This window comes from Mangrovibacter sp. MFB070 (genome assembly GCF_000705335.1).
GTDB lineage: Bacteria > Pseudomonadota > Gammaproteobacteria > Enterobacterales > Enterobacteriaceae > Mangrovibacter > Mangrovibacter plantisponsor.
In genome coordinates this window covers 1-56,796 of record NZ_JJMI01000028.1, presented here as the reverse complement: position 1 = coordinate 56,796, position 56,796 = coordinate 1, and the positions used below count along the sequence as shown (strand labels likewise).

At 49.8% G+C, this 56,796-nt stretch carries 57 protein-coding genes (1 of these 57 only partly in view); 37 read left to right on the top strand and 20 right to left on the bottom strand.

Annotation, left to right across the window (positions count from 1 at the left end):
• Positions 1-579 carry the 3' portion of a pimeloyl-ACP methyl ester esterase BioH gene (gene bioH / locus DT73_RS15665; protein WP_036111224.1) on the top strand. It extends 204 nt beyond the left edge of the window, so the window shows 579 of its 783 coding nt (coding positions 205-783); its start codon lies beyond the left edge, outside the window; the stop codon is at positions 577-579.
• Positions 580-628: 49 nt separating this feature from the next.
• Here the strand turns inward: bioH and feoC are convergent, their stop codons facing one another.
• From feoC to greB, 5 genes are all read right to left on the bottom strand, one after another.
• Entirely contained in the window at positions 629-874 is a 246-nt protein-coding gene (gene feoC / locus DT73_RS15660) for a [Fe-S]-dependent transcriptional repressor FeoC (protein WP_036111220.1), read from the bottom strand.
• A 24-nt stretch (positions 875-898) separates the two neighbouring features.
• Positions 899-3,220, bottom strand: coding sequence for a Fe(2+) transporter permease subunit FeoB (feoB, locus tag DT73_RS15655; RefSeq protein WP_036111217.1), 2,322 nt, complete (start codon positions 3,218-3,220; stop codon positions 899-901).
• 47 nt (positions 3,221-3,267) lie between these two features.
• A complete protein-coding gene (feoA, locus tag DT73_RS15650; RefSeq protein ID WP_036111213.1) occupies positions 3,268-3,492 on the bottom strand; it encodes a ferrous iron transporter A in 225 nt (74 codons plus the stop codon).
• 529 nt (positions 3,493-4,021) lie between these two features.
• The gene (locus DT73_RS15645; RefSeq protein ID WP_036111210.1) at positions 4,022-6,337 is read right to left on the bottom strand and encodes a Tex family protein; all 2,316 of its coding nucleotides are present in this window, start codon (positions 6,335-6,337) and stop codon (positions 4,022-4,024) included.
• A 135-nt stretch (positions 6,338-6,472) separates the two neighbouring features.
• Positions 6,473-6,967: a transcription elongation factor GreB gene (greB, locus tag DT73_RS15640; protein ID WP_036111207.1), complete on the bottom strand. Its 495-nt coding sequence runs from the start codon at positions 6,965-6,967 to the stop codon at positions 6,473-6,475.
• A gap of 221 nt (positions 6,968-7,188) precedes the next feature.
• Between greB and ompR the strand changes: the two genes are divergently transcribed.
• Both ompR and envZ read left to right on the top strand, forming a co-directional pair.
• Positions 7,189-7,908 (top strand): two-component system response regulator OmpR, encoded by a 720-nt coding sequence (gene ompR, locus DT73_RS15635; RefSeq protein ID WP_036111203.1) that lies wholly within the window; start codon positions 7,189-7,191, stop codon positions 7,906-7,908.
• Positions 7,905-9,257 (top strand): two-component system sensor histidine kinase EnvZ, encoded by a 1,353-nt coding sequence (gene envZ, locus DT73_RS15630; RefSeq protein ID WP_036111200.1) that lies wholly within the window; start codon positions 7,905-7,907, stop codon positions 9,255-9,257. The genes ompR and envZ overlap by 4 nt, the downstream gene beginning before the upstream one ends.
• A 101-nt stretch (positions 9,258-9,358) precedes the next feature.
• On the opposite strand, the gene pckA is transcribed toward envZ, so the two are convergent.
• The 5 genes from pckA to DT73_RS15605 all read right to left on the bottom strand — a co-directional run bounded on the left by pckA (position 9,359) and on the right by DT73_RS15605 (position 15,483).
• Complete coding sequence (pckA, locus tag DT73_RS15625; protein WP_036111198.1) at positions 9,359-10,975, bottom strand: phosphoenolpyruvate carboxykinase (ATP); 1,617 nt, start codon at positions 10,973-10,975, stop codon at positions 9,359-9,361.
• Positions 10,976-11,303: 328 nt separating this feature from the next.
• The gene (gene hslO / locus DT73_RS15620) at positions 11,304-12,182 is read right to left on the bottom strand and encodes an Hsp33 family molecular chaperone HslO (protein WP_036111360.1); all 879 of its coding nucleotides are present in this window, start codon (positions 12,180-12,182) and stop codon (positions 11,304-11,306) included.
• 25 nt (positions 12,183-12,207) lie between these two features.
• Complete coding sequence (gene hslR / locus DT73_RS15615; RefSeq protein ID WP_036111195.1) at positions 12,208-12,609, bottom strand: ribosome-associated heat shock protein Hsp15; 402 nt, start codon at positions 12,607-12,609, stop codon at positions 12,208-12,210.
• An 11-nt stretch (positions 12,610-12,620) separates the two neighbouring features.
• On the bottom strand, positions 12,621-13,289 hold the full coding sequence (gene yrfG, locus DT73_RS15610) for a GMP/IMP nucleotidase (protein WP_036111190.1): 669 nt from the start codon (positions 13,287-13,289) through the stop codon (positions 12,621-12,623).
• A 58-nt stretch (positions 13,290-13,347) separates the two neighbouring features.
• The gene (locus DT73_RS15605; RefSeq protein ID WP_036111188.1) at positions 13,348-15,483 is read right to left on the bottom strand and encodes an IgaA/UmoB family intracellular growth attenuator; all 2,136 of its coding nucleotides are present in this window, start codon (positions 15,481-15,483) and stop codon (positions 13,348-13,350) included.
• Positions 15,484-15,818: 335 nt separating this feature from the next.
• On the opposite strand from DT73_RS15605, the gene nudE reads away from it, so the two are divergent.
• Positions 15,819-16,379 carry an ADP compounds hydrolase NudE gene (gene nudE / locus DT73_RS15600; RefSeq protein WP_036111357.1) on the top strand — a complete coding sequence of 187 codons (561 nt, stop codon included), beginning with the start codon at positions 15,819-15,821 and terminating at the stop codon, positions 16,377-16,379.
• A 30-nt stretch (positions 16,380-16,409) separates the two neighbouring features.
• On the opposite strand, the gene mrcA is transcribed toward nudE, so the two are convergent.
• On the bottom strand, positions 16,410-18,959 hold the full coding sequence (gene mrcA, locus DT73_RS15595; RefSeq protein WP_036111185.1) for a peptidoglycan glycosyltransferase/peptidoglycan DD-transpeptidase MrcA: 2,550 nt from the start codon (positions 18,957-18,959) through the stop codon (positions 16,410-16,412).
• Positions 18,960-19,076: 117 nt separating this feature from the next.
• Here mrcA and DT73_RS15590 point away from each other — a divergent pair, with 117 nt between their 5' ends.
• The 12 genes from DT73_RS15590 to trpS all read left to right on the top strand — a co-directional run bounded on the left by DT73_RS15590 (position 19,077) and on the right by trpS (position 29,038).
• A complete protein-coding gene (locus DT73_RS15590) occupies positions 19,077-19,886 on the top strand; it encodes a hypothetical protein (RefSeq protein WP_036111182.1) in 810 nt (269 codons plus the stop codon).
• Positions 19,883-20,428 carry a PilN domain-containing protein gene (locus DT73_RS15585; RefSeq protein WP_036111179.1) on the top strand — a complete coding sequence of 182 codons (546 nt, stop codon included), beginning with the start codon at positions 19,883-19,885 and terminating at the stop codon, positions 20,426-20,428. Before DT73_RS15590 ends, DT73_RS15585 begins: the two co-directional genes overlap by 4 nt.
• On the top strand, positions 20,412-20,945 hold the full coding sequence (locus tag DT73_RS15580) for a hypothetical protein (protein ID WP_036111176.1): 534 nt from the start codon (positions 20,412-20,414) through the stop codon (positions 20,943-20,945). Before DT73_RS15585 ends, DT73_RS15580 begins: the two co-directional genes overlap by 17 nt.
• On the top strand, positions 20,893-21,216 hold the full coding sequence (locus DT73_RS15575; protein ID WP_084172303.1) for a HofP DNA utilization family protein: 324 nt from the start codon (positions 20,893-20,895) through the stop codon (positions 21,214-21,216). The genes DT73_RS15580 and DT73_RS15575 overlap by 53 nt, the downstream gene beginning before the upstream one ends.
• Entirely contained in the window at positions 21,213-22,427 is a 1,215-nt protein-coding gene (locus DT73_RS15570; RefSeq protein ID WP_084172302.1) for a secretin N-terminal domain-containing protein, read from the top strand. Before DT73_RS15575 ends, DT73_RS15570 begins: the two co-directional genes overlap by 4 nt.
• A 302-nt stretch (positions 22,428-22,729) precedes the next feature.
• The gene (gene aroK, locus DT73_RS15565) at positions 22,730-23,251 is read left to right on the top strand and encodes a shikimate kinase AroK (protein WP_036111171.1); all 522 of its coding nucleotides are present in this window, start codon (positions 22,730-22,732) and stop codon (positions 23,249-23,251) included.
• 59 nt (positions 23,252-23,310) lie between these two features.
• Entirely contained in the window at positions 23,311-24,399 is a 1,089-nt protein-coding gene (aroB, locus tag DT73_RS15560) for a 3-dehydroquinate synthase (protein ID WP_036111169.1), read from the top strand.
• Positions 24,400-24,489: 90 nt separating this feature from the next.
• Positions 24,490-25,731, top strand: coding sequence for a cell division protein DamX (damX, locus tag DT73_RS15555; protein ID WP_036111167.1), 1,242 nt, complete (start codon positions 24,490-24,492; stop codon positions 25,729-25,731).
• 65 nt (positions 25,732-25,796) lie between these two features.
• On the top strand, positions 25,797-26,612 hold the full coding sequence (gene dam / locus DT73_RS15550; RefSeq protein ID WP_036111165.1) for an adenine-specific DNA-methyltransferase: 816 nt from the start codon (positions 25,797-25,799) through the stop codon (positions 26,610-26,612).
• 45 nt (positions 26,613-26,657) lie between these two features.
• Entirely contained in the window at positions 26,658-27,335 is a 678-nt protein-coding gene (gene rpe / locus DT73_RS15545) for a ribulose-phosphate 3-epimerase (protein ID WP_036111162.1), read from the top strand.
• A complete protein-coding gene (locus tag DT73_RS15540) occupies positions 27,328-28,029 on the top strand; it encodes a phosphoglycolate phosphatase (protein WP_036111158.1) in 702 nt (233 codons plus the stop codon). Before rpe ends, DT73_RS15540 begins: the two co-directional genes overlap by 8 nt.
• 4 nt (positions 28,030-28,033) lie before the next feature.
• Complete coding sequence (trpS, locus tag DT73_RS15535) at positions 28,034-29,038, top strand: tryptophan--tRNA ligase (protein ID WP_036111155.1); 1,005 nt, start codon at positions 28,034-28,036, stop codon at positions 29,036-29,038.
• 174 nt (positions 29,039-29,212) lie between these two features.
• Here the strand turns inward: trpS and cysG are convergent, their stop codons facing one another.
• Positions 29,213-30,589 carry a siroheme synthase CysG gene (gene cysG / locus DT73_RS15530; RefSeq protein WP_036111152.1) on the bottom strand — a complete coding sequence of 459 codons (1,377 nt, stop codon included), beginning with the start codon at positions 30,587-30,589 and terminating at the stop codon, positions 29,213-29,215.
• A gap of 687 nt (positions 30,590-31,276) precedes the next feature.
• Here cysG and DT73_RS15525 point away from each other — a divergent pair.
• The 5 genes from DT73_RS15525 (at position 31,277) to DT73_RS15505 (ending at position 35,973) form a co-directional block, all read left to right on the top strand.
• Complete coding sequence (locus DT73_RS15525; protein WP_036111148.1) at positions 31,277-31,540, top strand: hypothetical protein; 264 nt, start codon at positions 31,277-31,279, stop codon at positions 31,538-31,540.
• 263 nt (positions 31,541-31,803) lie between these two features.
• Positions 31,804-33,120: a cytosine deaminase gene (locus DT73_RS15520; RefSeq protein WP_036111144.1), complete on the top strand. Its 1,317-nt coding sequence runs from the start codon at positions 31,804-31,806 to the stop codon at positions 33,118-33,120.
• 277 nt (positions 33,121-33,397) lie between these two features.
• Positions 33,398-33,970, top strand: coding sequence for a peptidylprolyl isomerase A (gene ppiA / locus DT73_RS15515; RefSeq protein WP_036111141.1), 573 nt, complete (start codon positions 33,398-33,400; stop codon positions 33,968-33,970).
• Between the two features lie 128 nt (positions 33,971-34,098).
• Positions 34,099-34,662: an aminodeoxychorismate synthase component 2 gene (pabA, locus tag DT73_RS15510; RefSeq protein ID WP_036111139.1), complete on the top strand. Its 564-nt coding sequence runs from the start codon at positions 34,099-34,101 to the stop codon at positions 34,660-34,662.
• An 87-nt stretch (positions 34,663-34,749) separates the two neighbouring features.
• Positions 34,750-35,973, top strand: a complete 1,224-nt coding sequence (locus DT73_RS15505; protein WP_152552534.1) for an aspartate aminotransferase family protein — start codon at positions 34,750-34,752, stop codon at positions 35,971-35,973.
• Between the two features lie 119 nt (positions 35,974-36,092).
• Here DT73_RS15505 and pstS read toward each other — a convergent pair whose 3' ends face one another.
• Both pstS and crp read right to left on the bottom strand, forming a co-directional pair.
• Positions 36,093-37,130, bottom strand: coding sequence for a phosphate ABC transporter substrate-binding protein PstS (gene pstS / locus DT73_RS15500; RefSeq protein WP_036111133.1), 1,038 nt, complete (start codon positions 37,128-37,130; stop codon positions 36,093-36,095).
• A gap of 210 nt (positions 37,131-37,340) precedes the next feature.
• Entirely contained in the window at positions 37,341-37,973 is a 633-nt protein-coding gene (crp, locus tag DT73_RS15495; protein ID WP_000242758.1) for a cAMP-activated global transcriptional regulator CRP, read from the bottom strand.
• A gap of 297 nt (positions 37,974-38,270) precedes the next feature.
• Here crp and DT73_RS15490 point away from each other — a divergent pair, with 297 nt between their 5' ends.
• The gene (locus DT73_RS15490) at positions 38,271-38,675 is read left to right on the top strand and encodes an OsmC family protein (RefSeq protein WP_036111126.1); all 405 of its coding nucleotides are present in this window, start codon (positions 38,271-38,273) and stop codon (positions 38,673-38,675) included.
• 52 nt (positions 38,676-38,727) lie between these two features.
• Here DT73_RS15490 and DT73_RS15485 read toward each other — a convergent pair whose 3' ends face one another.
• From DT73_RS15485 to DT73_RS15470, 4 genes are all read right to left on the bottom strand, one after another.
• Entirely contained in the window at positions 38,728-39,603 is an 876-nt protein-coding gene (locus tag DT73_RS15485; RefSeq protein ID WP_036111124.1) for a phosphoribulokinase, read from the bottom strand.
• Positions 39,604-39,703: 100 nt separating this feature from the next.
• Positions 39,704-39,922 carry a YheU family protein gene (locus tag DT73_RS15480; protein ID WP_036111121.1) on the bottom strand — a complete coding sequence of 73 codons (219 nt, stop codon included), beginning with the start codon at positions 39,920-39,922 and terminating at the stop codon, positions 39,704-39,706.
• 1 nt (position 39,923) lies between these two features.
• Complete coding sequence (locus DT73_RS15475) at positions 39,924-40,940, bottom strand: hydrolase (protein ID WP_036111118.1); 1,017 nt, start codon at positions 40,938-40,940, stop codon at positions 39,924-39,926.
• 114 nt (positions 40,941-41,054) lie between these two features.
• A complete protein-coding gene (locus DT73_RS15470) occupies positions 41,055-41,774 on the bottom strand; it encodes an NUDIX domain-containing protein (RefSeq protein ID WP_036111117.1) in 720 nt (239 codons plus the stop codon).
• 193 nt (positions 41,775-41,967) lie between these two features.
• On the opposite strand from DT73_RS15470, the gene prs reads away from it, so the two are divergent.
• Both prs and DT73_RS15460 read left to right on the top strand, forming a co-directional pair.
• Entirely contained in the window at positions 41,968-42,828 is an 861-nt protein-coding gene (gene prs, locus DT73_RS15465; RefSeq protein ID WP_036111115.1) for a ribose-phosphate diphosphokinase, read from the top strand.
• Between the two features lie 12 nt (positions 42,829-42,840).
• Positions 42,841-44,334, top strand: a complete 1,494-nt coding sequence (locus tag DT73_RS15460; RefSeq protein WP_036111112.1) for a nicotinate phosphoribosyltransferase — start codon at positions 42,841-42,843, stop codon at positions 44,332-44,334.
• A gap of 84 nt (positions 44,335-44,418) precedes the next feature.
• Here the strand turns inward: DT73_RS15460 and DT73_RS15455 are convergent, their stop codons facing one another.
• Positions 44,419-46,338, bottom strand: coding sequence for an ABC transporter ATP-binding protein (locus DT73_RS15455; protein ID WP_036111108.1), 1,920 nt, complete (start codon positions 46,336-46,338; stop codon positions 44,419-44,421).
• Positions 46,339-46,459: 121 nt separating this feature from the next.
• On the opposite strand from DT73_RS15455, the gene kefG reads away from it, so the two are divergent.
• The 4 genes from kefG (at position 46,460) to slyD (ending at position 49,707) form a co-directional block, all read left to right on the top strand.
• Entirely contained in the window at positions 46,460-47,014 is a 555-nt protein-coding gene (kefG, locus tag DT73_RS15450; RefSeq protein WP_110027975.1) for a glutathione-regulated potassium-efflux system ancillary protein KefG, read from the top strand.
• Positions 47,014-48,822, top strand: a complete 1,809-nt coding sequence (kefB, locus tag DT73_RS15445) for a glutathione-regulated potassium-efflux system protein KefB (protein WP_036111101.1) — start codon at positions 47,014-47,016, stop codon at positions 48,820-48,822. The genes kefG and kefB overlap by 1 nt, the downstream gene beginning before the upstream one ends.
• Positions 48,823-48,833: 11 nt before the next feature.
• A complete protein-coding gene (locus DT73_RS15440) occupies positions 48,834-49,034 on the top strand; it encodes a YheV family putative zinc ribbon protein (RefSeq protein WP_036111098.1) in 201 nt (66 codons plus the stop codon).
• A 94-nt stretch (positions 49,035-49,128) separates the two neighbouring features.
• The gene (gene slyD, locus DT73_RS15435; RefSeq protein WP_036111095.1) at positions 49,129-49,707 is read left to right on the top strand and encodes a peptidylprolyl isomerase; all 579 of its coding nucleotides are present in this window, start codon (positions 49,129-49,131) and stop codon (positions 49,705-49,707) included.
• A 64-nt stretch (positions 49,708-49,771) separates the two neighbouring features.
• Here slyD and DT73_RS15430 read toward each other — a convergent pair whose 3' ends face one another.
• On the bottom strand, positions 49,772-49,990 hold the full coding sequence (locus DT73_RS15430) for a SlyX family protein (RefSeq protein ID WP_036111092.1): 219 nt from the start codon (positions 49,988-49,990) through the stop codon (positions 49,772-49,774).
• 235 nt (positions 49,991-50,225) lie between these two features.
• On the opposite strand from DT73_RS15430, the gene fkpA reads away from it, so the two are divergent.
• The 9 genes from fkpA to DT73_RS15385 all read left to right on the top strand — a co-directional run.
• Complete coding sequence (gene fkpA / locus DT73_RS15425) at positions 50,226-51,056, top strand: FKBP-type peptidyl-prolyl cis-trans isomerase (protein ID WP_036111089.1); 831 nt, start codon at positions 50,226-50,228, stop codon at positions 51,054-51,056.
• Positions 51,057-51,258: 202 nt separating this feature from the next.
• Positions 51,259-51,981, top strand: coding sequence for a transcriptional regulator (locus DT73_RS15420; RefSeq protein WP_036111085.1), 723 nt, complete (start codon positions 51,259-51,261; stop codon positions 51,979-51,981).
• On the top strand, positions 51,981-52,367 hold the full coding sequence (gene tusD / locus DT73_RS15415) for a sulfurtransferase complex subunit TusD (protein ID WP_036111082.1): 387 nt from the start codon (positions 51,981-51,983) through the stop codon (positions 52,365-52,367). The genes DT73_RS15420 and tusD overlap by 1 nt, the downstream gene beginning before the upstream one ends.
• Entirely contained in the window at positions 52,367-52,729 is a 363-nt protein-coding gene (gene tusC, locus DT73_RS15410) for a sulfurtransferase complex subunit TusC (RefSeq protein ID WP_036111080.1), read from the top strand. The genes tusD and tusC overlap by 1 nt, the downstream gene beginning before the upstream one ends.
• Positions 52,730-52,735: 6 nt before the next feature.
• Complete coding sequence (tusB, locus tag DT73_RS15405) at positions 52,736-53,023, top strand: sulfurtransferase complex subunit TusB (RefSeq protein ID WP_036111077.1); 288 nt, start codon at positions 52,736-52,738, stop codon at positions 53,021-53,023.
• A 125-nt stretch (positions 53,024-53,148) separates the two neighbouring features.
• Positions 53,149-53,523, top strand: coding sequence for a 30S ribosomal protein S12 (rpsL, locus tag DT73_RS15400; protein ID WP_036111075.1), 375 nt, complete (start codon positions 53,149-53,151; stop codon positions 53,521-53,523).
• A 95-nt stretch (positions 53,524-53,618) separates the two neighbouring features.
• The gene (gene rpsG, locus DT73_RS15395) at positions 53,619-54,089 is read left to right on the top strand and encodes a 30S ribosomal protein S7 (protein WP_036111072.1); all 471 of its coding nucleotides are present in this window, start codon (positions 53,619-53,621) and stop codon (positions 54,087-54,089) included.
• A gap of 98 nt (positions 54,090-54,187) precedes the next feature.
• Complete coding sequence (fusA, locus tag DT73_RS15390; RefSeq protein ID WP_036111069.1) at positions 54,188-56,302, top strand: elongation factor G; 2,115 nt, start codon at positions 54,188-54,190, stop codon at positions 56,300-56,302.
• Positions 56,303-56,369: 67 nt separating this feature from the next.
• A partial coding sequence (locus tag DT73_RS15385; RefSeq protein ID WP_036111066.1) for a GTP-binding protein occupies positions 56,370-56,796 on the top strand: 427 nt, incomplete at its 3' end.

The window sequence follows — 56,796 nt, the reverse complement described above, 5'->3', positions numbered from 1 at the left end:
ATGCAACAGGCCCCTGAACGCGCAGTATGGCTTGGCTGGAGCCTTGGCGGGCTGGTTGCCAGCCAGGTCGCACTGGTTGCACCCTCCCGGGTTGATGCACTGGTTACAGTTGCCTCATCGCCTTGTTTTCAGGCGAATGAACATGAAGGGTGGCCGGGTATTAAAGGTTCAGTGCTGCAGGGGTTTCAGCAGCAACTAAGTGAGGATTTCCGGCGAACCGTTGAGCGTTTTCTGGCATTGCAAACATTGGGTACAGAGAGTGCGAGGCAGGATGCGCGGGCGCTCAAAGAAGTGGTGCTGTCGCAGCCGTTCCCGACACCAGAAGTTCTCAATGGCGGGCTGGCTATTCTGGAACAGGTGGATTTGCGCGAAGCGCTGGACAACCTGCCGGTGCCGTTCTGGCGGCTCTATGGTTACCTGGATGGGCTGGTGCCGCGCAAAACAGCACAGATTCTGGACAGCCGCTGGCAGCGCAGTGCTTCGGTTGTATTCCCTAAAGCCGCACATGCGCCATTTATTTCTCACCCCGATTTGTTCTGCGAGCAATTACTGGCGTTGACCAGCGGGTTGCGCCTGTAACTGGGATCAAGCCCGGCAAACCCGCTGATGCTGTTCACCGGGTTATGCTTTAAACAGGCTGGCTGAGGCTCCACACTTCTCTCAGGCAGGCTTTGCCTTCCGGGCAACTCTTGCACCCCCCGCTCAGGCACTCGCTGGCATCTTCTGTGCGGCGCTGTGCTTTGCCCATCGCTTCCAGGCGGGCCAGCATAGCGTTGACCAGAGGAAGCGGTGTGGCAAGTTGCTGGCTGAGTTGCGTGGCATCCATGGTGCCGCGCAGCGCCAGTAAATCGCGTATCTCAATCAGACTTGCCATCACTTAATTGCCTCTTGCAGTGTATTAGTGGCAGTCACTGGCGCCAGCAGACTGGCAACAGGAAGCGACACTGCGTGGTTTTGCAACCAGGTGTACTTCCACCCGGCTACGCGCACGGCGTAAAGCACCCAACAGCACCACATTGAACAGCACCACGGCCAGAATACAGACCAGGCTGTATTGAGGATGGCTGCGGAAAGAGACGGCCTGGTAATACACCGTAGCCAGCGAGTAAGCAATGTTCAGCCCCCACAGAATGGAAAACGTCATCCATCCGCGGCCCGCTTCACGGGCGACGGCGCCCATCACGGAGATACAAGGGATGTACAGCAAAACAAAGATTAAGTAGCTGTATGCCGCAGCCTCGCTGCCAAACTTGCTGCTCATGACACCCATAGCACCAGTCGCCATTTCGCCATCACCTTTACTGGCTTCAATGGGGTTAGCCAGTACGCTCAGGCTGAATGTGTCTTTCAGGCTGCTCCAGGTATCACCAAGCGCGCCCTGAAGTTCACCCAGTAAGTTGAAAGTAGCCGGATCAAACGCTTCATTGTGAATATCTTCAGCGGTATACAACGTATTGAGTGTACCCACGACCACTTCTTTCGCCATGGCACCAGTAAACAGCCCGACCGTTGCCTGCCAGTTATCCTCGTGAACCCCAATGGGTTGTAAAAGCGGAGTCAGAACGCGGCTGACGGATGCCAGCGCCGAATCGTTAATGTTATCTGCCGCTTTCCCGCTGAGCGTGAAGCTGTTCAGTGCGCCGATAAAAATACTCACCAGCACAATCACTTTACCGGCCCGGATCACGAACCCTTTCAGGCGTTGCCAGGTTTGAATTAACAGACTTTTCAGGTGAGGAACGTGGTAAACCGGCAACTCCATAACAAAGGGGGTTGCTTCACCGCGCATAATCGTGTGCTTCAGCATCAGGCCGGTAAGTATTGCCATTACAATACCCAGCAGATAGAGCGAGAAAACAATCAATGCTCCTTGCTGCCCAAAGAATGCTGCGGAGAAAACGGCGAAAATAGCCAGGCGTGCGCCGCAGGACATAAATGGCGCCATCATGATGGTCGTCAGACGTTCACGGGGAGCGTCAAGGGTACGTGAACCCATCACTGAGGGTACGTTACAACCAAAACCAACAATCAGCGGGACAAATGACTTACCAGGTAACCCCAGAGATTGCATCAGGCGGTCCATCACAAAGGCTGCACGAGCCATATAACCTGAGTCTTCAAGGAAAGAGAGAAACAGGTACATCATGCCGATTTGCGGTACCAGAGGTAATACAGTGTTGATCCCACCGCCAATACCCTGGGCAAGCAGTAACGTCAGCCAGTCCGGGAAATGTAACGTTGCGCCAACCCACTGCAGGCCATGGATAAAGATAGCGACGGAACCCGCATCAAAAATCGGTTGCAGTGCACCTCCAATGTTAATGGCCAGCAGAAACATCAGGTACATGACAAACAGAAAAATCGGTAAACCGAGGAAGCGGTTCAGCACTATTTTATCTACTTGCGCGGTGAGCTTGTTTGGCTCAACCGTAATACTGTTACTGACTGATTCACAAATGGTGGCGATAGTCTGATAACGCGCGTCAGCAATGTATAACGCCGGGTCATCAATTTTTTCACTCAGCCCGGCTTTTACTGCATCCAGTTTGTCTGCCGCATCCCCGGCGTAAGCAAGGCTGTAAATATCCCCTTCCAGCATTTGTATGCCCAACCAACGGCGGTGGCCAGCCGGTAATGTACCAGGCATGGATTCAGCCAGTTGCAGGGCGCTGTCGATAATGGGCTGTGGGTAATGAACGAACTCTTGCTCGCTGTTTTTCTGGTGAATGTCCAGAGCGCGTTTCAGGCTGTCGATACCCCGCCCACGAGTAGAAACCAGTGGCACGACCGGGCAGCCAAGCCGGGCAGAGAGCGCATCAATATCAATGCGCAGGTGCTGTTTCTCTGCAATGTCCAGCATGTTCAGGGCAACAACACAGGGAATGCCGAGTTCAAGAAGCTGCAATGTTAAATACAGATTGCGTTCAAGATTGCTGGCGTCAACGACGTTAATCAGTAAATCCGCATCACCGCTCAGAATATAGTGGCAGGCAATTTGTTCATCGAGGGAGGTTTGTGCAGAAATAGTGGTCAGGGAATAGGTGCCAGGCAGGTCGACAAGTGTGACCTGGTGTTCAGGCGTCGCAAATTGCCCTTCTTTACGTTCAACCGTTACACCTGCCCAATTCCCTACACGCTGGCGGGCGCCTGTTAATTGGTTGAATAATGTTGTTTTCCCAGAATTGGGGTTACCAATTAAACCAACAGTAATTGTTTTCATTTTATGACCCACTTACTTGCATTGCCATGATGAAATAACTGAGTAACTCAGCGTATTTCCTCGACATTTAATAGCGCCAGGTCTTTTTTACGCACGACCAGGTTAACGCGACGGGTTTCAATATGAATAGGGTCGCCCAGTGGTGCCACACGCACCACATTGAATGACGAACCCGGCAGCATACCCAAAGAAAGTAACTTTTGGCGGTATGCCGGGCTGATTTCCCCGGAGAACCCAATGATTTTCCATGAGCTGGATGGTAAGAATTGCATAATGCCCGCCTGCCAGAACTTACAAATGAACGTTTACCAAGAGAACAGCCTGAATAAGATTCAGAGGAGCCTCGCCAGAAAAATAAAGCAGAATAAAACAAGTAATACAATGATAATGAGAATGGTTTTCGTAATCAACTCGCTTTAACGCAAATGAATCTTATTTCACACTTTATTCGTACTAAGATTAACCTGTGTCATAAAGATGGTATTTAGCATGAGAGGCAGGGTATTTCAAATAACTACAAATGGTTAATTTTGTTAAATTAAAGGTGGTATTTTAAATATTTTGGTGGAGTGTTTTTTATTTATATTAAAAAATAATTATTTGCTAAAAATTAGCTCGCTAATAATTAACTTTTTTATGGGCGTGATTTTCCGGAACCTGCGAATTTTACTCAACTATTTCAGTATGGCTGCAGTAGCTTTGTTACAACGTGAACGGGTGCAAATTAAAAGTGGTAAAGCGAATTTTTTTATATTTTTTGCCAGCCTGGATAGACCAGACTGGCAATTTCCACATCACAGCTTAACGCTTTTTACCAAATGCAGCAGCCAGTGCATCGCTCATGGCACTGTTACCTGAAGTGCTTGCTTCACGCTGGCGCGGTTGTTGTTGAGGGCGCTGGCGCGTGTCGTTACCTTGTGCCTTGCGTGGCTGGCTTTCCCCGGGCTGTTCATCAAGACGCATGGATAACGCAATGCGCTTGCGGGCCAGATCCACTTCCATCACTTTTACTTTGACGATATCACCGGTTTTCACCACCTTGTGTGGGTCTTCAACAAATTTATCAGCCAAAGAAGAGATGTGCACCAGGCCATCCTGGTGTACGCCAATATCCACGAATGCGCCGAAGTTAGTGACGTTGGTAACCGCACCTTCCAGGACCATGCCGGGCTGGAGGTCATTGAGTGTTTCTACTCCGTCAGCAAACTGAGCTGTTTTAAACTCAGGGCGTGGGTCACGGCCAGGTTTTTCCAGCTCTTTGATAATGTCTGTAACGGTTGGTACACCGAAACGCTCATCAGTGAAGTCGACCGCTTTCAGGTTACGCAGCGCACTGTCATCACCCATCAAATCCCGCAAGGCTTTGTGGGTTGCGGCAAGAATACGCTCAACTATAGGGTAGGCTTCAGGGTGAACGGTTGATGCATCCAGCGGGTTGTCCCCGTGGTTGATACGCAAAAAACCGGCACACTGTTCAAAAGCTTTTGGCCCCAGACGGCTAACTTTCAGCAGTTGCTGGCGGTTCTGGAACTGGCCATTCTGGTCGCGCCAGTCGACAATATTTTGCGCCATCATGCGGGTCAGGCCTGCTACGCGGGTTAATAACGGTACGGACGCAGTATTAAGATCCACACCGACGGCGTTTACACAGTCTTCAACGACGGCATCGAGTTTTTTCGCCAGTTGGTTTTGGCTGACATCGTGCTGGTACTGGCCCACACCGATGGATTTCGGGTCTATTTTCACCAGTTCTGAAAGTGGGTCCTGCAGGCGGCGGGCAATGGAGACCGCGCCACGCAAAGAAACATCGAGTGATGGAAATTCTTGTGCCGCCAGTTCTGAAGCGGAATAGACCGATGCCCCGGCTTCACTGACAATCACTTTCTGTGCTTTAAGGTGGGGATATTGTTTTAGCACGTCCAGCCAGAAACGTTCTGTTTCGCGTGAGGCTGTACCGTTACCAATCGCGACCAGTTCGACCTGGTGTTTTTCACACAGTGCGGCCAGTACAACTGCTGCTTTGGCTGCCTGCCCGGTATGTGGGTAAATGGTATCGGTAGCAACCAGTTTCCCGGTGGCGTCCACTACGGCAACTTTAACCCCGGTACGCAACCCCGGATCCAGGCCCATAGTGGCTCGCATTCCTGCAGGCGCAGCCATCAGCAAATCATGCAGGTTACGGGCAAAGACATTGATTGCTTCATCTTCTGCGCGTTCCCGCAGGGTGGACATCAGCTCTGTTTCCAGGTGCATCAGTACTTTGATACGCCAGGTCCAGGAAATGACCGCACGCCGCCAGTTATCTGCCGGTGCGTTGTTCAGGCGTAGCCCAAGGTGGTCAATAATCAGTTGTTCGCAGTAACTTTCTTTGGGAGGCTCATCAAACTGAGGGTCCGGGTTAACGGCTAACTGAAGCACGCCTTCGTTACGGCCACGGAACATGGCCAGAGCACGGTGTGAAGGCACGCCAGAGATGGCTTCATGATGAGCAAAATAGTCACGGAATTTCGCGCCTTCTTCTTCCTTACCTGGTACCACGGTGGAGGCCAGATGGGCATTACGCCACAGGTAGTCACGCACTTTTGCCAGCAAGGCCGCATCTTCAGCGAAGCGTTCCATCAGAATATAACGAGCGCCATCCAGCACCGCTTTGGTGTCGGCCAGGCCTTTGTCTGCGTCAATATACTGCTCTGCTTCTTGTTCTGGTGTGCGGGAGGCATCTTGCCAGAGCAAATCTGCAAGAGGTTCTAACCCTGCTTCAATAGCGATTTGCCCACGTGTGCGGCGTTTAGGTTTGTACGGGAGATATAAGTCTTCAAGCTCAGTTTTGCTCAGTGTTGAATTAATGGCGCCAGCCAGTTCATCACTCAGTTTACCCTGCTCGCTAATCGACTTCAGAATGGCCTGACGGCGCTCTTCCAGTTCACGCAGATAACCCAGACGGACTTCCAGTTGACGCAATTGGGTGTCATCCAGCCCACCTGTGACCTCTTTACGATAACGTGCGATAAATGGCACGGTGTTCCCTTCATCAAGCAAACGGATGGCCGCTTCAACCTGCTCATTCCGTGCATTGAGTTCACTGGCAATAATGCCGTTAAGCGAATTGTTCATCATGGCTTTTGTTGTCTGTCTGTCGCGATAAAAAGTGAAGCACAGTTATACGGAGTCCGGAAATAAAATGCCAGTTATGGCGACCTTTCAACCGGCTTTTTCAGTTTGTTCTTTAAATCTTGTGAACAGTGCCGAGGCTCAGGCTTCTTCGGACCACTCCGGCCTTGTATAGCTGATGCTGTTTACATACCAGGTTGCAATGCCCGAAGGTGTGATAACGGTGGCGGTATCACCTTCTTCTTTTTTGAGCAGAGCCCGGGCCATGGGGGCATCAATAGAAATGTAGTCATTGCGGCCAAAAATTTCATCGTAACCGACAATGCGAAACCGCCTGATATCCCCGTCGTTGTTTTCAATTTCCACCCAGGCACCAAAAAACACTTTGCCATCCTGTTGCGGTGAGTGGTCAACGATGCGTAAATTCTCAAGACATTTAGTGAGGTAACGAACCCGCCGGTCAATTTCGCGCAGGCGTTTCTTGTTGTACTGGTAGTCGGCGTTTTCGCTGCGGTCGCCAAGGCTTGCCGCCCAGGTGACTTTTTTGGTGACTTCCGGGCGTTCTTCTCGCCATAAATAATCCAGCTCTTTTTTGAGCTTTTCGTAACCCTCTCGGGTAATCAAGGCCGTTTTCATACTATGTACCTGTCTGTGCTGCCGAATGGTGAAGCAGGCCTATTTTACAATAACTTGCCTGTCGCTTTATGCGCCTGTTTGTGATGTATTGTACAGATAAGTCGCTGTTAAATATGCTTTGTAACAATTTTGACTAGAATATATACCAGTTTTATCTGGTCGTTGGCGCACACTTTTTTAGAATAGCCAACGTACAATTCGAGCCTTTGGGAGTTAACAGTATGCAAGAGAATTATAAAATTCTGGTTGTTGATGACGATATGCGGTTACGTGCACTGCTTGAGCGTTATCTCACCGAACAAGGCTTCCAGGTTCGTAGCGTTGCTAACGCTGAACAAATGGATCGCCTGCTGACACGTGAGTCTTTCCACTTAATGGTTCTGGATTTGATGCTGCCGGGAGAAGATGGCTTGTCCATTTGCCGCCGTCTGCGCAGCCAGAGTAACCCGATGCCCATCATTATGGTAACGGCGAAGGGTGAAGAAGTGGATCGTATTGTTGGGCTGGAAATTGGTGCTGATGACTATATTCCCAAACCCTTTAACCCGCGTGAATTGTTGGCTCGTATTCGTGCAGTGTTGCGCCGCCAGGCAAATGAGTTACCCGGCGCACCATCCCAGGAAGAAGCCGTTATCGCTTTCGGCAAATTTAAACTGAACCTGGGAACCCGTGAAATGTTCCGTGATGACGAGCCAATGCCTTTAACCAGCGGTGAATTCGCTGTGTTGAAAGCCCTGGTCAGCCACCCACGTGAGCCGTTATCCCGCGATAAACTGATGAACCTCGCACGTGGCCGTGAATACAGTGCGATGGAACGTTCGATTGATGTTCAGATCTCCCGCCTGCGTCGCATGGTGGAAGAAGACCCGGCGCACCCCCGTTATATTCAGACGGTATGGGGCCTGGGTTATGTGTTTGTGCCGGATGGCGCTAAAGCATGAGGCGACTGCGCTTCTCGCCAAGAAGTTCATTTGCACGCACCTTGTTACTGATTGTCACCTTGCTGTTTGCCAGCCTGGTGACAACGTACCTGGTCGTGTTGAACTTTGCGATTTTGCCGAGCCTCCAGCAGTTTAATAAAGTACTGGCTTACGAAGTCCGTATGCTGATGACAGATAAACTGCAACTGGAGGACGGTACTCAACTGGTCGTACCGCCTGCTTTTCGTCGTGAGATTTATCGTGAGCTTGGGATTTCCCTGTATTCCGATGAAGCGGCGGAAGAGGCAGGCCTGCGTTGGGCGCAGCATTACGAATTTTTGAGCCAGCAAATGGCACAACAACTCGGTGGGCCAACGGAAGTTCGTGTTGAGGTCAATAAAAGCTCACCGGTTGTTTGGCTGAAGACCTGGCTATCGCCCAATATTTGGGTACGTGTACCGCTGACTGAAATTCATCAGGGCGATTTCTCACCGTTGTTCCGCTACACCCTGGCGATTATGTTGCTGGCCATTGGTGGCGCGTGGTTGTTTATTCGTATTCAAAACCGTCCCCTGGTAGACCTTGAGCATGCGGCTTTGCAGGTGGGTAAAGGGATTATTCCGCCCCCGTTACGTGAATATGGCGCTTCAGAGGTGCGCTCGGTGACCCGGGCCTTTAACCATATGGCGTCGGGCGTGAAGCAACTGGCGGATGACCGCACTTTGCTGATGGCCGGTGTCAGCCACGATTTGCGCACACCACTCACCCGTATCCGCCTGGCGACAGAAATGATGGGTGAAGAAGATGGTTATCTCGCTGAGTCAATCAATAAAGATATCGAAGAGTGTAATGCCATTATTGAGCAGTTTATTGACTACCTGCGTACAGGCCAGGAAATGCCACTGGAAACGGCAGATCTCAACAGTGTGCTCGGGGAGGTGATTGCTGCGGAAAGTGGTTATGAGCGCGAGATTAATACAGACCTGCAACCGGGTGAGATTACTGTCAATATCCATCCGCTTTCTATCAAACGCGCTGTGGCGAATATGGTTGTTAATGCGGCGCGTTATGGTAATGGGTGGATAAAAGTCAGTAGTGGCACTGAGCCGGGTAAGGCCTGGTTCCAGGTGGAGGATGACGGGCCGGGTATCCCGCCTGAACAACTGAAACATTTACTACAGCCCTTTGTGCGTGGAGACAGCGCGCGTAGCACCAGCGGTACCGGTCTGGGCCTTGCTATAGTGCAACGTATTATAGATAACCATAACGGGCTGCTGGATATTGGCTCCAGTGACTGCGGTGGGTTGCGAATTCGGGCCTGGCTGCCCATTATGCCAGGATTACTGGCAGAGAAGGCGAAAGAGAGTTAACCGGAAGCTGTAAGGCGGTTATCACCAGGCTGGTGGTGCAAAGAAAAGCCCGTGTATTTCAGAATACACGGGCTTTTTGTTGCTCAGGTTCAGGGTGCTGGTTACCGGGTTTGTGGCCCGGCACTGACCAGCGCTGCACCAGCCGGAGTATCGGTATATTTTTCGAAGTTATCTACAAACAGCGTGGCGAGATGCTGCGCTTTTTCTTCCCATTTCTCGGGAGTAGCCCATGTATTGCGCGGGTCAAGTATCCCGGCGTTCACACCCGTTAAGGCTACTGGCACGGCGAGGTTGAAGACTGGCAGTGTGGTTGTTTCGGCGTTATCCAGCTCTCCACTGAGAATGGCATCAATGATGGCGCGCGTATCTTTGATTGAGATACGTTTACCCGAGCCGTTCCAGCCTGTATTCACCAGGTAGGCCTGGGCACCGGCAGCCTGCATGCGCTTCACCAGCACTTCTGCGTATTGCGTGGGGTGCAGAGTGAGGAAGGCCGCACCAAAGCAGGCAGAGAAGGTTGGGGTCGGTTCGTCCACACCACATTCTGTTCCAGCCAGTTTTGCGGTGAAACCTGAAAGGAAGTGATATTGCGTTTGTTCGGCTGTCAGGCGCGAAACGGGTGGCAGCACACCAAATGCGTCAGCGGTGAGGAAAATTACCTTAGTGGCATGGCCTGCTTTGGATACCGGTTTAACAATATTATCAATGTGATAAATAGGGTAAGACACACGGGTGTTTTCAGTTTTGCTGCCATCATTGAAATCAATGGTGCCATCGGTTGCGACAGTCACATTTTCCAGCAAGGCATCACGGCGAATAGCCCGGTAAATATCTGGCTCTGCAGCTTCTGACAGACGGATGGTTTTCGCATAACAACCCCCTTCGAAGTTGAATACGCCGTCGTCATCCCAACCATGCTCATCGTCGCCAATCAGGCGGCGTTTCGGGTCAGTGGACAGGGTGGTTTTACCGGTTCCGGACAGGCCGAAGAAGACTGCGACATCGCCTTTTTCACCGACATTGGCGGAGCAGTGCATGGAGGCAATATTTTTCAGTGGCAGCAGGTAGTTCATAATGGCGAACATTCCTTTTTTCATTTCGCCGCCATACCAGGTGCCGCCAATTAACTGCATGCGCTCTGTCAGGTTGAACGCAATAAAGTTTTCTGAGTTCAGGCCTTGTGCCTGCCAGTTCGGATTGGTGCATTTCGCTCCGTTCATAACGATGAAATCGGGTTCGAAATCAACGAGTTCTTCATCGTTGGGGCGAATAAACATGTTCTTGACGAAATGTGCCTGCCAGGCCACTTCGGTAATAAAGCGTACACACAGGCGGCTGTCCGGGTTGGCACCGCAAAAAGCATCCACCACAAACAGACGTTTTCCCGAAAGCTCATCAGTGACGAGGCTTTTCAGGTCTTGCCATACTTCAGGGGTGAGTGGATGGTTGTCATTCTTCCCGTTACCGTTATCAGACCACCATAACGTATCGCGGGTTGTATCGTCACGGACGATATATTTATCTTTTGGCGAGCGGCCAGTGAAAACACCGGTATCAACAGCGACGGCACCCAGATTTGTCAGTACGCCACGCTCGAACCCTTCCAGGGTTGGGTCGAGCTCTTCACGATACAGAGTATCGTAATCAGGGTTATACACCACTTCCACGACGTCATGAATACCATAAGCCTTCAGTTCTTGCGGGGTTAAAACGCGCATGTCACTTCTCCTTAGCCAGGATCTATTACTATAAATTGTAGGGTTATTAGCCGAATGTTGACCGCGACCCGCTTCATAGATTTACGTATCCAAAGATTTGTTCGCAAAATAATAGAAGCAGAGCAGGTCTCGCTGCGGGAAGCATTATCGCAGGATTTTTTTATGAATGGATATAAGTGTTTTGCAAATGTTATTGAAAAGTAGAAAAAAAAGCCATTTTGGGATTGTAAACGCATACATAATGTTGCGTTGGTGTATTTTTCGGCAAAACAGTGTGCAGGCTTACCAGTGGGAAAGAAGCCCCGGTGATGACCAGGGCTGGTATAACTTAGTGAATATGTGGATCCGCAGGATCAGCATTGGTCCGTATTTCTGCGATATCCATAGCGTTAAACAGATAGTGGTTACCGCAATAATCACAATGCATGTCTATCTCACCATCTTCTTCAAGAATGGTGTCGATTTCTTCTTGTGGCAGCGTTTTTAGTGCCGCTGCACAGCGATCACGTGAGCAACTGCAAGAGAAGCTGACATCCTGGGGTTCATACAGAGTGACTTCTTCTTCATGGTATAAACGCCATAACACTTCCTGGGCTGGCAGTGTCAGTAGTTCTTCGGCTTTGATGGTTTCTGTCAGCGTTGCCAGGTGAGTGAAATCATCGGCCTCGGTATCCTGAGCTGGTAATACTTGCAGGAACATCCCACCGGCGGCTGGTTTACCACCTGATTCACCCAGGCGAATAAACAACCGGGTTGGCAACTGCTCTGAACGCACAAAGTAATCTTCCAGACACTCTGCGATGGTTTCACCTTCCAAACCAACCACACCCTGGTAGCGCTCACCTTCTTTCGGACTGATGGTGATAACCAGGTAACCATTACCCACCATTTCTTTCAATGTGGCACTGGCTGGAAACTCTTCGCTAAAACGCGCAACACCACGCAGTTGCTGCTGGTTATTACCGTTGATAACAGCCAGGGATAATGGGCCATCACCCTGCAGTTGAACGGTAATATCACCTTCAAACTTCAGTGTGGCGGTGAGCAGTGACGTAGCCACGAGCATTTCACCCAGCAGGTTTTTCACCGGTTGCGGATAATCGTGGTTTGCCAGCACTTGCTGCCAGGTGTCGGATACTGTTACCAGTTCGCCGCGAACAGCGAAGTTTTCAAACAGGTAACGGTGCAATTGGTCGTGTTGAACCATACTTTCTCTCTCTTGCGGGCGGTGATTATTCATTGCCGCCGTATTTAAATTTCATCAAATCACGCCGCTCTTTTTTGTCCGGGCGACGTTCAGGATGCGGCATTGTCAGTGAATTCATTTTACGAGCCAGTGCGATATTCTCGCGCTTCTCAATGCTTTCCTGTGTTTCTTCATACAGCGTAGCAGCCTGTATTGCCGGGCCACGTTTGTCGGTGATGCCTTTAATGATAACGGTACGCTGGTCATTACCCTGGCGAATCACCAGACTGGCATCCAGCTCGACAATTTTGCTCGGTTTGCTTCGCTGGCTGTTGTAGTGGACTTTTCCGCCTTCAACCATTTCTCTTGCAATGGCGCGGGTTTTATAAAAACGTGCTGCCCACAGCCACTTATCCAGCCGCACACCTTCTGCGCTTTTCTCTTTCATCTCACCTCCATTCAGGATAGAGCCTGGAGTAGCCCCCGGTAGTCACCTGTTGCCGGATGGCGGTGCCAGATTTTATCGGGTTGCCCGGAATCCGGGTTGGTGACCCCGAGACAATAGCGAATGCCGAATTGTTTGGCGGCATCAAGAATGGGTTCGCTGTCATCAATGAATAATGTGCGTGCCGGGTCAAACCCGGTTTGCTCCTGAACAGCCAGCCACAGACGCCTGTCTTCTTTGGGATAACCAAATGTATGGGTGGAAAGTAATAAATCAAGCCAGTTGCCTAAACCGGTATGCTCCAGTTTGACAGAAAGGTTATACGGATGCGCATTAGTCAGCAGGACTCGCCGCTTACCGGCCTGCTTCAGGGCTGATAAAAATGGCCTGGTATCTGCCCTTAATGCTGCCCGCGGCCCCATTTCCCTGGTCATGGCGCAAATATCCAGACCGAGTTCATTACTCCAGTAATCGAGACAATACCAGTTTAGCGTATGTTGAACGGCATGGTACTTCTGACGAATCAGGGCATGCGCGTCTTCGAGGGGAATTCCCCGCTGCTCGCTGAGTGTTTCCGGTACCAGGTGCAGCCAAAAATAGTTGTCAAAGGCGAGGTCGAGTAAGGTGCCGTCCATATCCAGCAGGACGGTGTCGATATGTTGCCAGTCTATGTCGACGTGCATGGGGGCTCCCGGGTATTCACAATGTGCCACAGGTTATCACAACCTGCGGCATGAATACTCAGAACAAATGGGGAACGTCCGGCCCGGGAATCAGTTTCGGATTGAGGCAGTTTTCGTACCATGCCTGAATTTGCGCCAGGCGACGGCGGTGGCGGTAGTAACGTATAGCGGCCATGCTGCCATTATACAAAGAGCTAAGTACCATAGCGGCCAGCAGCAACGACGTGAAGATATAACGCCACAAGCTGGCGCTGTCTGGAACGCTGTGCAGCATGATGTGTACCGTTCCATTTGCGTCGGTGGACAGCCCGGTAATAATGCCTTCCGCATGGAATGGCGTATGAGTCAGGGTTTCGGCAAGGTGCTGGAAGACGGCCCATTGTTCTTGTGGCGGATAGTCATAGAGAGACACGGGCGGATAAGGCTGATCCACCAGCTCTGCACCTTCGTCACTGATAATCAAAAAACCACCTGGTGACGGGGTGTTAAGTGACAAGGCCGCTCGGGATGTTTCGCGCATGAAGAAAGGTGCAGTTGATGTTGTCACCAGGTTAGACAGTGACTCCGCACTTACCGGGCGAAGCAGAACATTAATGCCGTCCAGTTTCCCGCCATCTGCACGTTTAACCAGGGTTTCCCAGTCCTTGGTATTTCCCAGATTAACCAGCGCATTTTTGAGGCGAACACAATCATCGTCCGAGGTACATAACGCCTGGGTTTTTTGCACGATATCAGCAAAGTCGTCCACCAACACCATACCTGATTTCTGAATAGCAGAAGCCAATTGCGGGTTTACCTTCGTATCATCGCCATCCTGGGGATGAAGCTGGCGATTGACTGTTTGCACCAGAGCACTGGCTTTGGTGACGATATCGGATTCCGGTGTTGGCAGCGGGGTAGCGCTGTTCCAGAAAATCTGTGAACAATCAAAGGGCCGGAAAGGCGTGTTATGGCGGGCTGACCAGTTGTCTGTGGCTGAAACACTGCACATACCTGACCCGGACAGCTGCACTGTATCACCCACGCGCAGGTTGGCATTTTCTAACTGCGGCAGTGTTGTCGCTTCAACACTTTGCGCGCCTTTAAGCCACGATATAGTGAGCTTTATTGGCATATCCAGAGGTACCCAGACAACCAGCATCACCAGCACTACCAGGGCGCTGGCACTAATAATCAGACTGCGCAGCCAGTGCTGCAGAGGGAAGTTCTTTACTTCATCATGTAAAGACAGGAAACGCCCCTGGCGAACAACATGGCGATCCAGATAGATATCAATGTCTGTTTTATGACCCAGATCCTGGTTAATAAAAGGCTGCCAGTGGGAGGGATAAATCAGGTCAATGACACCAAGCGAAATATTATTTTGTTCCTGGTCTGATTCACCGAACAGCCCCCAGCGTTTGGGGGTGCCGCGCAAACAGTGGATTTCCCGTAAGTTGCTTTTGGCTGGTGGGATGCAAATACCATATAACCCGCCAAGTAACAGCAGCGTGGCACACCCGGCAAGCCAGGGGATAAACATAGACGGAATAAGCAGGCACAGGTAGTACAGTAAAAAAGCTGCACTGATAAGCAATGCTTCCCGCAGGTTATCCTGGCGCGACAATGTGTACTCTTCGCGCGTCTCTTCGCGAATATTTAATAATTCAATTTGTTCACTTTCTTCACCACGAATTGATGCGGTGCTGCCCGAGAATTGATGTACCGCGCCACGGGCTTCCTGGCGGTAGTTTTTCAGTGTATGGCCGTTGAGGCCAATTACCAGTGGGAGTGAATCGGTAATCACCAGGTCGACGTTGTTATCATCGCTGATATACTGCTCCCAAAAAGGCGGTAAGTGGACTTCAACAGAGTCCAGATAATAACGCCACTTGTTAGGGTCATCGGCAGTAAGCCCGTAGCGGGTAATTGAACGTACGACGGAATACACGGTACGGCTTTTAGGGCCGAGAGACATAGTCACCGGGCCAGCACTGGCACCACTGGGGCCTGGCAGTTGCTGATTGCGTGCCAGTGAGGAAAGGTAATGCTCAATCGCTGAGCGTTCTTCTTCACTGAGCTGGCGTGTTGTTGCGCCACCCAATGCTTGTAACCAGGGGTAGCGCGAGTGCTGATGCTGCTTGTACCCGTACACCAACCCGGCAATAGCCAGGCAGCTCAGTACCGCAGTGAAAAAAATCAACAAGGTGCTCATGCTATCCCCATCAAACCTTCATTTTTTGAATCAAGTACAGCAAACGGCAACCCTTCACTGATGATTTTAGTTAAGTGAATGATAATCGGCATTATTGATTTCTTTCTTTAGCTTTTTGGGTAGACATGCCGAAGGTAACTAAATGTTAGCAAAGCTATATAAAGAGAAGTATCAGCAAATTCCTGGAAAGAATGCAATGCCTTGACATCAATCAAATCGTCATGATTCGTGTTTGCTTCGTTGCACAATTGTGAAAAACAGGCAATTGGCAATTGCCCAAACATTGTCGCGTGTCGCAAAATAGCATCAGGATCCCATATATGAAGCGCAGATTCATGAACAAACCACTACAAAAACCACAAATACTGAATGTTGAAACCGTTGCCCGCTCCCGCCTGTTTAATGTTGAGTCGGTTGATTTGGCATTCAGTAACGGGGTTCATCGTGTCTATGAGCGTATGCGTCCGTCTGAACGGGAAGCGGTGATGATAGTCCCTGTCCTGGGAGATAAGCTGGTTCTGATACGTGAATATGCTGTTGGCACGGAATCTTACGAACTGGGGTTTCCAAAGGGGTTAATTGACCCCGGCGAATTGCCTTTTGATGCGGCGAACCGGGAGCTACAGGAAGAAGTAGGGTTTGGGGCGAAAAAACTGAGCTTTCTAAAAAAAGTGACAATGGCGCCTTCTTATTTTTCCAGCAAAATGAATATTATTGTGGCCGAAGACTTATATGAATCGTCGCTGGAAGGTGATGAGCCTGAACCCCTGGTACAGGAACACTGGCCGCTGGCGAAGATGATGGACTTGCTGAAAGAACCAGACTTTAGTGAGGCGCGTAATATCAGTGCGCTTTTTTTAGTGCGCGAATGGCTTAATCAGCAAGGCCGGCTGTAATAGCCCCCTCCACAGGAAGGGGCTGGCTAATCAGAAGAGTTCGTGAGTTTCACCGTTATCAATGACAGTTGTACCCACTTCATGTACAGCCTGATGAGTAGGTTGTGTGCCATCAATAAAGTACTCATCCCGGCTATTACCGCCGCTGGCAAGTTGCCCCGTGGCACGGTCAATACGCACGGTAACCACACCCGGTGGCGGGGTGAGTGGTTGCTCTGCAACACCATCTAAAGCCGATTTCATGTAATCATCCCAGGCGGGTTGTGCACTTTTAGCACCGCCTTCGTAACCTGAAATTTGGTCCTTAATCGCGCCAGAGAGCGTAGTACGCCCAAGGTCGCGGCGATGATCGTCAAAGCCTATCCACACTGATGTGACGACACCCGGGCCGTAACCAGAGAACCAGGCATCTTTTGAGCTATTGGTTGTCCCTGTTTTCCCACCGATATCATTACGTTTCAGGTCCCGTGATGCGCGCCAGCCTGTACCCATCCAGCCCGGTTCACCAAAGATGTTCGAGTTGAGAGCACTCTTGATAAGGAACGAGAGTGGGGTGCTGATAACATGAGGCGCATAAGCCTGAGACTGCACAGTTGGAACCTGCCCGTCCACTTTTTCAAGCTCAGGCATCGGCACTGTAGCATTCTGCTGCTGGGCAGAAGTGGCAACATCTTCCATGTTCTGATTTTCCAGAACATTCGATTTCGGTGTATCACCATAAATGACCGGCAGATTACAGTCGGCACAGGCAACTTGTGGTTTAGCAGCAAAAATCGTGTTTCCCTGCTCATCGTCAATCTTACTAATGAAATAAGGATCAACCAGGAAGCCGCCATTTGCCATCACGGCATAGCCACGAACTACCTGCAATGGGGTGAAAGAAGCTGAACCCAGCGCCAGCGATTCGGTGCGCACAATGTTCTGTGACGGGAAGCCAAAACGTTGCAGGTAATCGGCCGCGTAATCCACACCCATTGCACGCATCGCGCGTACCATGACCACGTTTTTCGACTGACCTAAGCCCTGGCGCAGGCGAATCGGGCCATCGTAAGTTGGTGGGGAGTTTTTCGGGCTCCAGTCGGATCCGGCTCCAGCATCCCAACGTGAAATTGGTACGTCATTCAAAATACTGGCTAACGTCAGGCCTTTATCCATTGCTGCGGTGTACAGGAACGGCTTAATGTTAGAGCCTACCTGGCGCAGAGCCTGTGTGGCGCGGTTAAATTTACTTTGGTAGAAATCAAACCCGCCCACCAGTGCCATTACCGCACCATCGTGTGGGTTGAGTGAAACCAGCGCTGAGTTTACCGCTGGTACCTGAGCCAGCCACCAGTTTTCGTCCTGCTGGCGTACCCAAATTTGCTGGCCCGCCTGAAGAACATCGGTCACTTTTCGCGGCGTGGCACCTTGCTGGGTATCTGAACGCCATGGCCTTGCCCAGCGAACACCATCCATAGTTAACCGTACTGCACTTCCGTCGGCGAGTATCGCTACTGCTTCCGTTGGTGTGGCACTGTTCACTATAGCCGGGTGCAACGGGCCGTAATTAGGCAGCGTACGTAACAGCGCAATTTCTTTTTGGGTATCCCACGGTGTTTCACCAATACGCCACAACACCGTTTCCGGGCCACGGTAGCCATGGCGCATGTCGTAGTTAATTACATTGGTACGCAGGGCATCCTGAGCGGCTTGCTGTAAACGACGGCTAACGGTGGTATAGACTTTGTAACCATCGGTATAAGCATTATCGCCATAGCGCCGAACCATTTCCTGGCGAACCATTTCAGCCAAATAAGGTGCCGAGAAGGCAATTTGTGGGCCATGGTAATTCGCTTCTATCGGCTGTGTGACGGCATCATTATATTGTGCCTGTGTGATATAGCCTTCGCTGAGCATGCGGCTCAAAACCACATTACGGCGGGCTGTTGCACGGTCGACAGAATAAAGAGGGTTAAATGTGGAAGGTGCTTTCGGCAACCCGGCAATGACCGCCATTTCACTTAATGTTAGCTGGCTGACATCCTTACCAAAGTAGACCTGAGCGGCTGCACCCACGCCGTAAGCACGGTAACCGAGATAAATTTTGTTGAGGTAAAGTTCAAGAATTTCATCTTTACTCAGCAACTGTTCAATACGGATAGCCAAAAACGCTTCTTTAATTTTACGGTCGAGCGTTTTTTCCGGGCTCAGGAAGAAGTTACGTGCAAGCTGTTGAGTAATCGTACTGGCACCCTGGGTAGCATGCCCGGAAAACAGAGCCACGCTGGCTGCACGGAAAATCCCCACAGGATCAATGCCGTGGTGTTCATAAAAACGACTGTCTTCAGTCGCAATAAACGCTTTCACTAACTCCGGCGGAATTTGGTCCAGGTGCAACGGTATCCGCCGCTTTTCACCAAATTGCGCAATCAATTCACCATCGGTGCTGTACACCTGCATGGGAGTCTGGAGTTTGACATCTTTAAGCGTCGCAACATCGGGCAACTGCGGCTCTATGTATTTGTATAAGCCATAAATCGAGCCAGCACCCAATAAAATGCAAGCAATAACAAAGAACAATAAATACTTTACGAACTTCACTGAGCTTTTCTCATCTGGTTTCTGTTGGGCAGTTTATAAACAACCGGGCGGTAGTATAAAGGCATCAAGAGCGCTTTGATATGCCATTTTTACTTTTAGGTCAGGGAGGAAGATGAGATGCGTCCAGCAGCGCAGTGGCAGGTGGGGGTGGATATTCAGCGAGACAGTCTTCGGGCGGTGGCTGTTCAACACCGGCGTTATGGGTGGCAGTTGCGCGGCTGGTGGGAATGGCCGATGTCTCATCATTCACCGGCTGATACACAACTGCCTCCGCAAGCTGATGTCGTTTCAGCGCTGGGGGAGTTAAGGCGCTCGTTACCTGCCGGGTACCGTATTCGGGTAGGAATCCCCGCCGGGCGTACGCTCCAACAGCAACTGGTATTACCCGCCATGGCGATGACTGAGTCAGATACCTGCCGCTATATCGGTCAAATGGCAGCACAACAACTGGATATGCCTGCCAGCCAATTGTGCTGGGACTATGTTGCCAGTGCTGGCAGCAAGCATGTCAGTGTTGTTACTGCTCCGGCAGACGAAGTGGCACGTTTGCAGGAGTACTTTACCCAGAGTCAGTGTCACCTGAGCGCAATTACTCCTGATGCGCTGGCACTGGCTCCGTATCAGGCTCAGGAGGGAGACAACGCCTGGGTTATCTATCGCAGTCAGCAGGACTGGTTATGGTATGGCCCTCAACAATGGGGTTCCACGCGGTTTTCCGATGTGGCTGGCATACCTGGTTTATTGGCCCGGTTGGGGTGCGAGGCTGAGCATATTCATTTCTGTGGGCCGCATGAGGTGCTAACGGAACCATCGCAAGAGTGGCTGGATCCGTATCACGTACTCCATCTGGTAGCTCCCCCTTTGCCTGAGAACATCGGCCCATTTGTCATTGCGCTGGGGTTGGCGCTGGGGAGGTATCCGGCATGAGTGGCTCGCTGAATTTTTTGCCGTGGCGGGCTCAGCGGCGCAAATCGTTGTTCTGGCTGTGGGGGCGGTACTTATTTATCGCACTGTGCTGTGTCGGCATTACCCTGGTAATTGTTGTTCAGCCTTTGCATGCCAGTTTACGTGTTCATAAGAATATGGCTGCGCCATTCCCCGCTTTATATAACCGGCAGCAACATGCGGTAGCCGGGCTGGAAGCCAAGCTTGCCCAGTTAGCACAGATACGCCAGAGCAGTGACGCCATGAAAAAGCGCCAACAAAACTTGCGCCACTGGCAGCAGAGCCTGGTGTATCTCAGCCAGCAGTTACCGGAAGATACCTGGATTACTGAGCTGGTTGTGCAACATAACACTCTGTCGGTTGAAGGGGTTGGGCTATCGGCTGAGGGCACACTGGCCTGCGAAACAGCACTGGCGGCCTGGCCTGGGTTTCACCAACTAAAAGTTAACCATATCACCCGGCGTAATGGCGAGATTCACTTTGGATTTACCCTGCAGGGTGAAAAGGATGACATTGATAGTTGAACACTGGCTGGCACTTTCCGGCCCCAGAAAGGCAGTGCTTTTGTTTGTGCTGATGGCGGTTTGTACTGGTATTGGCTGGTTGATTTGGATTGTTCCGGTAACACAACAGATTGCAGATTCTGGTGTGCAATTAAATATTCAGCGTACTCAATGGCAACAACAACAGGCTCACTGGTTACGGTTACGCCAGAAAGTGTCTGAACTGGAACAACAGCATTTATGTGCTGAGCAGTCTGCCACGGTATTTTCCGCCCAGCGTTTTAGCCGCGATGTGGGAGGAATAATATTACGCTGGGGGATACAGGGAGATGGTGGTAAAGCCGAACTGAATTTGTCCTTGCCCTGGGAGGGTGTTTCGCAGTTATTCACGGCACTGGCTGGTGAACCGGTCAGGTTATTAGGGTTCCAGTTGCAGGCTGATGAAGGTGAGCAGGTTAGCGTGAAGCTGGAACTGGAGATGATGGATGCGTCAGATAATGTTGTTGATGTTGTGGGTGCCTGTGCTGGTCAGCAGTGAATTGCGAAATCCATTCGTTCCACTGACAACAACCTGTTCGTCAGATGTACCGGATGAATGGCGTTTTATGGGAGTGGTACGCCAGGGAACAATGCTACAAGGCATTGTCAGTGCGGGCAGTGGGCGGTGGTTACGTGTGGTGGAGGGAGATGCACTGGGCGATAGCTGGCTTGTTGGCCCGGTTTCCGAACACCAAATGGTAGTCCGCCGGGTGGCAGTGTGTTCGGCACCTGAGCATATTTTACTGCCTTCAGGGAGGAACGAAACATGAAGGGATGGCTGGTGAGCCTGGTATTTTTGTGGTCAGCCTGGTGTGGCGCCACACCGGTTTCCCTGGTGGTTGACCATGTGCCAGTAGCTCAGGTGTTGCAGGCGCTTGCGCAGGGCAGGCAGCTCAATGTTGTGATCGCGAACGGAGGTGAACGGTTGGTGTCATTACGGCTGGTGGATGTCCCCTGGGAACAGGCGCTTTCCGTAGTACTTGAAATTGCCGAACTGGAAGGAAAAGTGCAGGGCAATATTTTGCGTATTAATACGCGTGAATGGGCCAACCAGCAGCGCCAGGCGCAGAGGGAAGAAAAAGCGCAGCAGCAGTCTCGCCTGCCGCAAAAGCAGTCCGTTTTTGTTGTACAGCATGCTGATGTCGAGCGGGTAGCTTCTGCCATTCGTGAACTGGGTGATAACGGCCTGTCCGGCTCCGGGTCTATGGTGGTCGATAAACGCACCAGCAGGTTGATGCTAAATGATACACAACAGGCTCTCGACCGCGTACAGGCACTGGTTGAGTTACTGGATTTACCATTAGGCCAGGTTGAACTGGCGGCTCATATCGTGACTATCAACCAGCAAAGTTTGCAGGAACTGGGCGTGAAGTGGCAAGGGAGCTCCCGGCAGGTTTCAGGCTCTGCAGAACTGGCGGTTACCGGGGGCGGTACCAGTCTTGGGTTTAATATTGGCCGGGTGGACAGTAATTTATTGGCGCTGGAGTTGTCGGCTCTGGAACAACGCCAGCAACTGGATATTATTGCACGCCCACGCCTGATTACTGCACATCAGCAACCGGCCAGTATTAAGCAAGGGAGTGAAATTCCCTACCAGACCTCAGGTACGGATTCTTCGGCAGCGACTATTGAGTTTAAAGAAGCGGTTCTTGGGCTGGAAGTCACCCCTGTAGTGCTGCCAGATAAACGGGTACGCCTGAATTTACGTATCACTCAGAATGCCCCTGGTCAGGTTTTACAGCGTGCGGAGGGCGATGTTATGGCTATAGATAAACAGGAAATAGAAACCCGCATTGATGTACGCCATGGCGATACCATTGTTCTTGGCGGTATTTTTCAGCATAAACAACGTGATGGTGTGGCTCAGGTCCCTGTTCTTGGATCCATTCCATTGATTGGCGGTTTATTTCGCCATCAAATAAAAGAAGATGAGCGCCGGGAGCTGGTTGTTTTTATCACCACGCATCTGGCAGAAATCTGACAAATAAAAGATGTATACAAATAAGTTTAGTTAAACCCGTCATGGTGTTTGACCTGAGGCTGGAATTATCATACAAGATGTACCGGTTTTAGGTGGGGCCGGGCCGCTTCAGGCTCAGGGCTTATTCTGGGGATATCCGCGAAGTAGTAATTTATTCGGTTGCCAAACCACCTTGAGTGTTGAGATAATTTTTAGTCTGACTCTCGCACTATCGCATAAGAGGTTTCAGTTCATTTCCTGCCGTGCCCGGACGTTGCATGGTGGGTTTATCATTAACGAATTGTCTTAGTAGTACCGAAAAAATGGCAGAGAAACGCAATATCTTTCTGGTTGGGCCTATGGGTGCCGGCAAAAGCACTATTGGGCGGCAATTGGCTCAACAGCTCAATATGGAATTTTTCGATTCCGATCAAGAAATTGAGAAACGTACTGGAGCCGATGTCGGTTGGGTTTTTGACGTTGAAGGCGAACAGGGTTTTCGCGAGCGCGAAGAAAAAATTATCAATGAGCTGACCGAAAAGCAGGGTATTGTCCTGGCTACCGGCGGCGGGTCTGTGAAGTCTCGTGAAACGCGTAATCGTCTCTCTGCGCGCGGTGTTGTGGTGTATCTGGAAACCACCATTGAAAAACAGCTGGCGCGTACGCAACGTGACAAAAAACGTCCGTTACTCCAGGTAGACATGCCCCCTCGGGAAGTTCTCGAAGCGTTGGCGGATGAGCGCAATCCTCTGTATGAAGAGATTGCCGATGTTGTCATTCGCACTGACGATCAAAGCGCGAAGGTTGTTGCTAATCAAATAATTAATATGCTGGAAAGTAACTGATTTCAGTTGATGTGAACGTAGCCCGGCAGGGGTAATACACAACAAAAGGTAACGGCGTCATGGAAAGGTTAACGGTGACATTAGGGGAGCGTAGCTACCCAATTACCATCGCATCAGGGTTATTTAATGAATCCGCTTCTTTCTGGCCCCTGAAATCAGGTGAGCAAGTGATGCTTGTGACAAATGAAACCCTGGCGCCACTTTATCTTGACCGGGTTCGGCACTTGCTTGAACAGGCTGGGGTTAACGTCGATGTCGTTATCCTGCCAGACGGTGAACAGTACAAGAGCCTGTCAGTACTTGACTCAGTTTTTACCGCATTGCTTGAAAAACCCCATGGTCGGGATACCACACTGGTAGCCCTGGGCGGCGGTGTGATTGGTGATTTGACCGGTTTCGCTGCAGCAAGTTATCAACGTGGTGTTCGTTTTATTCAGGTTCCCACAACGTTGCTTTCCCAGGTTGACTCATCTGTTGGTGGTAAAACAGCGGTAAACCACCCCCTTGGAAAAAATATGATTGGCGCATTTTATCAACCTGCGTCAGTTGTCATTGATATCGATTGTCTGAAAACGTTACCTCCCCGTGAATTAGCATCTGGTCTTGCTGAAGTGATTAAATACGGGATTATTCTTGATGCTGATTTCTTCAACTGGCTGGAGAATAACCTGGATGCTTTGGTGGCACTGGAGCCTGCGGCAATGTCTTACTGTATCCGCCGTTGCTGTGAACTGAAGGCTGAAGTGGTGGCCGCCGATGAGCGTGAAAGTGGCCAACGTGCTTTACTTAACCTTGGTCATACTTTCGGGCACGCCATTGAAGCTGAAATGGGGTACGGAAACTGGTTGCATGGTGAAGCCGTTTCTGCGGGAATGGTAATGGCCGCTCGTACAGCTCAGCGCCTGGGGCAGTTTAGTGAAGCAGATACGCTACGTATCATTACACTCCTTAAGCGTGCAGGGTTGCCGGTAATCGGCCCGGAAAGTATGGATCCGGTTGCATATATGCCGCATATGATGCGGGATAAGAAAGTTCTGGCGGGAGAACTACGCCTGGTTCTTCCGTTGGCTATTGGTAAAAGTGAAGTACGGGCAGGCGTATCGCACGACCTTGTTCTCAGTGCTATCACAGATTGCCTTCAGGCGTGATTACAAAGACATGAGATTAGCCACCCAAAGTGGCCTTTAACTTCGGGCGAATGAGGTATTAACACTCTTCGCCTTTGAATGGGGTGTTAAATGGATGAATTAAAACCGGAAGACGGTCTGAAACCAGATCCCAGCGACCGTCATCCTGGCCGCTCACGCCAGTCTGCAGACTATGACAATGAGCCCAGTATCAACATGGATGATGTAGATATTGATGCAGATGAGCGCCGTCCATCGCGTTCACGGCGTGACAGCGATGCGCAGGAGTATGATGAGGTTGATGAAAGTGGGGAACAACCCGCGCGTCGCCCACCTAAGCGTAAAAAAATGAAGTCTGCTCCTTCTAAAGGCCCAGTTTCACGCCAGCATATTATGATGGGGGTGGGGATACTGGTTCTGTTGGTGCTGATTTTGGGGATTGGTTCTGCACTGCAATCACCCAAGTCGCCCAGCGATTCATCCTCTGCGGCTGCCTCTGGTGGTGAAAAAAGTATCGATCTCTCCGGTTCTGCTTCACAGGAAAATAATACTCCTGCACCCGTAGCAGACAACAATGGTCAGGTTGCTCAGAGCAACAATGCACCACAAGAAATCTCTGTCCCACCCGTTTCATCGACGCCTTCGCAGGCTATTGACCCTGCGCAACCCGCTAATAATGCGGAACAACGCGTGGATGTGCCGGGTGATCTCAATACCGCTCTGACTCAGCAACAAGGGCAAATTAATAACGTTGTTGCGAGTTCAACCCTGCCGACGGAACCCGCAACGGTCGCCCCTGTGAATGGTAAGTCTTCACCTGTGGCTGCACCGGAGCGCACCGTGCGTCACACTGAGCCGGCAAAAACACGCCGCGAAGTGGTTATTGAGCCTTCTCAACCTGCCAGGACAAAAACAGCGAAGGCAACAGAGCCTGCGCCGGTGAAAACCCGAGAACCTGCACCGGTTGTGAAGAAGGCTGAGCCAGTTCGTTCTGCACCAGTTGTTGAGGAGCATGTGGCGGTAGCAAAAACGACGCCTGCACCTGCTGTAACTTCTGGCGGTACTATTGGCAATGTCAATGCTTTGAAATCAGCGCCAGGTAGTCATTACACCTTGCAATTAAGCAGCTCTTCTAACGAAGCAAACTTGTCATCCTGGGCTAAAAAAGAGCAGCTTAAAGATTATGTTGTGTACAAGACAACGCGTAATGGCCAACCCTGGTATGTTCTGGTAAGCGGTATTTATGCAAATCGCGATGATGCCAAACGCGCAGTATCATCGCTCCCTGCGGATGTACAGGCGAAAAACCCCTGGACCAAACCCATTCATCAGGTTCAGGCTGATCTTAAATAGTGTATAAAGCGCAGGATGCTGTCGGAGCTTCTCCACAGCGGGAGAAGGTAATTTAGTCATACAGCATGAAAAAACATCGCGCTTTTCTGAAGTGGGCAGGGGGGAAATACCCCCTGCTCGATGACATTAAACGTCATCTCCCCGAAGGCGAGTACCTGATTGAGCCTTTTGTCGGGGCGGGTTCTGTCTTCCTGAATACAGAGTACTCTCGTTATCTCCTCGCAGATATCAACAGCGATCTGATTAGTCTGTACAACATCGTTAAGACACGTACAGAGGAGTATGTTACTGAAGCAAAAGTTTTTTTTGTTCCAGAAAACAACTGTGCTGAACGTTATTACGTATTACGTGACACGTTTAACAAAAGCACTGACCCATTTCAGCGGGCATTACTTTTTTTGTATCTGAACCGCCATGGGTACAATGGTTTGTGCCGGTATAATCTGCGTGGTGAATTTAATGTTCCCTTCGGGCGTTACAGGAAACCTTATTTCCCCGAAGATGAATTGTTTTTGTTCGCAGAAAAAGCTCAGCGGGCTGAGTTTGTCTGTGAGTCTTACGATTCCAGCATGGCCAGGGCAGTGAAAGGTGCGGTTGTCTATTGTGATCCGCCGTACACGCCTTTGTCAGAAACAGCAAACTTTACGGCATATCACACCAACAGTTTTAATGCCGAACAACAACAGCATTTGGCTTGTCTGGCTGAAAAGTTGCGGCAAAAACGCGTTCCTGTGTTGATCTCTAATCATGACACGATATTGACGCGGGAATGGTACAGGCTGGCTAGTATGCTGTTGCCTGTAAAAGTTCGGCGCAGCATCAGCAGTAACGGCGGCACGCGCAAGAAAGTAGACGAACTTCTGGCACTCTATAACGTCTGAGCAATTTCGCTGCCGCATAATGCATTTTTAAAAATGGAGACGCGGATGACACAGTATCTCATTGCCCCTTCAATTTTGTCGGCGGATTTTGCCCGTCTTGGCGAAGATACCGCAAGAGCCTTATCTGCTGGTGCAGATGTGGTTCATTTTGATGTGATGGATAATCACTATGTGCCGAACCTGACTATTGGGCCGATGGTGTTGAAGTCACTGCGTCAGTACGGAATTACGGCGCCCATTGATGTTCATTTGATGGTGAAGCCTGTTGACCGGTTAATCCCGGATTTCGCGGCTGCAGGAGCCAGTATTATCACGTTTCACCCGGAAGCGTCCGAACATGTTGATCGCACCTTACAACTTATTAAAGAGCATGGTTGTAAAGCCGGCCTGGTATTTAACCCTGCCACACCGCTCAGTTACCTTGACTATGTAATGGATAAACTGGATGTCATCTTGTTGATGTCCGTGAATCCGGGGTTCGGCGGCCAGTCTTTTATCCCACAGACTCTGGATAAGTTGTGTGAAGTGCGCCAGCGTATCGATGCTTCAGGGTTCGATATTCGCCTGGAAGTTGATGGTGGCGTGAAAGTCGAGAATATTGGCGAAATTGCGGCAGCTGGCGCAGATATGTTTGTTGCCGGTTCGGCCATTTTCGGGCAACCAGACTACAGGCAAGTGATTGAGCAAATGCGTGAAGAGCTGGGAAAAGTTAGCCATGGGTAAGCTTGAAGGTATTAAAGGCATCGCATTCGACCTTGATGGTACATTAATTGATAGTGCCCCTGGCCTGACTGATGCCATTGACAGCGCATTGTATGCCCTTGAGTTGCCGGCTGCAGGTGAAGACCGCGTGACAACCTGGATTGGTAATGGCGCGGATATTCTGGTTGAACGAGCGCTTACCTGGGCCCTGAAAGATAAATCACCTCAGGATGGCCAGCCAGGTATGATGCGGCGCCTGTTTGATACGTATTATGCCCAGTATGCAGAGGAAGGCAGTTATTTATTCCCGGCGGTTGCGGATACATTGAAAACCCTGCGTGAGCACGGTGTTAAAATGGCGATAGTGACCAACAAACCTACGCCATTTGTCCGGCCGATTCTGGAAACACTGGGTATTGCCGATTATTTTGACCTGGTTATTGGTGGTGATGATGTCGCTGCCAAAAAACCGCACCCGGCTCCACTGTACCTGGTACTGGGTAAACTGGGGCTGTACCCTCATGAATTACTGTTTGTGGGGGATTCGCGCAATGATATCCAGGCCGCAAAAGCCGCTACTGTCAGCGTTGCTGGCATGACATATGGTTACAACTATGGTGAATCGATCACGTTAAGTCAGCCTGACTTTGTTTGTGATCGTTTCAGTGATCTCCTGCCCATTATTGGGCTCCCGCACAATGACAATCAGGAATGAAAAAATGAGTAAGCCCATCGTTTTTAGTGGTGCACAGCCATCAGGTGAATTAACTATTGGTAACTATATGGGTGCACTGCGTCAGTGGGTGAACATGCAGGATGATTACCACTGTATCTATTGCATTGTGGATCTGCACGCCATTACGGCCCGCCAGGATCCTGAGAAACTGCGCAAAGCGACACTGGATACTCTGGCTCTGTACCTTGCTTGTGGCATTGATCCGGAAAAAAGCACCATTTTTGTTCAGTCTCATGTGCCGGAACATGCCCAACTGGGTTGGGCGCTGAACTGCTACACCTATTTTGGTGAGCTGAGCCGTATGACGCAGTTTAAAGATAAATCTGCACGTTATGCCGAGAACATTAATGCCGGTCTGTTTGATTATCCGGTTCTGATGGCGGCAGATATTTTGCTTTACCAAACTAACCAGGTACCGGTTGGTGAGGATCAAAAACAACATCTCGAATTAAGCCGCGATATTGCTCAGCGCTTTAATGCGATTTATGGCGATGTGTTTAAAGTGCCGGAACCTTTTATTCCTAAATCTGGCGCTCGTGTTATGTCACTGCTTGAGCCGGGCAAAAAAATGTCCAAGTCTGATGATAACCGCAACAATGTGATCGGATTGCTGGAAGATCCTAAATCAGTGGTTAAGAAGATCAAACGCGCGGTAACTGACTCCGACGAGCCACCTGTTGTTCGCTATGATGTTGCCAATAAAGCTGGTGTATCTAACTTGCTGGATATTTTGTCTGCTGTTACCGGGCAGAGTATTCCTGAACTGGAACAACACTTTGAAGGCAAAATGTATGGCCACCTCAAAGGTGAAGTAGCCGATGCCGTTTCAGGTATGTTGAGCGAGCTTCAGGAGCGTTTCCATCGCTATCGCAATGATGAAGCTTTCTTGCAGCAAATTATGCGAGACGGGGCGAAGAAAGCGCAGGCCCAGGCAGCTGAAACCCTGAATAAAGTATACGAAGCGATTGGTTTCGTTGCTAAGCCTTGATTTTCAAAGGCCGGGTGATGAAAGAGAAGAAAAAACGTGGTTTTTTCTTCTCTTAAGCTGACAGACGAAAACCAATGAATTGCTTTTCTTTGTTTTCTATTGGATGACATCCTCTCGTTCGCTGTGGACATGAGAATGTCATCTGCCTGAAGCCTCCATTGTGGGGGCTTTTGTTTAATGGTTACTGAACCAGTTTAATTTTTCCCGTAACCCAACCACTTGCCCAACAATAATCAGGCTTGGGCTCTGTACTTGTTGTGCCAGTACGGCCAGTTTATCCAGCGTACCCTGCACGACTTTCTGTGTTGTCGCGGTACCGTTTTCTACCAGAGCACAGGGTGTTTCAGCTGGCATTCCACAGGCAAGCAGGTTTTTCTCGATAGCCGGAGCCTGATTCAGCCCCATGTAAAATACCAGCGTCTGTTTCTCTGCAGCAAGACTGGCCCAGTCCAGCTCTTCTCCACTGGATTTAAGGTGCCCGGTAACCAGGCGAACACTTTGCGCATAATTACGGTGAGTCAGTGGAATACCTGAGTAGGCAGAACAACCAGACGCTGCAGTAATACCCGGGACGACAGAAAATGGAATCCCTGCCTCACACAGCGTTTCCAGCTCTTCGCCACCACGCCCGAAAATAAACGGATCGCCACCTTTTAACCTGACAACACGTTTCCCACTTTGCGCTTCTCTGAGCAATATCTGGTTAATTTCTTCTTGTGGGACGCAGTGATAACCCGCACGCTTGCCCACAAATACACGGTCAGCATCGCGGCGCACCAGTTTCATCACATCGTCAGAAACCAGCCTGTCATACACAACAATATCGGCCTGCTGGATTTGCTGTAGTCCTTTTAGCGTGAGAAGCCCAGCATCGCCAGGACCTGCACCAACCAGAACCACTTCGCCCTGGTTATCCAGTGGTGTGGAGAACAAGGTTTCGGTTTGCGAATGGATTGCGACCTGATCATTATTCGCCAGAGATTGCGCAAGCCGGTCATTGGCGAACAACTTTTCCCAAAAACGGCGACGCTCAGCCATTGTTGTGAAAGTATCTTTGACTCGCTGGCGCAACTGCCCGGCAAATTGGGCCACCTTACCCAGGTGTTGAGGCAACACTGCTTCAAGCTTTTCGCGTAGTAACCGTGCCAGAACAGGTGCTGTACCACCGGAAGACACCGCCACCATGATGGGGGAGCGGTCAATAATTGATGGCATGATAAATGACGCGCGTTTCGGGGCATCGACAACATTACAAAAAAGCTTACGCTGCTCTGCTTCCTGGCTAACGTGCTGATTGGTTTGGTCATCGTCTGTTGCGGCAATCACCAACCAACAGTTGTCCATTAACGCGGGGGAGAAATCACCTTTAACCAGTGACAACTGCTTATGCTCAGCCCAAACTGTGAACTGTGGGGTAAACTCCCGGGCATTGACGATGACGTTTGCTCCAGCATCCATCAGTAACCTGGCTTTACGCTCAGCGACATCTCCTCCACCAACCAGCAGGCAGTCGCGGTTTTTCAGCTCACAAAAAATAGGCAAATAATCCACAGCAGTTCCTCGTTCCTCCCGCTTGTGCGGGCCAGTGCGATAAGCATTTCGACAGTAAGGCGAAGACTATCTCATAGCTGTACAAAAGCGTACAGATCCTTGCCCATCAAAAATGGACTCAGTATTCAGATGGAGTTGGGTATGCGTGATACCACGTTATTGGTTGTAGGGTACTGATATATAGTATGCGAGCATATAGTCAGAAAGATAACTATATAGCTCGTAATGGCATCTTTCTACTGTGATAGTTATAACGATGGTCGTTATGTTTTTTTTGTTGGGGGTGGTTTGTAAATATTAACTGGCTTTAAAAATTGAATTGTAAATGCTTTTATAATAATGAATTGTTCCACTTTTTATATTGCTTGTGATGGGTTTTATGACTAATGTGAGTCATGTTTATATTTATTGGGAAGGGGCTGGTACTACGAAATTAATATGTCTGTGTGTGAAGCTGACCCGGCCGGTTGTTTGAGCCTTCTTTACTGATGTGGAGGGCACCTGGAGTGAGAGGGTACCATGTTGTGGCATTGTTGGTGTGATGTTTATTTTTCTCGGTGTGAATAATATTTGTCTGGTTTTTTTTATCAAATGATAAATGCATAAGGGAGTTTTGACGCTATTTTCCTGAGTTGTTATTCTTCAATAAAAAATAATGTTGTTCAGAATCAAATATAGGGGGAATCAATGCGATTATTTAAGTCTGTTGTTATTTGTTTACTTTTTATCTCATATTTTTCATCAGCAAGTGTTATTCGCTTTCACGGCTCCGTTCTGGATAATGCATCTGCGGCCAGAACTGAGTGCCTTGACCAGGCAATAAAGCATAACACCAGTTCAATATGCTTTGAGCAACATGGGACGGCGATTGAGTCCGTGGTGGAAAATATTACAGTTACCTTAAAAAATGAAGAAGCAACTGCAAGGGTTATTACGTTAAACTATCAATAATATACAGATGCAAACTCAGTGAATTTATTGTTCTTTTGTGAGCACCTGATGCTTTCCCCTCCTGTTATCTTGCCAGCAAGTTGCCTTACCTGGTGTTTGGCAACTTGCTGCTGGCTTTTTCAGTAATACTCCTGTTTTCACATGAAGTTGTAAGGCGCTATGGTTGCACGGCATAGTGAAGATGCGTTGTGCCTGTCACTGAAAGGCATGATAACGTCATAGCCGCTATCTGTTTTTTCAATATGCAACCATCCGGAGGTTATATGGCACCAGCTACGTTTTGGTTCATTCAGGATGTTCGCCTGCCCGGGCGTGAAGGTTTGTGGCAAATTACTATTGAAAACGGGCGGTTTGGAGCAATAACGCCCATGGAGGAAAACCGCTCCCATGGAGGCAACGATGTACTTAATGCCCATGGTGGATTAGCTCTCCCCCCTTTTGTTGAACCTCATATTCATCTCGACACCACGCAAACAGCAGGTGAACCAGCCTGGAATATATCAGGAACCTTATTTGAAGGTATTGAGCGTTGGGCAGAGCGCAAGGCAACGTTGACCCATGAAGATGTCAAAGCGCGTGCGTGGAAGACACTGAAGTGGCAGATGGCAAACGGGATCCAGTATGTTCGTAGTCATGTGGATGTTTCTGACCCGGGTCTGGTTGCGCTGAAAGCCATGCTGGAAGTGAAACAGGAAGTTGCGCCCTGGATTGATTTGCAACTGGTCGCGTTTCCGCAGGAAGGCATTCTGTCTTACCCCAATGGCGCAGCTTTGCTTGAAGAAGCGTTGGTAATGGGCGCAGATGTAGTGGGCGCTATCCCACATTTTGAATTCACCCGCGAATATGGTGTCGAGTCTTTGCATACTGCATTTGCGCTGGCTGAAAAATATGACCGGCCGCTGGATATTCATTGTGATGAAATTGATGATGAGCAATCGCGGTTTGTGGAAACGGTGGCGGCACTGGCACTGAAACTGGGTATGAATGAGCGTGTTACTGCGAGCCATACTACCGCCATGCACAGTTACAATGGCGCTTATACTTCTCGTTTGTTCAGGTTGTTGAAATTGTCCGGAATTAATTTCGTGGCAAATCCTTTGGTGAATATTCATTTGCAAGGCCGTTTTGACAGCTACCCGCGTCGCCGTGGGGTAACCCGGGTGAAAGAGATGCTTGAAGCGGACATTAATGTTTGTTTCGGCCATGACGATGTTTTCGACCCCTGGTACCCATTGGGAACGGGCAACATGTTGCAGGTGTTGCATATGGGGCTGCATGTCTGCCAGTTAATGGGCTACCCGCAAATCGATGAGGGCATTCGGCTGATAACAGACAACAGTGCCCGTACACTGGGTATTGCGGATTACGGTATTGTGGAAGGGCATCCGGCGAACATGATAATTCTGCCAGCCCTGAATGGTTTTGATGCGCTACGGCGGCAGGTGCCGGTGCGCTGGTCTGTTCGCAATGGGCGTATCATTACCACTACGCAACCTGCCCAAACCTGGGTGCAAGTGGATAAAGGGGGCGAGCTGGTTGATTTTTCACAGGTTGGTAATCCTGACCCTTCAGGCGATTAACCCTGGCAGACACCCAGTTGAAGAGTGAGGCCCGGGATGTGTGGTGTTTGATTGCCCATGCTACCGGGTAAATGCTGTGAATATATGATTTTTATTCAATGAAATCATTTTGTTGCTTGTTATTAACCCCACTGAGTCGTAGGGGGCGCCCCTGGGTGATATTACTGCCAGTGTATGTATTCTGTTACGTAAAAAAGAGTAAATGGCTGGCTTGTCGGCAGGTGGCTCTTTAGAATCGTTTCATTGCATTTTTTATTGCTTGTAAAGGAAACCATTCATGCTGAAATCGACTCTGGCGGCTGTTACGGCTGTCTTTGCCCTGACTTCGATTTCCTCTTCTGCGCTCGCCGCAAAAGGGGATCCTCATGTGCTGCTGACAACGTCGGCCGGGAATATCGAGCTAGTGCTGGATAGCGGAAAAGCGCCAGTGACGGTGAAAAACTTTGTGGACTATGTCAACAGTGGCTTCTACAACAATACGATTTTTCATCGTGTTATTCCTGGGTTTATGATTCAGGGTGGGGGCTTTAATGTGGATATGACGCAAAAAACCACGAACCCACCGATTAAGAATGAAGCTGACAATGGGTTACGTAATACCCGTGGTTCAATTTCGATGGCGAGAACAGCTGATAAAGACAGCGCAACCAGCCAGTTCTTTATCAATGTTGCGGACAACGCATTTTTAAACCATGGCCAGAGTGATTACGGATACGCTGTTTTTGGCAAGGTGGTGAAAGGCATGGAAGTGGCGGATAAAATTGCTCAGGTGCCTACTCATAATGTTGGGCCTTACCAGAATGTCCCTACCAAGCCGGTTGTTATCCTTTCGGCTAAAGTCCTGCCATAATCTTCTGGCGCGAAGCGGGGGAATGAACCTGCTTCGCCTCTCCAGTTTTTTCTGCGCTCCGGCGTTATTTTCCCCGGTCCCTGGTGTAAACCCGGTAGAATATGCCCGTTTTTAGAACGGGAGTTGCTATGTTATTGCTGATTGATAACTATGATTCGTTCACCTGGAATTTGTACCAGTATTTTTGTGAGCTGGGCGCGCAGGTTCTGGTCAGACGTAACGATGAAATAACCCTTGATGATATAGACCGGCTGGCGCCACAGAAGCTGGTTATTTCTCCTGGCCCATGTACGCCAGATGACGCAGGTATTTCTCTGTCAGCCATCCGCCATTATGCAGGCAGGTGTCCAATTCTGGGCGTTTGTCTGGGCCACCAGGCGATTGGTCAGGCATTTGGCGGCAATGTAGTTCGCGCCGCGAAGGTGATGCATGGGAAAACGTCTGCGATACACCATAATGATCAAGGAGTTTTTCGTGGTCTGAATAACCCACTGACTGTTACCCGCTACCACTCCTTATTGCTTGAGCGTGAGAGTCTGCCAGAGGTATTTGAAGTGACTGCATGGACGGAACAACAAGAGATTATGGGGATCCGTCACCGGTTGCTGGATATTGAAGGGGTACAGTTCCACCCGGAAAGTATTCTTAGTGAACAAGGCCATGCTCTTTTGAATAATTTCCTGAAACGTTGATTTTTCATTGCTATCAAATGATTTTTTATGCATATTTTGTGATTATAATTTCATTACGCATTTCTACTAAACATAGGTGGATATGAAATGGCAACTGAACAACCCGCAGTAACCCGCTCAACATTTGATGACGTTATCGTTCCAATTTTTGCCCCCGCAAATTTTATCCCGGTGAAAGGTAAAGGGAGCCGAGTGTGGGATCAGCAAGGTAATGAGTACGTTGATTTTGCAGGCGGCATTGCGGTTACAGCGTTAGGGCACTGCCATCCGGCGCTGGTTGAAGCACTGAAAGCACAGGGGGAAACCTTGTGGCATACCAGTAACGTGTTTACTAATGAGCCGGCATTGAAGCTGGGGCAAAAACTGATAGCCTCAACTTTTGCGGAGCGCGTTTTGTTTATGAATTCGGGCACTGAAGCCAATGAAACCGCCTTTAAGCTGGCCCGTTTCTATGCGTCTACGCGCCACAGTCCTTATAAAACAAAAATAATCGCTTTTCATAATGCTTTTCATGGACGTTCTTTATTCACTGTTTCTGTGGGGGGGCAGCCTAAATATTCAGATGGCTTTGGCCCGAAACCGGCAGATATCGTTCATGTGCCTTTTAATGATTTACATGCGGTGAAAGCCGTTATGGATGACCACACCTGTGCTGTTGTGGTGGAACCTATTCAGGGAGAAGGCGGCGTGATGGCGGCCACTCCTGAGTTCCTGAAAGGCCTGCGTGAGCTGTGTGACGAATATAAAGCCCTGCTGGTGTTTGATGAAGTTCAGTGTGGTATGGGCCGTGCTGGTAAGCTGTTTGCTTACATGCACTATAATGTGACTCCCGATATTTTGACCAGTGCTAAAGCGATTGGCGGTGGGTTCCCAATTAGTGCGATGCTGACAACAGAAGAGATTGCATCGGCATTCCATGTTGGCTCACATGGCTCGACCTACGGCGGTAACCCACTGGCGTGTGCGGTGGCAGGTGCTGCTTTCGATATTATCAATACGCCGGAAGTTCTGGATGGTGTTATGGCGAAACGCGAGTTGTTCGTAAAACACCTGAAGCAGATTAATGAACAGTACGCTGTTTTCAGTGATATCCGGGGAATGGGGTTACTGATTGGTGCCGAATTGAGTGCCGCATACAAAGGGCGGGCGCGTGATGTACTGAATGCGGCCGCAGCGAATGGTTTGATGATCCTCAATGCCGGGCCGGATGTAGTCCGTCTGGCTCCGTCTTTGGTTATTGATTATAAAGATATTGAAGAGGGTATGGCTCGTTTTGCCGATGCAATAAAAGCGGTGGTTAAAGGGCTGTAACTGCACTCATGCACTCTCTGTATGCACTTAACTGATGGTGCCGGGGTTCAAGGACAGCAATAAAAAGCCGGGTAACCCCGGCTTTTTACTTTTGAAGCAGAGTGTTCCATTCATCAAGATTAGTACAGGGCTTTACCTGAACTGTCTTTTACATTGGCTTTCCATGCAGCACGAATCTGTTCAGTAACGCTTGCAGGCAGTGGAGCGTAATCCAGGTTACCAGCGATAGCGTTGCCATTTTTGTAAGCCCAGTCAAAGAACTTCAGCACTTCGGCACCTTTCTCTGCATTTTCCTGCTTTTTGTAGACCAGGATAAAAGTAGTAGAAGAGATTGGCCATGCATCTGCACCTTTCTGATAAGTCAGGTCCTGAGCAAAGGTTTTACTCCAGTCGGCTTCTTTTGCGCTGTTACTGAAGCTTTTTTGGGTCGGCTCGATTGCTTTACCGTCAGCATCAAACAACTTAGTCCAGGTCAGGTTGTTCTGTTTTGCGTAGGCATATTCAACATAACCAATAGAACCCGGCAGACGCTGTACGAATGCAGCCACGCCATCGTTCCCTTTGCCGCCCAGGCCAGTTGGCCATTTAACGGTGGTGCCTTTACCAACCTGGCTTGCCCAGTCCGGGCTTACTTTGGACAGGTAGCTGGTGAAGACGAAAGAGGTGCCTGAACCGTCTGCACGGCGAACCACATTGATGTTGGTATCCGGCAATTTGGCATTCGGGTTCAGCTTAGTGATTGCCGGGTCATTCCATTTCTTGATTTTACCCAGGTAGATATCACCCAGTGTTTTGCCATCCAGAGTCAGTTCACCTGATTTAATACCCGGGATATTAACGGCCAGAACCACGCCACCAATCACGGTCGGGAACTGGAACAAGCCATTTTTTTCCAGATCAGCATCGCTCATTGGCGCATCAGATGCACCAAAATCGACGGTTTTTGCAATGATTTGTTTGATACCACCTGAAGAACCAATTCCCTGGTAGTTTACCTGAGAACCTGTTTTCTGCTGATATTCTGCAGCCCATTTTGCATAAACCGGCGCTGGGAACGTACCACCGGCACCTGTCAGGTTAGTGGCTGCAAATGCAGTTGTGGTGGACAGAGTCAGAGCGGCGATTACAAGACGGGCTGAAGAGCTAAGCATTGCCATAATTTCTCCCGGAAAAGGTTAGATCAAAAATAATTTTTTAATCGCTGTGTTTTCAGTACCCGGGAAGAATAAGGCGAATTTGTGACAGTTTTGTGTCATTCGTGAACAATTTTCAGAATTTGTTCGGTAAAGCCGAAGGGATATTGGGTTGAGCAAAACAAAAAGGCACGCTCTGGAGCGTGCCTCAATGTGTGATGAAATACAGTAAAATTAACGAGTACCGTATACCACAATGGTTTTACCGTGAGCGGAAATCAGGTTTTGATCTTCCAGCATTTTTAAAATACGGCCCACAGTTTCACGGGAACAGCCAACAATTTGGCCAATTTCCTGACGGGTAATTTTGATTTGCATGCCATCCGGGTGGGTCATTGCATCAGGTTGTTTCGCCAGGTTAAGCAAAGTCTGTGCAATTCGGCCGGTTACATCAAGGAATGCCAGGTTCCCTACTTTTTCAGAAGTGACCTGTAAACGACGTGCCATCTGGGATGAAAGGCGCATCAGAATGTCCGGGTTTACCTGGATCAACTGGCGAAATTTTTTGTATGAAATTTCGGCTACTTCACAGGCTGTTTTTGCACGAACCCAGGCGCTACGCTCCTGGCCTTCTTCAAACAGCCCCAGTTCGCCAATAAAATCGCCTTGATTAAGATAAGAAAGGATCATCTCCTTGCCTTCTTCATCCTTGATAAGCACGGCCACAGAGCCTTTTACGATGTAATACAGCGTTTCTGCTTTCTCGCCCTGATGGATCAGGGTGCTCTTGGATGGATACTTATGAATGTGGCAATGTGACAAGAACCATTCGAGAGTCGGGTCTGTTTGGGGTTTGCCAAGCACCATGCGCGGTTATCCTCTATTATAAACTTGCTCAAAGACAGGGTAGGGCCCTGTTGGCGTTACAACATTAAATCGCCCCATTCCTGAAGCGAGCCATGAGTCGTTTGGTCTGTAATCGCTTTTTCCTCTGTAACAGGTATGACGTCACTGTCAGTCTGTTACATCTTGTTTGTTTTAGCACAGGTTTCCTGAAGTGTCTTCTATTGTCTCGTTTCAGCATGACCTGTGTCGCCTTCCATTGCCTGTTTTGTTAATGCCGCGTAATCTGTTGCGATAACACTTTAGTTGGGAGTAATGAGTATGCAGGCGCGAGTTAAATGGGTTGAAGGTTTAACATTTTTGGGTGAATCCGCCTCAGGCCACCAGGTCCTGATGGATGGTAACTCCGGTGATAAAGCGCCAAGTCCAATGGAAATGGTGCTAATGGCTGCCGGTGGATGCAGTGCCATTGATGTTGTCTCTATTTTACAAAAAGGCCGCCATAATGTGACTGATTGTGAGGTCAAACTGACATCTGAACGCCGGGAAGAAGCGCCGCGTTTGTTTACCACTATCAATTTGCACTTCATCGTTACAGGGAAAGATCTGAAAGATAATGCCGTGGCTCGCGCGGTGGATTTGTCTGCGGAAAAATATTGCTCTGTTGCGTTAATGCTTGGCAAAGCAGCCACCATCACGCACTCATGGGAAGTGGTTGAAGGCTAAGTTTTCATGGCGGGGGCTGTACTTTGCAGCGCCCGCCCGTTCTGTGCCTGTATCAGGCCCCCGCGATTTTTTTCCCTTCAGCCAGGCGTTTGACCAGTGGCGTCATGATTAACTCCATCGCCAGGCCCATCTTCCCACCCGGGACAACTAGTGTATTGATATGAGAAATAAATGACCCTTGCAGCATTGCCAAAAGCCATGGGAAATCGATATCTTCCAGCCCGCGGAAATGAATAACGACAAAACTTTCATCCAGAGAAGGAATCGCTTTGGCTGCAAAGGGGTTGGACGTATCCACGGTAGGCACTCGCTGGAAGTTAAGGTGAGTACGTGAAAACTGGGGTGTAATGTAATTGATGTAATCTTCCATTGAGCGCACCACTGAATCCATCACGGCTTCCCGGGAATGGCCGCGTTCACTGGTGTCCCTTACCAGCTTTTGAATCCACTCGAGGTTAACGATAGGTACCACGCCGACCAGGAGATCAACGTGTTGAGCGACATCACACTCCTGAGTTACCACGCCGCCGTGCAGCCCTTCATAAAACAATACATCTGTGGGTTCAGGCAGCGGTTGCCAGGGGGTAAAGGTACCAGGCACCTGATTCCAGGGAACGGCTTCATCGTAAGTGTGCAGATATTTGCGAGACTGGCCGTTACCCTGCTCGCCGTATTGCCTGAATGTGCGCTCCAGCAAGGCAAAGTCGTTGGCATCTGGCCCGAAATAACTGATATGGCGGCCAAGGTCGCGGGCTTTACGTATTGCCATATCCATTTCCGGGCGGGTATAGCGGTGAAAGCTGTCACCTTCAACTTCGGCAGCCCGCAGATTAAGCTGATTAAATATTTTACGAAAGGCAATGCTGGTTGTCGTGGTACCGGCTCCACTGGAACCGGTAACCGCAATAACAGGGTGCTTGGCTGACATAAACAACCACTCCATCAGTAAGAGGCAATGTGAAACGCACAGTACTGCAGGTTAAAGCAGTATAGTGGTGGATGCCAATACTGTGTGTGACGCCTGTGAATCAGCCCTTAAATTGGGTGCGGGGCATGATATTCACCGTTTCATGCAATTCAGACCAGACCAGAACAGCATCACCCTGTTTCAGTTGCCGTTTTACATCCGCCACTTTTTGAGCAAGTGAGCGCTCCTGCGCGCCATAATCGGTACCTTCACGTAATACAAAGGACTCAATCAGGTTATCAAGCGTATCGGGTGCTATCTGTTGCCAGGGAATGATCATTTTAATTACTTAGATAACGGGTTAACCAACTGGGGATGCGCTTTTCAAGCCACATTTCCGGGCGAGCGACGCTACCACCGATAAACCCGACATGACCACCATGATCGGTGAGTTGGTATTCAATATTTGACGGAAGTAGAGTGCTGTCTGGTATGACATGATGATCCATAAAGGGATCATCCTTTGCGTGAATAATCAGTGTATTTACCGCGATATTCGGCAGATGGGGCATGGCGCTACACTGGCGATAGTAATCCAGTGCGTCGTCAAAACCGTGAATACGGGAAGTAATTAAATCATCAAATTCTCTGATTCGTTTTACTTTGCGTAACCGGGGTAAATCGACAGGGAGTGAACCCGGGTACACAGCCAGTTTCCGGCTGGCATTCGCTTTCAGTAAGTTCAACAGGTAGCGTTGATAAATACGAGAAAAACCCCGCTCCATATGGTAACAACACTGCTCCAGCATAAAGGGGGCTGAGACAATAACTGCTGCATCCAGTGTGCACTGGTTACCTTGTTCTGCCAGCAGGCAGGCCAGCATGTTTCCGCCCAGTGAGTAACCTACCGCTGCTGTGGGTGCTGAACCATAACGCAGGTTCAGCCAGTTAAGAAAGTAACTGGCATCACCAGTGTCACCGGAGTGATAAATCCGCTTTTGGCGATTGGGTGTTCCGCTACAGCCACGAAAATGCATTACGACACCCAACCAGCCCTGTGCTTGCGCTGCTTCTATCATACCGTGGGCATAGGGGCTGTACAGGCTGCCCTCAAGGCCATGAAATACCACCAGCCGGGGTTTATGCAGAGCCTGTTGTGGGTCTTCACTCCATGCAAGATCGACGAAATCGTCGTCCGGAAGCTCCAGCCGCTGCCAAAAAGGGTTGAAGTGCAGGCGCCGGCGAATGAGACGGGGCAGCATCGTTTGTAAATGCGGGTTAGAAAGCCCAGGCATAGGGTGAAAATCCCTCTGACTGTTGTTTTCTTCACTGGCATCGACGGGGGTAATCTGGGTCATAGTTGTAAAACAGGTATCAATTCATTATCGCGCTAATTACTGGCTACTATACCGTGAGTCATGCGTCACGTTTATGTATTTCACGGCATTGATGTAAAAATAACCAACTCATGTTCAATCTGCCAGCAGATTGCGCGAAAACAAGTGAACCGGGATGTTGGGTTTACGCCGCCACAACCGCGCTTTTCGGGCCCCAGTGGCAACACTTTGCCCGGTATCTTCAAACATTCCTGACGCTTCAAAGCGGCGGATCAGGCTTTTACGCTGCACTGGTTGCCCAAGAATGGCTTCGGTGGCTTCCTGCAACTGCGTTTGGGTAAATGTTTCTGGCAGGCAATAGACTGGTAACAGGGAGTACATCGTTTTTTGCCGCAGGCGCTGCAAGGCCGCGGCAATGATTGCGGCGTGGTCAAAAGCCAGTGCTTTGCTTTCCAGATTTGCTACCGGACACCACTGAACATCACTTACTGTTGCAATATGTGGCTGGCAGGCCTCCCAGGCGATGAGTGCAAACCAGGTTGCGGTGATGCTCCAGCCCCTTGGGTCACGGTTCGGCCCGGAGAAGGTTTCCAGTTGTTCCAGCCACGAAGGAGAAATGCCTGTTTTTTCTGCCAGTTTGCGCGCAGCTGTTGCTTGTGTGGAATCATCTTTGTGCAAATCAATAAAACCGCCAGGCAGCCCCCACAGCCCCAGAAAAGGGTGCTGATTACGTTTCACCAGTAATACACAGAGTTGTTTTTCATGCAGAGTGAATAGCACGCTGTCTACCGTGACGATAGGCGAGGGGAAACGACTGGCGTCATAATTTTTCAGGTACTGCTCTTCGCTCTCCACCTTCACTCCTGGCAATAATAACTGTCTCAAAGTCACATTTTACATGGTGCTGCTGTGGAGTGGGTATGTTTTTTTTCTTATATTAATCAATGCATTAATTGTTAATTGTGTCATAGGGACAATTTTTTGCTTGCAATAAAATGTCTTTAGGACAATATTATAACTGTCTTAGGGACATTAATTGGAGGCGGTTATGAATATGACACTGAGTATTTGGCTTGATAACCAGGAGGTTATGGTTGAAACCGGGCGTTTCCCTGACGGTGCTGTTTGGGCAAAAACGCGTACTGAGTTACCTGGTTTTGCTGACAAAATGGTGGTCCGGGCGACAGGGCTTGCCACTATGGATGACTGGATGTTGCTGGCTCAGTCTGTTGATGCTATCCGCCATCAGTGTGATATCCGCTTCAGTCACTTACAACTGGCCTGGCTGGCGTGTGCCCGGCAGGACAGGTATATGCAACCCGGAGACAGCTTCGCGTTACGTATTTTTGCTGACGCACTGAACAGCCTTAACTTTGATAAGATTTTCGTTATTGACCCGCATAGTGCAGCTGCTGCAGCGGCAGTGCGCAACATGGTCATTATTCCTCAGGAAACGGCCTTACTGGCCCATGAGGCATTACGCTCGCAATTGAAGTCTGGCGCATTAATGCTGGTGGCACCTGATGCCGGCGCGCTGAAAAAGATCCATGCCGTTGCCGCAGCCGCCGGAGCAAAAGATTTCGCCATCATGACTAAAAACAGAGATGTGGCGACTGGTGCATTAACCGGGTTTGCACTGGCGAGTGGCGATGTGGCAGGGAAGGACCTGCTGATTGCCGATGACTTGTGTGATGCCGGGGGAACTTTTATTGGGTCTGCCCAGGTGTTGTTAGCGGCAGGAGCTCGTTCAGTCAGTTTGTATGTGACGCACGGTATTTTTTCTAAAGGGGTGGAAAACCTGCTTAGCCAGGGTATTCACCACATTTATACCACCACTTCATTTTCTGCGCAGGCTCCGGCTGATTCACGCCTTTCTGTTGTGGATGTTGACACGTTATTTGTGGCTTAAGGAGATACGGACATGATGATTAACCCTATTCTGGCAATTGATGGCTATAAAGTTTCACACCGTGAGCAATACCCTGAAGGCACAACACGTGTTTACTCGAATTTTACACCCCGCAGCGACCGTTTTTTCCGTTCGCCAGTCGCGGATAACAAGCTGGTCTTTTTTGGCCTGCAGGGCTTTATAAAATGGTTCCTGATAGACATGTTTAACAGCCAGTTTTTCGCACAGCCGGAAGAGCAGGTGGTTAGTGAATACAAAATGCTGATGGACAGTTACCTGGGAAAAGATGCTGTTGATGTTGAACATATTCGGGCATTGCACCGTTTAGGTTATTTGCCCTTGCACATTAAAGGGCTGGACGAAGGCGATAAAATCCCGATGAAAGTGCCGGTATTAACAATTACCAACACCCGGAATGAATTTTTCTGGCTGGTGAATTACCTGGAAACGGTGCTCTCGGCTGAACTGTGGAAAGCATCAACAAACGCTACTATTGCGCACCACTACCACAAAATATGCGCAGCCTGGGCAGAACAAACCTGTGATGACTTTGCTCACCTGGATTTTCAGTGCCATGACTTCTCTTTCCGGGGGATGGCGGGTATGCAGGATGTTGCCCAGGCGGGGTGTGGGCATTTGCTGAGTTTTAAAGGGACTGACAGTATTCCGGCAGTTGTGTATGCCCGACAGTATTATACCGGCAATGATGCTGATTACTTTATTGCAGGCAGTATTCCGGCAACAGAACACAGTGTGATGTGCATGGGTGAAAAAGACCATGAAATTGCTACATTTCGCCGCCTGATTTGTGATTTGTACCCGCAAGGGTTTGTGTCCATCGTATCGGACACCTGGGATTACTGGCAGGTGCTGACAACTTTTACCCGAGAACTTAAAGCCGCCATTATGGCACGGGAAGGCCGAGTGGTTTTCCGCCCGGACAGTGGTGATCCGGTAGAAATTTTATGTGGTACAGGTGCTGATGACGACCAAAGCGCCACGCGTACTCCCCAGGAAAAAGGTTCTGTCGAAGTGTTGTGGGAAATCTTTGGCGGCACGGTGAACAGCAAAGGTTACAAAGTGCTCGATTCCCATGTCGGCCTGATTTATGGCGATTCAATTACCCTGGAGCGTGCCAATGAAATTTTACGCCGCCTTGCAGCAAAAGGTTTTGCCAGCTCCTGTGTTGTTTTTGGCGTTGGTTCATACACCTACCAGTACAACACGCGTGATACATTCGGCTTCGCGATGAAAGCCACCTGGGGAGCGGTAAACGGAACGGGTCGCATGATCTTTAAAGAGCCGAAAACAGACAGCGGCCTGAAACGCTCAGCAAGAGGGCTGTTGAAAGTGGTGCGTAATGAACAAGGCGAGTTATGCCTTTTTGATGAGCAAACCCCAGCACAGGAAGGTGAAGGGGAACTGAAAACCCGCTTTCTGGATGGTAAACAGTATAATGTTGAACACCTTGAGGTACTGCGCCAGCGCCTTGCAGCTCAGCAATAAGACAGTGGTGAATACAAGGCCATCACCCGCTCTTTCCTGAGAACAGTGCACATGAGGTTATACTCATGTGCACGTTTTTTTAGGTCACTCTTGCCCACCAGATAGCATATTTTCGAGTTGTTCCTGCGTATCCAGCCAGGCCATTTCACTCTCTTCCAGTGCGGCTTTCGCTTGTGCCTGTTGTTGCAGGCAGTCAGTGAGGTCCGCTTTACGGCTAATATCATAGATAGCGGTATCTGAAAGCCGGGTTTCCAGGTCACTCAGTTTGCTGTTGAGTTTTTCCATCTCTTTTTCCAGCCGTTCGAGTGTTTTACGTAAAGGTTGGGTTTGAGTACGGAGTTCTGCTTCACGCCGTTTCTGATCTTTACGCGCCTGGGCACTGTTCTGGTTATCTTTAACCGTTTCCTTCAGGTTGTTTTCTTGCCTTTCCTGTTTGTGCTGGTCCAGCGACCATTGCTGGTAATCATCCAGATCCCCATCAAATGGCTCAACGCTGCCATCGTGTACCAGATACAGGTCATCGGTGGTAGTGCGCAGTAAGTGGCGGTCATGGGAAACAACGACCAGTGCGCCCTCAAAGTCAATCAGGGCCTCAGTCAGCGCCTGGCGCATATCCAAATCCAGGTGGTTGGTTGGTTCATCGAGCAGCAACAGGTTAGGACGCTGCCAGACAATTAACGCGAGCACTAAGCGCGCTTTTTCCCCACCAGAGAAACGCAGTGTTGGCTCATTAACCTTATCACCCTGGAAACCAAAACCGCCCAGGTAATCACGCAACGGTTGTTCAAGCACGCCGGGAGCCATTCGCGCCAGGTGCTGTAACGGAGATTCATCTGCGCGTAAGTATTCCAGTTGGTGCTGGGCGAAGTAACCAAGCTTAATGCCTTTCGCCAGGCCAATTTCACCTTGCTGTGGTTCCAAATCACCAGCAAGTAATTTAATCAGTGTCGATTTCCCGGCGCCATTTCGGCCCAGTAAACCAATACGGGAACCCGGAACCAGGTTGAGTTTGATTGAACGCAGAATGGTCTTATCACCATAACCCGCGCTGACATGTTCCATTTTAAGTAATGGCGTTGGCAGGCTTTCGGGTTCGCGAAACTCGAAATGAAATGGGTTATCAACGTGCGCCGGAGCGATTAACTCCATGCGTTCCAGCATCTTGATGCGGCTCTGAGCCTGTTTTGCCTTAGTAGCCTTAGCGCGAAAACGCTCAATATAGCTTTGCAGATGCGCCACACGCAGTTGCTGGCTTTCATATTGCGCCTGCTGCTGGGCGAGACGAGTGGCACGCTGTACTTCAAATGAGGAATAGTTACCGGTGTACTCGAACAACGCTTGTTGTTCAATGTGCAGGATCTTGTCAACAACCGGGTCGAGAAAATCCCGGTCATGGGAAATAAGAATTAGTGTGCCGGTATAGCTTTTTAGCCAACGTTCCAGCCAGACAACCGCTTCCAGGTCCAGGTGGTTGGTGGGTTCATCAAGCAGCAGTAAATCTGATCGGCAAATTAGTGCCTGAGCCAGGTTCAGGCGCATGCGCCAACCACCAGAAAAATCGCTCACTGGTAGTTCAAGCTGCTCATTGGTGAAGCCCAGACCGTGCAATAAGCTTGCTGCGCGTGCGCGAATGGTCCAGGCATCAATGGCATCCAGTTTCCCGTGTACGGTGGCAATGGCATGGCCGTCATCAGCTTCATTAGCGTTTTTTAACGCCTCTTCAAGCTGGCGGTACTCGCGGTCGCCATCAATGACATACTCAATGGCGGGTTCCGGGAGTGCGGGTGTTTCCTGGTTAACCCAGGCCATAGCCCAGTTACCAGGCCAGGTCACGCTACCTGCATCGGCACTGATTTCACTTTTCAGCAGTGATAACAGCGTGGATTTCCCGCAACCATTTTTTCCCACAAGCCCAACTTTCTGCCCGGGGTTGATAGTAGCAGTAGCATTGTCCAGCAGCACGCGGGTGCCGCGGCGAATTTGTAGTGAAGAGAAAACAATCATAGCGCGCCGTATGTTTAGACTATGTTAATTTGTCATTATAATCAGGTAACCTGGGCCGGTATTTGGCCAACCGCGCTGCATGTTAGCCCAAAACAGCACTCAACACGATCCCCGGAGGGTAATGATGTCGCAGCCACCCAAGGTTTTGCTGTTGTACGCCCATCCTGAATTTCACAGTTCGGTGGCGAACAGGGTCCTGCTGGAAGGCGTTTTTCAACTGCCTAACGTGACCGTTCATGACCTTTATGCCCACTATCCTGATTTTTTTATTGATATCCAGCATGAGCAGGCCCTTTTACGTGAGCATGACATCATTGTCTTTCAACATCCTTTGTACACTTACAGTTGCCCGGCCTTACTCAAAGAGTGGCTGGATCGCGTGTTAAGCCGTGGGTTTGCCAGCGGGCAGGGGGGAAATGCACTGGTGGGGAAATACTGGCGCAGTGTGATTACTACTGGTGAGCCGGAAGGTGCGTTCCGGTACGATGGGTTGAACCGTTACCCTCTGAGTGAGATTTTGCGCCCGTTTGAATTAACCGCCGCTTTGTGCCGGATGCACTGGTTAAACCCCTTTGTCATCTACTGGGCCCGACGGTTACCCGCTGATGAACTTGCCAGCCATGCCCGGGCGTATGTCGAATGGTTGTCTTCGCCGTTTCACCAGGGAGGAATTTGATGCATCAACCCGATCTCCTTGTTGCCGGAGTGGTGTTCCTTCTGGCGGCGGTAGTCGCTGTGCCACTTGCCGCCCGCCTTGGTATTGGTGCGGTACTGGGGTACCTGTTAGCAGGGGTCACTATTGGTCCCTGGGGGCTGGGGATGATTAGCGATGTCGATGAGATATTGCACTTCTCAGAACTTGGTGTGGTTTTCCTGATGTTTTTGGTAGGGCTTGAATTAAACCCCGCACAACTCTGGCGGTTACGGCGTTCCATCTTCGGTGCCGGAACCTTGCAGGTGGTGATTAGTGCAGTGATCCTGGGTGGCTTGTTGATGCTAAGCCGCTTTTCTTTGCCCGCCGCTGTTATCGGTGGCATCGGGCTTGCTATGTCATCAACAGCAATGGCGTTGCAGTTGATGCGCGAAAAAGGCATGAAACGCAGCGAGGGAGGGCAACTGGGTTTCTCGGTTTTGCTCTTTCAGGATATGGCGGTTATTCCGGCGCTGGCGCTGGTTCCTTTATTGGCTGGCAGTGAAGGGCAGGCGCCTGACTGGTTCAAATTCGGCATTAAGGTGGTGGCGTTTGCTGGCATGCTGGTGGGCGGGCGTTATTTACTTCGCCCGGTCTTTCGCATTATTGCCGCATCGGGTGTTCGCGAAGTGTTTACTGCTGCAGCGTTGCTACTTGTTCTTGGCGCTGCGTTGTTTATGGACCTTCTGGGTGCTTCCATGGCACTGGGGACTTTCATTGCGGGAATACTGCTGGCGGAAAGTGAATACCGCCATGAGCTCGAAAGTGCCATTGAACCCTTCAAAGGGTTGCTGTTAGGGCTGTTTTTTATTTCGGTTGGCATGGTGCTTAACCTGGGTGTGCTTTATACCCACTGGTTATGGATATTGGTCAGTGTGGCACTTCTGGTCAGCATCAAAATGGCTGTACTGTATGCGTTGGCTCACTGGCGAGGTTTGCGTTCTTCTGAGCGGGCTCAGTTTGCGGGCGTGTTAAGCCAGGGGGGCGAGTTTGCTTTTGTCCTGTTTTCTGCGGCGTCAGCACAGCATATTTTTGCTGGCAATCAGATGGCCTTGTTATTGGTGACGGTCACACTTTCCATGATGACCACACCACTACTAATGCGGGTGATTGATAATGTGCTGGTGCGCCGTTTTAACCAGCCCGTAACTGACAGTGATGAGCGCCCCTGGGTTGAAGACGACCATCCTCAGGTCATTATTGTTGGTTTTGGCCGGTTTGGGCAGGTTATCGGGCGCTTATTGATGGCGAATAAGATGCGTATCACTGTTCTGGAACGTGATATCAGCGCTGTTAATATCATGCGGAAATATGATTATAAGGTGTATTACGGTGATGCGACGGATGCAGAGTTGTTACGTGCTGCAGGGGCTGAAAATGCACAGTCTATTGTTATTACCTGCAATGAGCCGGAGGACACGATGAAAATCGTGCACCTGTGCCAGAAACATTTTCCACATTTAGCTATCCTGGCGCGGGCGCGGGGGCGCGTTGAGGCTCATGAGCTATTACAGGCTGGAGTCACGCAATTTTCCCGCGAAACATTTTCCAGTGCGCTGGAGTTGGGTAAAAAAGCGCTGATCTCGCTGGGAATGCATCCTCATCAGGCTTTGCGAGCGCAATTACATTTTCGTCGCCTGGATATGCGTATGTTACGTGAGTTGATGCCTGTGCATACCGATACTGCGCAAATCTCGCGGGTGAAAGAAGCGCGCAGGGAACTGGAAGAGATATTTCAGCGTGAATTACAACGAGAGCGTCATCAGTTGGATGGCTGGGACGAATTTGAATAACAAGGTGAGTAATGGCTGTACGTAAACGTTTTATTGCGGGTGCGGTGTGCCCGCAGTGCCAGGCGCAAGATTCACTGGCTATGTGGCGCGAAAATAATGTCGATATTGTTGCCTGCGTGAAATGTGGTCACCAGATGCGTGAGGCCGATAAACAGGCGCGTGAGCAATTGCGTGAACACGAGCAAGTCATAGGGATTTTTCATCCGGACTAGCGATACGCGTCAGCTTTCTTTAAGCTATTGGGTACACCGGCGTGAATTTCAGCTACAATTCGCGCCAGTTTTTTCCCCACGTTCAGGAGATATCATGAAAGTAGCAAAAGACCTGGTGGTCAGCCTGGCCTATCAGGTACGTACAGAAGACGGTGTGTTAGTTGATGAGTCTCCGGTAAGCGCGCCGCTTGACTATCTGCACGGTCATGGGTCGCTGATCTCTGGCCTGGAAAATGCGCTGGACGGCCATGAAGTGGGTGATCGCTTTGATGTCAGCGTTGGCGCAAACGACGCTTACGGTCAGTATGATGAAAATCTGGTACAGCGCGTACCGAAAGATGTTTTCATGGGTGTTGATGAGCTTGAAGTTGGGATGCGTTTCCTGGCTGAAACCGATCAGGGCCCGGTACCGGTTGAAATCACTGCTGTGGAAGATGACCACGTTGTGGTTGACGGTAACCATATGCTGGCTGGCCAGAATTTGAAATTCAATGTGGAAGTTGTCGCTGTGCGTGAAGCAACGGCAGAAGAACTGGCTCACGGTCACGTTCATGGCGCTCATGATCACCATCATGATCACGACCACGACCACGAAGGTTGCTGTGGTGGTCATGGCCATGACCACGAACATGGCAAAGGTGGTTGTGGTAACGGCGGGTGTGGTTGCCACTAATCCACATAGCAGCAAAAAAGGGCGCAGTGGCGCCCTTTTTTAATACTGGTTTCTGCGGTTTCTGTTAATAGTGTGGCGGCGGTGTTTCTTCCGCCTGTGATGCCAGCATTGAAGGCTGGCTTGCCTTCAGTTTTTCCACCAGTAAACGAATGTGCTCACGCAACCTGGCAAGTTCCAGTTCATGGCTGGAAACAGCCTGGTTAAGAGCCTCAATAGTGAATTCCTGAAATGCCAGCCGGCTTTCTAACTCCTCCAGGCGTTTTTCTGTCTCTGTGCTTTGCATACGGTTCTCCCGGAATTTGAGCCCGCTCAGGGCAATATGCGGGGGATTGTACTTGAATTATGGCGCAAATACCGCCTGTCCTGGTTATGACATTAATTTACACAAAAATAAGTCAGAATTTGGCGCAATAACCGCGTTAGAGATTGTGCTGCTTTCTTTCCCGACGTTATAGTACGTCGCTCTGTTAGTTTAATTTCTTAACCCTGGGGTGTGACGCCCTGCCCGGAGATAATGGATGAAATCACTGTTTAAAGCCACGCTGCTGGCAACCACCATGGCGATGGCACTGAATACACCTCTGGTATCTGCAGCAACGACCTCTGCGGAACAAGGGGCTGCGGCAAAAGCCGACCAGAGTGCTGCAAAATTCAAAGATGACGACCAGCAGGCAGCATATGCGCTGGGTGCATCTCTGGGCCGCTACATGGATAACTCCCTTAAAGAGCAGGAAAAACTGGGTATTAAGCTGGATAAAGCGCAACTGATTGCCGGGGTACAGGATGCATTCGCTGATAAGAGCAAACTGTCTGATCAGGAAATCGAAGAAACGCTGAAAGGGTTTGAAACCCGCGTGAAAACTGCCGCTCAGGCAAAAATGGAAAAAGACGCGAAAGAAAATGAAGACAAAGGTACTGCATACCGTACGGCTTTCGCAAAAGAGAAAGGGGTTAAAACCACTAAGTCTGGCCTGATGTATCTGGTTGAGAAAGCAGGCTCAGGTGAAGCGCCGAAAGATACGGACACCGTGGTTGTTAACTACAAAGGTACACTGATTGACGGGAAAGAGTTCGACAACTCTTATACTCGTGGTGAACCGCTTTCTTTCCGCCTGGATGGCGTAATCCCTGGCTGGACAGAAGGGCTGAAGCACATCAAGAAAGGCGGCAAAATTAAACTGGTTATTCCGCCAGACCTGGCTTATGGCAAAACAGGCGTTCCGGGGATCCCGGCAAATTCTACACTGGTGTTTGATGTCGAATTGCTGGATATCAAGCCAGCACCGAAGAATGATGACAAGGCTGCAGACGCCAAAGCAGACGATGCCAGCGCAGCAGCAAGCAAGTAATCAGGCAATTAATCAGGCAATATTGAAACCGTCGCCACGCAGGCGGCGGTTTTTCATTGGAACCAGGATATAATAAAAACTGGCACAGGCGTGCTGCGCTGTATTACTTTATGGGCTTGCGCAATGTATTAAGAATGAGTCTGCCCTACGATAATAATGACCATCATCGCGACAGACTCCGTGGAAAAGGTGGTGTTTCTTCATGTCCAACTCGCTTCTAACCAACGAAACCAGTGAGCTTGATTTACTGGATCAACGTCCTTTTGAGCAGACAGATCTTGATATCCTTAAGTCATATGAGGCTGTTGTTGACGGGTTGGCAATGCTCATCGGTTCCCACTGCGAAATTGTTCTGCATTCTCTTCAGGATTTGAAGTGCTCAGCAGTGCGTATTGCCAATGGCGAACATACCGGGCGTAAAATTGGCTCACCAATTACAGATTTAGCTCTGCGTATGTTGCATGACATGACAGGTGCAGATAGTAGCGTCTCTCGCTGCTACTTTACGCGGGCGAAAAGCGGTGTGCTGATGAAGTCGGTCACGATTGCGATTCGTAATCGGGAACATCGTGTTATTGGGTTGTTGTGCATCAACATGAACCTGGATGTTCCGTTCTCCCAGATAATGAGCACTTTTGTGCCGCCGGAGACGCAAGAAGAATCGTCTTCTGTTAATTTTGCATCTTCAGTTGAAGATCTGGTAATGCAAACACTTGAATTCACGATTGAAGAAGTCAATGCAGACCGTTCAGTTTCGAACAATGCCAAGAACCGGCAAATCGTTCTTAATCTGTATGAAAAAGGGATTTTCGACATCAAAGATGCCATCAATCAGGTGGCAGACCGCCTGAATATTTCTAAACATACCGTCTATTTATATATTCGCCAGTTTAAGAGTGGCGACTTTCAGACTCAGGACAGGTAATGCGTTTTGCTTTAATGGTTACTGGACCCGCTTATGGCACGCAACAGGCAACGACAGCCTGGTGTTTTGCTAATGCGCTACTGGATTCAGGGCATGTACTGGACAGCGTCTTTTTTTATCGGGAAGGCATACTGAACGGTAACCAACTGGTGTCTCCAGCTTCAGATGAATTCGATTTGGTGCGGGCGTGGCAGAAAATGGCTTTGCAACAGGGCGTTGCTCTGAATATTTGTGTCGCCGCGGCATTACGGCGTGGTGTGGTTGATGAGCCAGAGGCCATTCGCCTTGGTCTGGGCTGCCATAATTTACTCGACGGTTTTCAGTTGAGTGGCCTGGGGGCGTTAGCTGAAGCGGCATTAACCTGTGACCGCGTGGTGCAGTTCTGATGAAGCGTATTGCTTTTGTGTTTACCCAGCCACCACATGGTTCTTCTGCCGGGCGAGAAGGGCTTGATGCATTGCTGGCAACCTCTGCAGTCAGTGATGACCCGGGGGTGTTCTTCATGGGGGATGGTGTTCTGCAATTACTGGCAGGGCAACAGCCAGGAGTCATTTATTCGCGTGACTACATTTCAACATTTAAGGTGTTACCGCTCTATGACATCACATCTTGTTGGGTGTGCAGTGATTCGTTAAAGGCCTGCGGGCTTACACCACAGGGTGTGGAATTGATACTGCCAGCCGCAATTGAGCCTGCTGATGTATTACGCACCCACCTTGAACAGTACGATGTTGTGCTGACTTTCTGAGGCACTATGCTGCATACACTCTTTAATTCTCCGGGCCAAATCGACCTGCCATTGCTAAAACGCAACCTTCGGGAAGGCGATGCTCTTCTGCTGTTGCAGGATGGCGTCTACGCAGCCATAGAAGGCAGTGCGGCTTTTGCAGAGTTGCAAACTTGCCCCGCCTCTTTCTATGTGCTCGAAGATGACGTGCAGGCCCGCGGAATTTCTGGTCAAATATCAACCAGTATTGCCAGGGTTAGCTATAATGATTTTGTCATACTGGCAGTGAAACATAAGAATCAGATGGCCTGGTAATAACATAGTGACTGTATAATTCTTGACACCCTTTCTGCCGGGCCCTAAAATTCTGCGTCCTCATATTGTATGAGGCCGTTTTATTACGTGTTTACGAAGCAAAAGTTAAAACCAGGAGCTATTTAATGGCAACAGTTAACCAGCTGGTACGCAAACCACGTGCACGCAAAGTTGTTAAAAGCAACGTGCCTGCACTGGAAGCTTGCCCGCAAAAACGTGGTGTATGTACTCGCGTATATACTACCACTCCGAAAAAACCGAACTCCGCACTGCGTAAAGTATGCCGTGTTCGTCTGACTAACGGTTTCGAAGTGACTTCCTACATCGGTGGTGAAGGTCATAACCTGCAGGAACACTCCGTGATCCTGATTCGTGGTGGTCGTGTTAAAGACCTCCCGGGTGTTCGTTACCACACCGTACGTGGTGCGCTTGACTGCTCCGGCGTTAAAGACCGTAAGCAATCTCGTTCCAAATACGGCGTTAAACGTCCTAAGGCTTAATGGATCTCCGTTAAGTAAGGCCAAACGTTTTATTTTAATGTCAAACTAAACTCGTAGAGTTTTGGACAATCCTGAATTAACAACGGAGTATTTCCATGCCACGTCGTCGCGTCATTGGTCAGCGTAAAATTCTGCCGGATCCGAAGTTCGGATCAGAACTGCTGGCTAAATTTGTAAATATCCTGATGGTAGATGGTAAAAAATCTACTGCAGAAACTATCGTATACAGCGCGCTGGAGACCCTGGCTCAGCGCTCTGGTAAAACTGAACTGGAAGCTTTCGAAGTAGCTCTCGAAAACGTGCGCCCGACTGTCGAAGTTAAGTCTCGCCGCGTTGGTGGTTCTACTTATCAGGTACCAGTTGAAGTTCGCCCGGTTCGTCGTAATGCTCTGGCAATGCGTTGGATCGTTGAAGCTGCTCGTAAACGCGGTGATAAATCCATGGCTTTGCGTCTTGCAAACGAACTGTCTGATGCTGCAGAAAACAAAGGTACTGCAGTGAAAAAACGTGAAGACGTTCATCGCATGGCTGAAGCCAACAAGGCGTTCGCTCACTACCGCTGGTAATCCCGCGTTAGTGTTAGTTCCAGGTGGGCGCTATAACTTTATTGTTGCGCCCACTCTGGGTAACTTAACTTGAACGTCCCAGGATATAGAGGAATCAAATGGCTCGTACAACACCCATTGCACGCTACCGTAACATTGGTATCAGTGCACACATCGACGCCGGTAAAACTACCACTACCGAACGTATTCTGTTCTACACCGGTGTAAACCACAAAATCGGTGAAGTTCATGACGGCGCCGCTACTATGGACTGGATGGCGCAGGAGCAGGAACGTGGTATCACCATCACTTCCGCTGCTACTACCGCGTTCTGGTCTGGTATGGCGAAGCAGTATGAACCGCACCGTATCAACATCATCGACACCCCAGGGCACGTTGACTTCACTATCGAAGTAGAACGTTCCATGCGTGTTCTTGACGGTGCGGTAATGGTTTACTGCGCAGTTGGTGGTGTTCAGCCGCAGTCTGAAACCGTTTGGCGTCAGGCTAACAAATATAAAGTTCCGCGCATTGCGTTCGTTAACAAAATGGACCGTATGGGTGCGAACTATCTGAAAGTTGTTGAACAGATTAAAACCCGTCTGGGTGCTAACCCTGTTCCGTTGCAGCTGGCTATTGGTGCTGAAGAAGCATTCACCGGTGTTGTTGACCTGGTGAAAATGAAAGCTATCAACTGGAATGAAGCAGACCAGGGCGTGACCTTCACTTATGAAGATATCCCGGCAGACATGCAGGACCTGGCTGACGAATGGCACCAGAACCTGCTGGAATCCGCAGCTGAAGCATCTGAAGAGCTGATGGAAAAATACCTGGGTGGTGAAGATCTGACTGAAGAAGAGATTAAAGGCGCTCTTCGTCAGCGTGTTCTGAGCAACGAAATTATCCTGGTTACCTGTGGTTCTGCATTTAAGAACAAAGGTGTTCAGGCAATGCTGGATGCGGTAGTTGATTACCTGCCGTCTCCGACTGACGTACCGGCAATCAACGGTATGCTGGATGACGGTAAAGATACTCCGGCAGAGCGTCACGCAAGTGATGACGAGCCGTTCTCTGCTCTGGCATTTAAAATCGCTACCGACCCGTTTGTTGGTAACCTGACGTTCTTCCGCGTGTACTCTGGTGTGGTTAACTCTGGTGACACCGTACTGAACTCCGTGAAAGCTGCACGTGAACGTTTCGGTCGTATCGTTCAGATGCACGCCAACAAACGTGAAGAAATCAAAGAAGTACGTGCAGGTGACATTGCTGCGGCAATCGGCCTGAAAGACGTAATCACTGGTGACACCCTGTGTGATCCGGATAATGCAATTATCCTGGAACGTATGGAGTTCCCAGAACCGGTTATTTCTATCGCTGTAGAACCGAAAACCAAAGCTGACCAGGAAAAAATGGGTCTGGCTCTGGGCCGTCTGGCGAAAGAAGACCCGTCTTTCCGCGTATGGACAGATGAAGAATCTAACCAGACTATCATTGCTGGTATGGGTGAGTTGCACCTCGATATCATCGTTGACCGTATGAAACGTGAATTCAACGTTGAAGCAAATGTGGGTAAACCGCAGGTTGCTTACCGTGAAGCGATTCGCGAGACCGTTAAAGATATCGAAGGTAAACACGCCAAACAGTCCGGTGGTCGTGGTCAGTATGGTCACGTTGTCATCGACCTGTACCCGCTGGAACCAGGCTCTAACCCGAAAGGTTATGAGTTCGTCAACGACATCAAGGGTGGTGTAATTCCTGGCGAATACATCCCTGCCGTTGATAAAGGTATTCAGGAACAGCTGAAGTCTGGTCCTCTGGCTGGTTACCCGGTAGTGGATATCGGTGTGCGTCTGCACTTCGGTTCTTACCACGACGTTGACTCCTCCGAGCTGGCGTTTAAACTGGCGGCATCTCTGGCCTTTAAAGATGGCTTTAAGAAAGCAAAACCTGTTCTGCTTGAGCCTATCATGAAGGTTGAAGTTGAATCGCCTGAAGAGAACACTGGTGACGTTATCGGTGACTTGAGCCGCCGCCGTGGTGTGCTGCGTGGTCAGGAATCTAACGCGACTGGCGTTATCATTCATGCTGAAGTTCCGCTGTCTGAAATGTTTGGATATGCAACTCAGCTGCGTTCTCTGACCAAAGGTCGTGCTTCATACTCTATGGAGTTCCTGAAGTACGATGATGCGCCGAACAACGTCGCTCAGGCCGTAATCGAAGCCCGTGGTAAATAAGCCTCAGGGTTAACACAAAGTCCAGCGCTCCTTCTGCGGGAGGAGCGCAATAGTAAGGAATATAGCCGTGTCTAAAGAAAAATTTGAACGTACAAAACCGCACGTCAACGTCGGTACTATCGGTCACGTTGACCATGGTAAAACAACCCTGACTGCTGCAATCACTACCGTTCTGGCAAAAACCTACGGTGGTTCCGCTCGCGCATTCGACCAGATCGATAACGCACCGGAAGAAAAAGCACGTGGTATCACCATCAACACTTCTCACGTTGAATACGATACCCCGACCCGCCACTACGCGCACGTAGACTGCCCAGGCCACGCCGACTATGTTAAAAACATGATCACTGGTGCTGCTCAGATGGACGGCGCTATCCTGGTTGTTGCTGCGACTGACGGCCCGATGCCGCAGACTCGTGAGCACATCCTGCTGGGTCGTCAGGTTGGCGTTCCTTTCATCATCGTGTTCCTGAACAAATGTGACATGGTTGATG

What these genes read in the sequence shown, in the direction of transcription:
- feoC (WP_036111220.1), bottom strand. Translation starts at nt 874, where the DNA reads ATGGCAAGTCTGATTGAGATACGCGATTTACTGGCGCTGCGCGGCACC.
- feoB (WP_036111217.1), bottom strand. Translation starts at nt 3,220, where the DNA reads ATGAAAACAATTACTGTTGGTTTAATTGGTAACCCCAATTCTGGGAAA.
- feoA (WP_036111213.1), bottom strand. Translation starts at nt 3,492, where the DNA reads ATGCAATTCTTACCATCCAGCTCATGGAAAATCATTGGGTTCTCCGGG.
- DT73_RS15645 (WP_036111210.1), bottom strand. Translation starts at nt 6,337, where the DNA reads ATGATGAACAATTCGCTTAACGGCATTATTGCCAGTGAACTCAATGCA.
- greB (WP_036111207.1), bottom strand. Translation starts at nt 6,967, where the DNA reads ATGAAAACGGCCTTGATTACCCGAGAGGGTTACGAAAAGCTCAAAAAA.
- ompR (WP_036111203.1), top strand. Translation starts at nt 7,189, where the DNA reads ATGCAAGAGAATTATAAAATTCTGGTTGTTGATGACGATATGCGGTTA.
- envZ (WP_036111200.1), top strand. Translation starts at nt 7,905, where the DNA reads ATGAGGCGACTGCGCTTCTCGCCAAGAAGTTCATTTGCACGCACCTTG.
- pckA (WP_036111198.1), bottom strand. Translation starts at nt 10,975, where the DNA reads ATGCGCGTTTTAACCCCGCAAGAACTGAAGGCTTATGGTATTCATGAC.
- hslO (WP_036111360.1), bottom strand. Translation starts at nt 12,182, where the DNA reads ATGGTTCAACACGACCAATTGCACCGTTACCTGTTTGAAAACTTCGCT.
- hslR (WP_036111195.1), bottom strand. Translation starts at nt 12,609, where the DNA reads ATGAAAGAGAAAAGCGCAGAAGGTGTGCGGCTGGATAAGTGGCTGTGG.
- yrfG (WP_036111190.1), bottom strand. Translation starts at nt 13,289, where the DNA reads ATGCACGTCGACATAGACTGGCAACATATCGACACCGTCCTGCTGGAT.
- DT73_RS15605 (WP_036111188.1), bottom strand. Translation starts at nt 15,483, where the DNA reads ATGAGCACCTTGTTGATTTTTTTCACTGCGGTACTGAGCTGCCTGGCT.
- nudE (WP_036111357.1), top strand. Translation starts at nt 15,819, where the DNA reads ATGAACAAACCACTACAAAAACCACAAATACTGAATGTTGAAACCGTT.
- DT73_RS15590 (WP_036111182.1), top strand. Translation starts at nt 19,077, where the DNA reads ATGCGTCCAGCAGCGCAGTGGCAGGTGGGGGTGGATATTCAGCGAGAC.
- DT73_RS15585 (WP_036111179.1), top strand. Translation starts at nt 19,883, where the DNA reads ATGAGTGGCTCGCTGAATTTTTTGCCGTGGCGGGCTCAGCGGCGCAAA.
- DT73_RS15580 (WP_036111176.1), top strand. Translation starts at nt 20,412, where the DNA reads ATGACATTGATAGTTGAACACTGGCTGGCACTTTCCGGCCCCAGAAAG.
- DT73_RS15575 (WP_084172303.1), top strand. Translation starts at nt 20,893, where the DNA reads ATGCGTCAGATAATGTTGTTGATGTTGTGGGTGCCTGTGCTGGTCAGC.
- DT73_RS15570 (WP_084172302.1), top strand. Translation starts at nt 21,213, where the DNA reads ATGAAGGGATGGCTGGTGAGCCTGGTATTTTTGTGGTCAGCCTGGTGT.
- aroK (WP_036111171.1), top strand. Translation starts at nt 22,730, where the DNA reads ATGGCAGAGAAACGCAATATCTTTCTGGTTGGGCCTATGGGTGCCGGC.
- aroB (WP_036111169.1), top strand. Translation starts at nt 23,311, where the DNA reads ATGGAAAGGTTAACGGTGACATTAGGGGAGCGTAGCTACCCAATTACC.
- damX (WP_036111167.1), top strand. Translation starts at nt 24,490, where the DNA reads ATGGATGAATTAAAACCGGAAGACGGTCTGAAACCAGATCCCAGCGAC.
- dam (WP_036111165.1), top strand. Translation starts at nt 25,797, where the DNA reads ATGAAAAAACATCGCGCTTTTCTGAAGTGGGCAGGGGGGAAATACCCC.
- rpe (WP_036111162.1), top strand. Translation starts at nt 26,658, where the DNA reads ATGACACAGTATCTCATTGCCCCTTCAATTTTGTCGGCGGATTTTGCC.
- DT73_RS15540 (WP_036111158.1), top strand. Translation starts at nt 27,328, where the DNA reads ATGGGTAAGCTTGAAGGTATTAAAGGCATCGCATTCGACCTTGATGGT.
- trpS (WP_036111155.1), top strand. Translation starts at nt 28,034, where the DNA reads ATGAGTAAGCCCATCGTTTTTAGTGGTGCACAGCCATCAGGTGAATTA.
- DT73_RS15525 (WP_036111148.1), top strand. Translation starts at nt 31,277, where the DNA reads ATGCGATTATTTAAGTCTGTTGTTATTTGTTTACTTTTTATCTCATAT.
- DT73_RS15520 (WP_036111144.1), top strand. Translation starts at nt 31,804, where the DNA reads ATGGCACCAGCTACGTTTTGGTTCATTCAGGATGTTCGCCTGCCCGGG.
- ppiA (WP_036111141.1), top strand. Translation starts at nt 33,398, where the DNA reads ATGCTGAAATCGACTCTGGCGGCTGTTACGGCTGTCTTTGCCCTGACT.
- pabA (WP_036111139.1), top strand. Translation starts at nt 34,099, where the DNA reads ATGTTATTGCTGATTGATAACTATGATTCGTTCACCTGGAATTTGTAC.
- DT73_RS15505 (WP_152552534.1), top strand. Translation starts at nt 34,750, where the DNA reads ATGGCAACTGAACAACCCGCAGTAACCCGCTCAACATTTGATGACGTT.
- pstS (WP_036111133.1), bottom strand. Translation starts at nt 37,130, where the DNA reads ATGGCAATGCTTAGCTCTTCAGCCCGTCTTGTAATCGCCGCTCTGACT.
- crp (WP_000242758.1), bottom strand. Translation starts at nt 37,973, where the DNA reads ATGGTGCTTGGCAAACCCCAAACAGACCCGACTCTCGAATGGTTCTTG.
- DT73_RS15490 (WP_036111126.1), top strand. Translation starts at nt 38,271, where the DNA reads ATGCAGGCGCGAGTTAAATGGGTTGAAGGTTTAACATTTTTGGGTGAA.
- DT73_RS15485 (WP_036111124.1), bottom strand. Translation starts at nt 39,603, where the DNA reads ATGTCAGCCAAGCACCCTGTTATTGCGGTTACCGGTTCCAGTGGAGCC.
- DT73_RS15480 (WP_036111121.1), bottom strand. Translation starts at nt 39,922, where the DNA reads ATGATCATTCCCTGGCAACAGATAGCACCCGATACGCTTGATAACCTG.
- DT73_RS15475 (WP_036111118.1), bottom strand. Translation starts at nt 40,940, where the DNA reads ATGACCCAGATTACCCCCGTCGATGCCAGTGAAGAAAACAACAGTCAG.
- prs (WP_036111115.1), top strand. Translation starts at nt 41,968, where the DNA reads ATGAATATGACACTGAGTATTTGGCTTGATAACCAGGAGGTTATGGTT.
- DT73_RS15460 (WP_036111112.1), top strand. Translation starts at nt 42,841, where the DNA reads ATGATGATTAACCCTATTCTGGCAATTGATGGCTATAAAGTTTCACAC.
- DT73_RS15455 (WP_036111108.1), bottom strand. Translation starts at nt 46,338, where the DNA reads ATGATTGTTTTCTCTTCACTACAAATTCGCCGCGGCACCCGCGTGCTG.
- kefG (WP_110027975.1), top strand. Translation starts at nt 46,460, where the DNA reads ATGATGTCGCAGCCACCCAAGGTTTTGCTGTTGTACGCCCATCCTGAA.
- kefB (WP_036111101.1), top strand. Translation starts at nt 47,014, where the DNA reads ATGCATCAACCCGATCTCCTTGTTGCCGGAGTGGTGTTCCTTCTGGCG.
- DT73_RS15440 (WP_036111098.1), top strand. Translation starts at nt 48,834, where the DNA reads ATGGCTGTACGTAAACGTTTTATTGCGGGTGCGGTGTGCCCGCAGTGC.
- slyD (WP_036111095.1), top strand. Translation starts at nt 49,129, where the DNA reads ATGAAAGTAGCAAAAGACCTGGTGGTCAGCCTGGCCTATCAGGTACGT.
- DT73_RS15430 (WP_036111092.1), bottom strand. Translation starts at nt 49,990, where the DNA reads ATGCAAAGCACAGAGACAGAAAAACGCCTGGAGGAGTTAGAAAGCCGG.
- fkpA (WP_036111089.1), top strand. Translation starts at nt 50,226, where the DNA reads ATGAAATCACTGTTTAAAGCCACGCTGCTGGCAACCACCATGGCGATG.
- DT73_RS15420 (WP_036111085.1), top strand. Translation starts at nt 51,259, where the DNA reads ATGTCCAACTCGCTTCTAACCAACGAAACCAGTGAGCTTGATTTACTG.
- tusD (WP_036111082.1), top strand. Translation starts at nt 51,981, where the DNA reads ATGCGTTTTGCTTTAATGGTTACTGGACCCGCTTATGGCACGCAACAG.
- tusC (WP_036111080.1), top strand. Translation starts at nt 52,367, where the DNA reads ATGAAGCGTATTGCTTTTGTGTTTACCCAGCCACCACATGGTTCTTCT.
- tusB (WP_036111077.1), top strand. Translation starts at nt 52,736, where the DNA reads ATGCTGCATACACTCTTTAATTCTCCGGGCCAAATCGACCTGCCATTG.
- rpsL (WP_036111075.1), top strand. Translation starts at nt 53,149, where the DNA reads ATGGCAACAGTTAACCAGCTGGTACGCAAACCACGTGCACGCAAAGTT.
- rpsG (WP_036111072.1), top strand. Translation starts at nt 53,619, where the DNA reads ATGCCACGTCGTCGCGTCATTGGTCAGCGTAAAATTCTGCCGGATCCG.
- fusA (WP_036111069.1), top strand. Translation starts at nt 54,188, where the DNA reads ATGGCTCGTACAACACCCATTGCACGCTACCGTAACATTGGTATCAGT.